54 protein-coding genes, 1 other RNA gene, 1 pseudogene and 1 riboswitch (1 of these 57 running past the window's edge) are annotated in these 56867 nt (G+C 66.6%); of the genes and pseudogenes, 29 read left to right on the top strand and 27 right to left on the bottom strand.

Features of this window, described 5'->3' with window-relative positions; all coding sequences use genetic code 11:
• Positions 1-101: the beginning of an ABC transporter ATP-binding protein gene (locus AB4Y72_RS11390; RefSeq protein WP_441426270.1), read on the bottom strand. 1750 nt of this gene lie to the left of the window's left edge; only the first 101 of its 1851 coding nucleotides appear in the window; its start codon is at positions 99-101; the stop codon falls past the left edge of the window.
• 201 nt (positions 102-302) lie between these two features.
• Between AB4Y72_RS11390 and AB4Y72_RS11385 the strand changes: the two genes are divergently transcribed.
• From AB4Y72_RS11385 to AB4Y72_RS11370, 4 genes are all read left to right on the top strand, one after another.
• Positions 303-941 (top strand): glycosyltransferase family 2 protein, encoded by a 639-nt coding sequence (locus AB4Y72_RS11385; protein WP_441426269.1) that lies wholly within the window; start codon positions 303-305, stop codon positions 939-941.
• Positions 942-945: 4 nt separating this feature from the next.
• Positions 946-1344 carry a DUF2304 domain-containing protein gene (locus tag AB4Y72_RS11380; protein WP_441426268.1) on the top strand — a complete coding sequence of 133 codons (399 nt, stop codon included), beginning with the start codon at positions 946-948 and terminating at the stop codon, positions 1342-1344.
• On the top strand, positions 1341-2432 hold the full coding sequence (locus tag AB4Y72_RS11375) for an acyltransferase (protein ID WP_441426267.1): 1092 nt from the start codon (positions 1341-1343) through the stop codon (positions 2430-2432). Before AB4Y72_RS11380 ends, AB4Y72_RS11375 begins: the two co-directional genes overlap by 4 nt.
• Positions 2433-2514: 82 nt before the next feature.
• Positions 2515-3657, top strand: coding sequence for a glycosyltransferase family 1 protein (locus tag AB4Y72_RS11370; RefSeq protein ID WP_441426266.1), 1143 nt, complete (start codon positions 2515-2517; stop codon positions 3655-3657).
• Between the two features lie 131 nt (positions 3658-3788).
• On the opposite strand, the gene AB4Y72_RS11365 is transcribed toward AB4Y72_RS11370, so the two are convergent.
• Positions 3789-7343 (bottom strand): GH25 family lysozyme, encoded by a 3555-nt coding sequence (locus AB4Y72_RS11365; protein ID WP_441426265.1) that lies wholly within the window; start codon positions 7341-7343, stop codon positions 3789-3791.
• Positions 7344-7592: 249 nt separating this feature from the next.
• Positions 7593-9869, bottom strand: coding sequence for a GH25 family lysozyme (locus AB4Y72_RS11360; protein ID WP_441426264.1), 2277 nt, complete (start codon positions 9867-9869; stop codon positions 7593-7595).
• Between the two features lie 300 nt (positions 9870-10169).
• Here AB4Y72_RS11360 and galE point away from each other — a divergent pair, with 300 nt between their 5' ends.
• Positions 10170-11213, top strand: a complete 1044-nt coding sequence (galE, locus tag AB4Y72_RS11355; RefSeq protein WP_441426263.1) for a UDP-glucose 4-epimerase GalE — start codon at positions 10170-10172, stop codon at positions 11211-11213.
• Positions 11214-11224: 11 nt separating this feature from the next.
• On the opposite strand, the gene AB4Y72_RS11350 is transcribed toward galE, so the two are convergent.
• Complete coding sequence (locus AB4Y72_RS11350; RefSeq protein ID WP_441426262.1) at positions 11225-12097, bottom strand: glycosyltransferase family 2 protein; 873 nt, start codon at positions 12095-12097, stop codon at positions 11225-11227.
• A 150-nt stretch (positions 12098-12247) separates the two neighbouring features.
• Complete coding sequence (locus tag AB4Y72_RS11345) at positions 12248-14233, bottom strand: DUF6541 family protein (RefSeq protein WP_441426261.1); 1986 nt, start codon at positions 14231-14233, stop codon at positions 12248-12250.
• Positions 14234-14444: 211 nt separating this feature from the next.
• On the opposite strand from AB4Y72_RS11345, the gene AB4Y72_RS11340 reads away from it, so the two are divergent.
• The 13 genes and pseudogenes from AB4Y72_RS11340 to ssrA all read left to right on the top strand — a co-directional run bounded on the left by AB4Y72_RS11340 (position 14445) and on the right by ssrA (position 25040).
• Positions 14445-15668: a CpaF family protein gene (locus tag AB4Y72_RS11340; protein WP_441426260.1), complete on the top strand. Its 1224-nt coding sequence runs from the start codon at positions 14445-14447 to the stop codon at positions 15666-15668.
• Positions 15668-16521: pseudogene (locus AB4Y72_RS11335) on the top strand (type II secretion system F family protein). Before AB4Y72_RS11340 ends, AB4Y72_RS11335 begins: the two are co-directional and overlap by 1 nt.
• The gene (locus AB4Y72_RS11330; RefSeq protein ID WP_441426259.1) at positions 16518-17459 is read left to right on the top strand and encodes a type II secretion system F family protein; all 942 of its coding nucleotides are present in this window, start codon (positions 16518-16520) and stop codon (positions 17457-17459) included. Before AB4Y72_RS11335 ends, AB4Y72_RS11330 begins: the two are co-directional and overlap by 4 nt.
• Before the next feature lie 185 nt (positions 17460-17644).
• Complete coding sequence (locus AB4Y72_RS11325) at positions 17645-17848, top strand: hypothetical protein (protein ID WP_441426407.1); 204 nt, start codon at positions 17645-17647, stop codon at positions 17846-17848.
• A 7-nt stretch (positions 17849-17855) separates the two neighbouring features.
• Positions 17856-18281 carry a TadE family protein gene (locus AB4Y72_RS11320; protein WP_441426258.1) on the top strand — a complete coding sequence of 142 codons (426 nt, stop codon included), beginning with the start codon at positions 17856-17858 and terminating at the stop codon, positions 18279-18281.
• Positions 18262-18741, top strand: a complete 480-nt coding sequence (locus AB4Y72_RS11315) for a hypothetical protein (protein ID WP_441426257.1) — start codon at positions 18262-18264, stop codon at positions 18739-18741. Before AB4Y72_RS11320 ends, AB4Y72_RS11315 begins: the two co-directional genes overlap by 20 nt.
• Before the next feature lie 113 nt (positions 18742-18854).
• Complete coding sequence (locus AB4Y72_RS11310) at positions 18855-19268, top strand: pilus assembly protein TadG-related protein (protein ID WP_441426256.1); 414 nt, start codon at positions 18855-18857, stop codon at positions 19266-19268.
• Positions 19269-19433: 165 nt separating this feature from the next.
• Positions 19434-20549: a peptide chain release factor 2 gene (gene prfB, locus AB4Y72_RS11305; protein ID WP_441426255.1), complete on the top strand. Its 1116-nt coding sequence runs from the start codon at positions 19434-19436 to the stop codon at positions 20547-20549.
• 194 nt (positions 20550-20743) lie between these two features.
• Positions 20744-21589: a cell division ATP-binding protein FtsE gene (ftsE, locus tag AB4Y72_RS11300; RefSeq protein WP_441426254.1), complete on the top strand. Its 846-nt coding sequence runs from the start codon at positions 20744-20746 to the stop codon at positions 21587-21589.
• Positions 21586-22500, top strand: a complete 915-nt coding sequence (ftsX, locus tag AB4Y72_RS11295) for a permease-like cell division protein FtsX (RefSeq protein ID WP_441426253.1) — start codon at positions 21586-21588, stop codon at positions 22498-22500. Before ftsE ends, ftsX begins: the two co-directional genes overlap by 4 nt.
• Positions 22501-22526: 26 nt before the next feature.
• The gene (locus AB4Y72_RS11290; protein ID WP_441426252.1) at positions 22527-23951 is read left to right on the top strand and encodes a peptidoglycan DD-metalloendopeptidase family protein; all 1425 of its coding nucleotides are present in this window, start codon (positions 22527-22529) and stop codon (positions 23949-23951) included.
• Between the two features lie 112 nt (positions 23952-24063).
• Entirely contained in the window at positions 24064-24534 is a 471-nt protein-coding gene (gene smpB / locus AB4Y72_RS11285; protein WP_441426251.1) for an SsrA-binding protein SmpB, read from the top strand.
• A gap of 137 nt (positions 24535-24671) precedes the next feature.
• Positions 24672-25040: a transfer-messenger RNA gene (ssrA, locus tag AB4Y72_RS11280) on the top strand.
• Between the two features lie 89 nt (positions 25041-25129).
• Here the strand turns inward: ssrA and AB4Y72_RS11275 are convergent.
• The 4 genes from AB4Y72_RS11275 to AB4Y72_RS11260 form a co-directional block, all read right to left on the bottom strand.
• On the bottom strand, positions 25130-25474 hold the full coding sequence (locus tag AB4Y72_RS11275) for an SHOCT domain-containing protein (RefSeq protein WP_441426250.1): 345 nt from the start codon (positions 25472-25474) through the stop codon (positions 25130-25132).
• Positions 25475-25527: 53 nt separating this feature from the next.
• Positions 25528-25998: a DUF6325 family protein gene (locus AB4Y72_RS11270; protein ID WP_441426249.1), complete on the bottom strand. Its 471-nt coding sequence runs from the start codon at positions 25996-25998 to the stop codon at positions 25528-25530.
• Between the two features lie 217 nt (positions 25999-26215).
• On the bottom strand, positions 26216-26350 hold the full coding sequence (locus AB4Y72_RS11265) for a hypothetical protein (RefSeq protein WP_261792271.1): 135 nt from the start codon (positions 26348-26350) through the stop codon (positions 26216-26218).
• A gap of 48 nt (positions 26351-26398) precedes the next feature.
• Positions 26399-26770, bottom strand: coding sequence for a hypothetical protein (locus AB4Y72_RS11260; protein ID WP_441426248.1), 372 nt, complete (start codon positions 26768-26770; stop codon positions 26399-26401).
• 252 nt (positions 26771-27022) lie between these two features.
• On the opposite strand from AB4Y72_RS11260, the gene AB4Y72_RS11255 reads away from it, so the two are divergent.
• Positions 27023-28390 carry an MFS transporter gene (locus AB4Y72_RS11255; protein ID WP_441426406.1) on the top strand — a complete coding sequence of 456 codons (1368 nt, stop codon included), beginning with the start codon at positions 27023-27025 and terminating at the stop codon, positions 28388-28390.
• Between the two features lie 5 nt (positions 28391-28395).
• Here AB4Y72_RS11255 and AB4Y72_RS11250 read toward each other — a convergent pair whose 3' ends face one another.
• The 10 genes from AB4Y72_RS11250 to AB4Y72_RS11205 form a co-directional block, all read right to left on the bottom strand.
• Positions 28396-28764 carry a fluoride efflux transporter FluC gene (locus tag AB4Y72_RS11250; protein WP_441426405.1) on the bottom strand — a complete coding sequence of 123 codons (369 nt, stop codon included), beginning with the start codon at positions 28762-28764 and terminating at the stop codon, positions 28396-28398.
• On the bottom strand, positions 28764-29201 hold the full coding sequence (locus AB4Y72_RS11245) for a fluoride efflux transporter FluC (RefSeq protein ID WP_441426404.1): 438 nt from the start codon (positions 29199-29201) through the stop codon (positions 28764-28766). Before AB4Y72_RS11245 ends, AB4Y72_RS11250 begins: the two co-directional genes overlap by 1 nt.
• Before the next feature lie 28 nt (positions 29202-29229).
• Positions 29230-29943, bottom strand: a complete 714-nt coding sequence (locus AB4Y72_RS11240) for a metal-dependent transcriptional regulator (protein ID WP_441426247.1) — start codon at positions 29941-29943, stop codon at positions 29230-29232.
• A 16-nt stretch (positions 29944-29959) separates the two neighbouring features.
• On the bottom strand, positions 29960-31246 hold the full coding sequence (locus AB4Y72_RS11235) for an Nramp family divalent metal transporter (protein ID WP_441426246.1): 1287 nt from the start codon (positions 31244-31246) through the stop codon (positions 29960-29962).
• 145 nt (positions 31247-31391) lie between these two features.
• On the bottom strand, positions 31392-32186 hold the full coding sequence (locus AB4Y72_RS11230; RefSeq protein WP_441426245.1) for a class I SAM-dependent methyltransferase: 795 nt from the start codon (positions 32184-32186) through the stop codon (positions 31392-31394).
• A 140-nt stretch (positions 32187-32326) separates the two neighbouring features.
• A complete protein-coding gene (locus AB4Y72_RS11225; protein ID WP_441426244.1) occupies positions 32327-33805 on the bottom strand; it encodes an aminotransferase class V-fold PLP-dependent enzyme in 1479 nt (492 codons plus the stop codon).
• Between the two features lie 34 nt (positions 33806-33839).
• Positions 33840-33953: riboswitch (SAM riboswitch) on the bottom strand.
• A gap of 100 nt (positions 33954-34053) precedes the next feature.
• Complete coding sequence (gene hisN / locus AB4Y72_RS11220; RefSeq protein WP_441426243.1) at positions 34054-34866, bottom strand: histidinol-phosphatase; 813 nt, start codon at positions 34864-34866, stop codon at positions 34054-34056.
• A 77-nt stretch (positions 34867-34943) separates the two neighbouring features.
• The gene (gene rsgA / locus AB4Y72_RS11215) at positions 34944-36059 is read right to left on the bottom strand and encodes a ribosome small subunit-dependent GTPase A (protein WP_441426242.1); all 1116 of its coding nucleotides are present in this window, start codon (positions 36057-36059) and stop codon (positions 34944-34946) included.
• Positions 36043-37431, bottom strand: a complete 1389-nt coding sequence (gene aroA, locus AB4Y72_RS11210; RefSeq protein WP_441426241.1) for a 3-phosphoshikimate 1-carboxyvinyltransferase — start codon at positions 37429-37431, stop codon at positions 36043-36045. Before aroA ends, rsgA begins: the two co-directional genes overlap by 17 nt.
• A 7-nt stretch (positions 37432-37438) precedes the next feature.
• The gene (locus AB4Y72_RS11205) at positions 37439-37987 is read right to left on the bottom strand and encodes a DoxX family protein (protein ID WP_441426240.1); all 549 of its coding nucleotides are present in this window, start codon (positions 37985-37987) and stop codon (positions 37439-37441) included.
• A 248-nt stretch (positions 37988-38235) separates the two neighbouring features.
• Here AB4Y72_RS11205 and AB4Y72_RS11200 point away from each other — a divergent pair, with 248 nt between their 5' ends.
• The gene (locus tag AB4Y72_RS11200) at positions 38236-38988 is read left to right on the top strand and encodes a sigma-70 family RNA polymerase sigma factor (protein WP_441426239.1); all 753 of its coding nucleotides are present in this window, start codon (positions 38236-38238) and stop codon (positions 38986-38988) included.
• Positions 38985-39245, top strand: coding sequence for a mycothiol system anti-sigma-R factor (rsrA, locus tag AB4Y72_RS11195; RefSeq protein ID WP_120950735.1), 261 nt, complete (start codon positions 38985-38987; stop codon positions 39243-39245). The genes AB4Y72_RS11200 and rsrA overlap by 4 nt, the downstream gene beginning before the upstream one ends.
• 93 nt (positions 39246-39338) lie before the next feature.
• Here rsrA and AB4Y72_RS11190 read toward each other — a convergent pair whose 3' ends face one another.
• The 5 genes from AB4Y72_RS11190 to AB4Y72_RS11170 form a co-directional block, all read right to left on the bottom strand.
• Positions 39339-39413, bottom strand: coding sequence for a 50S ribosomal protein bL37 (locus tag AB4Y72_RS11190; protein WP_104061284.1), 75 nt, complete (start codon positions 39411-39413; stop codon positions 39339-39341).
• Positions 39414-39508: 95 nt separating this feature from the next.
• A complete protein-coding gene (locus AB4Y72_RS11185; RefSeq protein ID WP_441426238.1) occupies positions 39509-40129 on the bottom strand; it encodes a PadR family transcriptional regulator in 621 nt (206 codons plus the stop codon).
• Positions 40129-40956: a DUF4097 family beta strand repeat-containing protein gene (locus AB4Y72_RS11180; protein WP_441426237.1), complete on the bottom strand. Its 828-nt coding sequence runs from the start codon at positions 40954-40956 to the stop codon at positions 40129-40131. The genes AB4Y72_RS11185 and AB4Y72_RS11180 overlap by 1 nt, the downstream gene beginning before the upstream one ends.
• A gap of 160 nt (positions 40957-41116) precedes the next feature.
• Positions 41117-41716 (bottom strand): GDSL-type esterase/lipase family protein, encoded by a 600-nt coding sequence (locus tag AB4Y72_RS11175; RefSeq protein ID WP_441426236.1) that lies wholly within the window; start codon positions 41714-41716, stop codon positions 41117-41119.
• A 111-nt stretch (positions 41717-41827) separates the two neighbouring features.
• Complete coding sequence (locus AB4Y72_RS11170; RefSeq protein WP_441426235.1) at positions 41828-45628, bottom strand: multifunctional oxoglutarate decarboxylase/oxoglutarate dehydrogenase thiamine pyrophosphate-binding subunit/dihydrolipoyllysine-residue succinyltransferase subunit; 3801 nt, start codon at positions 45626-45628, stop codon at positions 41828-41830.
• 339 nt (positions 45629-45967) lie between these two features.
• Between AB4Y72_RS11170 and AB4Y72_RS11165 the strand changes: the two genes are divergently transcribed.
• From AB4Y72_RS11165 to AB4Y72_RS11140, 6 genes are all read left to right on the top strand, one after another.
• Positions 45968-47446 (top strand): GuaB1 family IMP dehydrogenase-related protein, encoded by a 1479-nt coding sequence (locus AB4Y72_RS11165; RefSeq protein ID WP_441426234.1) that lies wholly within the window; start codon positions 45968-45970, stop codon positions 47444-47446.
• A gap of 333 nt (positions 47447-47779) precedes the next feature.
• A complete protein-coding gene (locus AB4Y72_RS11160) occupies positions 47780-49117 on the top strand; it encodes a hemolysin family protein (protein WP_441426233.1) in 1338 nt (445 codons plus the stop codon).
• A complete protein-coding gene (locus AB4Y72_RS11155; protein WP_441426232.1) occupies positions 49114-50178 on the top strand; it encodes a hemolysin family protein in 1065 nt (354 codons plus the stop codon). The genes AB4Y72_RS11160 and AB4Y72_RS11155 overlap by 4 nt, the downstream gene beginning before the upstream one ends.
• A 120-nt stretch (positions 50179-50298) precedes the next feature.
• Positions 50299-51267, top strand: coding sequence for a metal ABC transporter solute-binding protein, Zn/Mn family (locus AB4Y72_RS11150; RefSeq protein WP_441426231.1), 969 nt, complete (start codon positions 50299-50301; stop codon positions 51265-51267).
• A 50-nt stretch (positions 51268-51317) separates the two neighbouring features.
• On the top strand, positions 51318-52133 hold the full coding sequence (locus AB4Y72_RS11145) for a metal ABC transporter ATP-binding protein (RefSeq protein ID WP_441426230.1): 816 nt from the start codon (positions 51318-51320) through the stop codon (positions 52131-52133).
• Complete coding sequence (locus AB4Y72_RS11140; RefSeq protein ID WP_441426229.1) at positions 52134-53009, top strand: metal ABC transporter permease; 876 nt, start codon at positions 52134-52136, stop codon at positions 53007-53009. It begins immediately after the preceding gene.
• A gap of 114 nt (positions 53010-53123) precedes the next feature.
• Here AB4Y72_RS11140 and AB4Y72_RS11135 read toward each other — a convergent pair whose 3' ends face one another.
• On the bottom strand, positions 53124-53585 hold the full coding sequence (locus AB4Y72_RS11135; protein WP_441426403.1) for a Fur family transcriptional regulator: 462 nt from the start codon (positions 53583-53585) through the stop codon (positions 53124-53126).
• A 134-nt stretch (positions 53586-53719) separates the two neighbouring features.
• Between AB4Y72_RS11135 and AB4Y72_RS11130 the strand changes: the two genes are divergently transcribed.
• The gene (locus AB4Y72_RS11130; protein ID WP_441426228.1) at positions 53720-54376 is read left to right on the top strand and encodes an MBL fold metallo-hydrolase; all 657 of its coding nucleotides are present in this window, start codon (positions 53720-53722) and stop codon (positions 54374-54376) included.
• 14 nt (positions 54377-54390) lie between these two features.
• Here AB4Y72_RS11130 and AB4Y72_RS11125 read toward each other — a convergent pair whose 3' ends face one another.
• Positions 54391-55515, bottom strand: a complete 1125-nt coding sequence (locus AB4Y72_RS11125) for a PLP-dependent cysteine synthase family protein (RefSeq protein ID WP_441426227.1) — start codon at positions 55513-55515, stop codon at positions 54391-54393.
• Between the two features lie 49 nt (positions 55516-55564).
• Here AB4Y72_RS11125 and AB4Y72_RS11120 point away from each other — a divergent pair, with 49 nt between their 5' ends.
• Positions 55565-56437 (top strand): sulfurtransferase, encoded by an 873-nt coding sequence (locus AB4Y72_RS11120; RefSeq protein ID WP_441426226.1) that lies wholly within the window; start codon positions 55565-55567, stop codon positions 56435-56437.
• A gap of 51 nt (positions 56438-56488) precedes the next feature.
• Here the strand turns inward: AB4Y72_RS11120 and AB4Y72_RS11115 are convergent.
• The coding region (locus AB4Y72_RS11115; RefSeq protein ID WP_441426225.1) for an HNH endonuclease at positions 56489-56867 on the bottom strand (379 nt) is incomplete at its 5' end.

Here is a 56867-nt window from a genome sequence, read left to right as displayed (position 1 = left end):
GCAAGAACCGCCGAGAGCACGCCAAAAAGAACAAGGAACCGCCTGGCGTTGGCGGGCAGGAGAGGCAGCAGCTCGCGCATCGTGCGGCGCAGTTGTTTCAAGGAGTACTCCAAAACGGCGGGGGAAGAATCCTTCCCATACTACGCGGGGCGCTGCCGAGGCTCCTGTTTGCCGCCGCCGCCCGCGAGAGCTGTCGGCTCGAACTGGGAGCACTCTGGGCCGGCGGAACGCTCAGCCGCCCCCGTCGGCAGTGGCGACTGTGGAATACTTGACGGGTGAGTCGCACCTGGATAGTCATACCTATGTACAACGAGGCCTCCGTCGTCGGCGGGGTGATCGACGGACTCCGCCAAGAGTTTCCCAATGTCGTATGCGTCGATGACGGAAGTAGCGATGGTTCGCAGGATGTGGCCAGGCGCGCCGGCGCGGTCGTGGTCCAGCACCCGGTGAACCTGGGCCAGGGCGCAGCACTTCAGACCGGTTTCGAGTATGCGCTCCAGGATCCCGAACTTGACTGCATCGTCACGTTCGACGCCGATGGTCAGCACCGCGTTGAGGACGCCAAAGCTATGGCTGAGCGCGTGCGGACAGGCGAGGCGGACCTGGTTCTGGGCTCACGGTTCCTGGACGGCCGGACGAAACTTTCCCCGGCGAAGCGACTGGTGCTGCGGACGGCCGCGATCCAGTCCAGACTGGCCACCGGGATGGCGCTCACCGACGCGCACAACGGGCTACGCGCCATCGGGCCGGACGTTGCCCGCAAGATCCACCTGACCCAGAACAGGATGGCGCACGCCTCGGAGCTGATCCACCAAGTGTCCGAGATCAGCCCGCGCTGGGTGGAGCACCCCGTTGAGATCATCTACACCGATTACTCCAAGGCAAAAGGCCAGTCCCTGCTGAATTCCGTCAACATCATCGCTGACCTTCTGTTTAGGTGAGAAATTGCAGATCATAGTTCAAATAGTTCTCGTACTGGCCGTCATCGTCGTCTCCCTCGCACTCATGCGGGGCGGTTCAAATGCCCGGCACCTGGCCATCCGCCGGATCATGCTGGTGATTTTCGCGCTTGTGGCCGCGTTTTCGATCTTTTTCCCGGAGCTGCTAACCATGCTCGCCCGTTCCCTGGGCATCGGCCGGGGCACAGATCTCGTCCTCTACGGGCTGATCGTCAGCTTCCTGGTCTTCATGGCCACGACCTACCAGCGGTTCAGGCACATGGAGACAACGCTCACCCAACTTTCCCGGCGAATCGCCATTGACGAAACCCCGCGCCCCTGGCTCAAGGACGCGCCAGCTACCCCTTCGACCTTGTTCTCGGAACGGATGCAGGAGACCGAGTGACGGTCCTCAGGGCACGTCCGGAAGATAACGCGGCCGTATATTCGTCCCGCGACTATTCACTGGACATCCTGAGAATTCTCAGTATTTGCGGCGTCGTTGCGATCCACCTCTTCGGGTACCTTGTGGGGCACTCCGACCACGGGTCCCGCAACTGGTGGCTGGGGGCGGGCCTGGATATCCCTTTCATCTGGGTCGTCCCGGTTTTCGTGATGATCTCCGGCGCACTGCTGCTGGCGCCCCAAACCCGGGTCCTGGCGCCAGGAGCGTTTTACCGCAAGCGGGCGGTCCGGCTGCTGCCGGCACTGATCGTGTGGAACGTGGTCTATCTGGTTGGAGTCCGCTGGCTGATGCGCGGTGAAGACCTGACACCGGCACGGGTGGTCCAACTGGTGTTTGACGGCGCTGTCTTTACCCAGCTGTATTTCCTTTGGCTGATTCTGGGCCTTTACCTGGTTGCCCCGCTCATCACCGCGTTCCTGAAAGACGGGGGTCCGCGGCGGCCGCTGACCCTTTCAGCCGTCCTGCTGGCCGCCACTGCTCTGGCTTTCGTGGCCCCTGGAATCGCAGCGTCGCTGGGCGTCGCCAGGCCGATCAGCCTGAACATCTTCACGCACTGGCTGCCCTACGTCGGCTATTTCGTGGCCGGCCGCGCGCTGCGGGACGTCCGGCTTAAGGGCGGGTCCCTTTTCGCCGCGATCGTGGTCGCCACAGGGTTGGCTGCGCTCTGCCTGTGGCAGTACGGAAACCAAGGACCGGCAGGGTTGCTGAACGTGGTGTCGCCGGTCGGCTACCTCGCGCCGACCGTCATGCTGCTCTCCGTTGCGGTATTCCTGTCCGCCAAGTCCATTTTCAGCCGCATCACGCCAACACCCGCGGCCGGGCGGATGCTGATCACGCTCTCCGCTGCTTCGTTCGGGGTGTTCCTCGTTCACCTGCTGGTCTTCGAGGCCATCAGGCTAAACGTGCCGGCGGTCTTCAACGGCAGGTCGATCCTGGCGGCTTCCGCCAGCTACGCGGCCACCCTGGCTTTAAGCTTTGCCGTCGCTGTCCTGGCCTCCCGTATCCGGTTCCTGCGGAACGTCTTTTAGCCGCAATCGCCCGGAGCCCCGTTTCTGCACGTCGGCGGCCGCCACGGAGGGAGTGGCTGCCCCGATCTGGAATGATGGAGGCATGACTGCCTTGCCCCGACTTCTCATCATTTCTTTCTCGCCGATCCGGTCTGACCCGCGCGTGCTCAAGCAGGTGGGTCTCTTCAGCGGCAAATATCACCTCATCACGTGCGGCTACGGGGCAGCCCCGGAAGGCGTGGATGAACATTTTGCCCTGTCGCCCGACGCGGTTGGCTGGCCCTCGGACAGGATCGGGCTGCTGGGCCGCCGCTACGGGCGCGCCTACGACCGTATGTCGGCGGTCCAGCAGGCGCGGAAGCTGCTGGCGGGCCTCTCCGTTGACGTCGTTCTTGCCAATGACCTGAACACGCTGCCGCTGGCCCTGGAACTGGAACCGAAGTACGGGGTCCATTCCGATCTGCACGAGTTTGCACCGAAAGAAAAGGACGACGACCTCAAGTGGCGGCTGTTTGTCGCGCCGTACATGCGGTGGCTTTGCCGCACGTACCTGCCCCGGGCCCGTTCCCTCACCACGGTTGCTCCAGGCATCGCGGCGCAGTACACCCGGGACTTCGGCGTTGCGGCGGACGTGGTCACCAACGCGGCCCCCTTCGCGGAGGGGGCACCCCGGCCGGTCGGCGAGACAATTCGGCTGATCCACAGTGCTGCGGGGCAGCGCTACCGGAAGCTGGAAAACCTCATTGAGGCGATGCGCAGCGTCCCGTCCGGGGTTGAGCTGGACATGATCGTGATGCCCAACGAACCGGATTACGTCGCCGAACTGAAGCAGGCCGCGGCTGACGTGCCTGCGGTGAAGTTCCGCGATCCCGTGCCCTATGCCGAACTCGTCCGGACCCTGAGCGAGTATGACGTCTCGCTTGTGTTTCTTCCGCCGACGAATTTCAACATGGAGAACGCCTTGCCCAACAAGTTCTTCGAGGCCGTCCAGGCCCGGTTGGGAGTGGTGGTGGGACCCTCGCCGTCGATGGTGGAAATCGTCAACCAGTACGGCTTCGGCACCGTCACCCCGGACTTCTCTCCGACCGCCCTGGCCACCACGATCCGGTCGTTGAACGCTGAGCAGATCATGGAATGGAAGCGGGCTGCGGACCGCGCCGCCAAGCCGCTGGCCGCTGAATCCCAGCTCGGGATCTGGGAAGCAGCGATCCGTGCCTTGCTGCCGGAAGATTCCGCGGTGTCCTGAGACGCTGCCCTAACAGGGCAAAAGAGTGGAGCGGTCCACGTCGGGAGCCGACGTGGACCGCTCCTTTTTTGCCCTGGCGATTCAGAACAAGCCAGCAGCCGACGGCTGGGTCATCTTTCTAGTGGGTTTCTCTAGTAGGCGGATGTCGCACGGGAAACCACGGTCGACGTCGGCATGGTTCCGGCTGAGGTGCGGGTGCCCCACTTGCTGCCCGCGAGGATGGGGTAGTAGCTGAGCTGGCCGTTCGCAAGGAGTGTCATGACCCCCTTGGAGCCGGCTCCCGCAAAACCAGTCGCGCTGGAAAACTGCCGGAAGTACTGCCACGATGAACCAATGGTCGTCCGCGACTCGGAGATAAAGCCGCTCTGGCCATTGGAGCGGTAGAGCCGCATGGCGCCCAGGGAATTGACGGCGAGCATATCCTGGTTGCCGTCGCCGTCGAAGTCGGTCATGGCAATCTTCAGGCCACCCCAACCCGCCCCGATTTTGACCGGGGCTCCGAGGGCCCGGCCGGAGACGTTGGCCCAGTAATACAACGCGCCGTCCGATCCGTAGCCGACGAGTCCCGGATAGCTGCTCGCTTTCACCCACCGGCCGGTGACGAAAGTCGTCTGGGCGAAGCCCGTGCTGGCCAGGGTGACCGGCCATGTGAAGCCGCCGGTTTTGGCGCCGAAGTACACGCTCAGGGCACCCGACGACCACTGTGCCAGTACATCGGGCACACCGTCCTTGTTCCAGTCGAGAACGTTGAGGGTCTTAGCCGCGGACCAGCCAACTCCGATCTGGTACGGCGTGTTCAAGCCGCCGGTTCCGTTGGCCGGGTGTGCCCACAGTCTGCCCGCGGCGTCTACCCGGACGACGTCGGACGGTGTGGAGAGGGGTTGCTGTCGGACCATGGTGGTGCTGCCTGCGATGAGGATGGTGTTCCACCCCGTCGCCAAGGCCTTCTTGGTTCCCAGGACGCCCTTGGTCAGCGGGTAGTAGCTGAGGGCGCCGGTGGTGTCACGGGCGAGCAGGCCCGTGGACCCGGCCCCTGTGAAGCCGAGGGCGGGACTGATGCTGTTCATGACAGACCATCCGACGCCGAGCTGAGGGCGGACTTCGTTGATGAACGTGCCCGAGCCATTGGAGCGGAAGAGCGCCATCTGACCGACGTTGTCCACGGCGATCAGCTCTTGGCTGCCGTCCCCGTCGGCGTCCAGCATGGTGATGTCCGTGCGGGCAAAAGTCGTGCTGAGGGTTGTGGGGGTCCCCAGGGTGCTGCCCGTGGCGTTGCTGTAAAACACCACGGTTCCATCCGGCCGGCGGACAATCAGCCCGGGATACTTCGAACTCTTGAGCCACGGTCCAAAGGTCAGGTCCGCTCCGGCCAATCCCGAGAGCAGAACCGCGGGGCCGGAGAAGCCGCCGGTGGAGAGCCCGGTGCGGATGGTCAGGGCACCTGCGCTCGTCTGGACCGCCAGATCCTGGATGCCGTCCGCGTTCCAGTCGACAACGTGCACGGATGTTATTCCCGTGTAGCCTGCCCCGATCTGGACAGGGGAGCCAAGGACTCCGGCGCCGCTCGGGCGTCGGTAGAGTTTGCCGTCGGCGTAAGCGCTTACGACGTCGGACGCGGCTTTAATGGAAGGGTTATTCACCGGTGTCGGTGTCGGTGTCGGCGTTGGTGTCGGTGTCGGTGTCGGCGTTGGTGCCGGTGTCGGCGTTGGTGCCGGTGTCGGCGTTGGTGCCGGTGTCGGCGTTGGTGCCGGTGTCGGCGTTGGTGCCGGTGTCGGCGTTGGTGCCGGCGTTGGTGTCGGGCTTGGAGGCGGGGTGGTGGCAATGCTGTTGATGTTTTCGCCCCCGGCGATCAGGAAACTGCCCCAGCCGGAACCAATAATGGCGGTGGCACCCCAGGTGGAGTTCCCCGGAACGGGGTAGTACCGAAGGCTGCCGTCCCGGCTGCGGGCCATGAGGCCGGTAGCCGCGTAGCCCTTGAACGAGAACGTAACCGTCACGCTGGTCATCTGGTTCCATGAGTTCCCGACAGCCCGGGGCGATTCAGCGATAAAGGCGCCGGCGCCGTTGGACCGATACTGGCGCAGGATTCCAGCCGCGTCCTGGGCGAGGATGTCCTGGTTGCCGTCGCCGTCGAAGTCGACCATCGTCAGATTCAGGTTTTGCCAGCCGCCACTGATCTTGCTGCCCACGCTGACGCCTCCGCCGGAGCTGTTGCGCCAGATGAAGAGGTTGCCGGCGTCGTCCCGGGTCAGGACCTGGGGGAAGTAACTGCTGCTCAGCCAATAGCCTATGGTGAGCTGATAACCGCCCCAACCGGAGGCCGCCAGCACGGGTCCTGTCGAGAAGCCGCCGGCAGCGATGCCGAGGTAGACGTTGACCCGGCCGGATGTCCATTGAGCTACCACGTCGAGGACCCCGTCGGCGTTCCAGTCGATCACGTTGATCGACCTGAGTCCGGTCCACCCTTGGCCGATCTGCTTCCGGGTGCCAAAGGCGCCTGTGCCGGTGGCCGGGTAGTCCCACAGGGCACCCCCCGCATCGGCGGCCACGAGGTCGCCGGTTGACATGATCGAAGGCCTCGGGACGGCGCCGTCGGCCGTGGAGGCGAATTTCTGCAAATTGGCGAAGGTGCCGTTCCATGCGTTGGAGTCGCCGGCAAAGGGTCCCGTGCTGCTGTACTGCCACACGCTGTAAGTTCCCCAACCGTTCGGCACATTGCCGACGTACGTGGAGTAGGACGCCAGGTGAAGCGGCTGGTTTCCGAAGGCGCCCGAGTCGCCCGTGCACTGGGACCACCATCCCGCGGTGGTGTAGATCATGGGCAGGCGGCCCGTCCGGGACAGCATGCGGTTGGAGAAGTCCCTGATCCAACCGACCATCGCGGCGGCGCTCATGTCATAGCAGGTGTTGCCGAGCGTGCTGTACGGGTTGTATTCGATGTCCAGCAGCGGCGGCATGGTTACTCCGTCAGGGCTCCAGCCGCCGCCGCTGTTGACGAAGTAGTCCGCCTGCGCCGCGCCGGTTGAGACGCTGGGAAGCGCGAAGTGGTAAGCGCCGCGAATGAGGCCCGCGTTCTGGGAACCGGAGTACTGGGCGGCAAAGGTGGGGCTGCGGTAGCTGAGGCCTTCGGAGGCTTTCACATACGCAAAACGGGCGCCCATGGAGTACTGCGCCGGCCAGTTCACCGTCGGCTGGTAGCCGCTCACGTCCAGCCCTTGAACGCCGGGGGCCTGCCAGGTGCTTTGGACCTGCAGGGACTCGGCGACAGCGGAAGAACCGCCGGAGCGGGGGGAGCCGGACAGTCGGGTTTTCAGGCCTTGGCCCATGTACGCGCCGTTTGCTCCGATGGCGGCGTTGAGCGCCTTCATGTCGATGGCTCCCGGAGGAGTGTCCGATGATGCCGGCGGCGCTGTCGCCGCCGCGGTAGTCGCTGCCGGGCTAGGTGCCGGGGTGGGGTCAGTCGTCGCCACACTGCCGGCTGCGGGGAGTTGGCTTGTGCCCCCGGGAGCCGTGGCGGTGGTGGGTGAAGCTGAGGCGGCCGCCGGGGCGGTTGGCGCTGACGGCGTCGGTTCGAGCGCCCAGGCCTGGGCCGGAAGGCCGAGCGCGGCTACCGCCGTGACGACCAAGATTGCGACGGTCCTGAGCCGCGAAGTGCGTCGTGTTAGCAGGGGCGTGTTCGGCTTCATGTGTCTCCCCGGAGCGCTAACGTGCTCCGCGAAACACGCCGCCTAGTTCACCATGACCGGTCATCCGCGAGTCGGAAGCCGATAAGTCAATTCGGTTGGTCTTGACGCCGAAACGATAGCACCGGATCGTCTCTGATACCAGAGTGAACGGCGGTGTCTCTGATATCAGAGTGACGGGTGGGATGTAGCCGTCGGTGGCCGGCTCCAGCGGCTTAGCCAGGTGCGGCAGGTCTGGCTAATGGAACAAATTCACTTGAAGGTAACCCTTGTGCTGCCGGCATCTGTGCGGCTGATAGTCCCGCCCTGGAAATTTTGCACGCAGCCGCCGCCGGTCAGGCCGCAGATTTCGTTGCTGACGGGGTAGCCAAGTTTGCCGTTTTCGTAGCCGAGGGCGCCCCAGGCGGCCCGGATGGAGCCCCAGGTGGCGTGGGCGCCGGTGGTGGGGGAGTAGTGGATGGTGCCGCCCTGGAAGCTCTGGTAGCAGCCGCCGCCGGTCAGGCCGCAGATTTCGTTGCTGACGGGGTAGCCGAGTTTGCCGTTTTCGTAGCTGAGGGCGCCCCAGGTCGCGCGGATGGAGCCCCAGGTGGCGTGGGCGCCGGTGGTGGGGGAGTAGTGGATGGTGCCGCCCTGGAAGCTCTGGTAGCAGCCGCCGCCGGCCAGCCCGCAGATTTCGTTGCTGACGGGGTAGCCGAGTTTGCCGTTTTCGTAGCCCAGATTGCCCCAGGTCGCGCGGATGGAGCCCCAGGTGGCGTGGGCGCCGGTGGTGGGTGAGTAGTGGATGGTGCCGCCCTGGAAGCTCTGGTAGCAGCCGCCGCCGGTCAGGCCGCAGATTTCGTTGCTGACGGGGTAGCCGAGTTTGCCGTTTTCGTAGCCGAGGGCGCCCCAGGTCGCGCGGATGGAGCCCCAGGTGGCGCGGGCGCCGGTGGTGGGGGAGTAGTGGATGGTGCCGCCCTGGAAGCTCTGGTAGCAGCCGCTGCCGGCCAGCCCGCAGATTTCGTTGGTCGTGGGGTAGCCGAGTTTGCCGTTTTCGAAGCCCAGGTTGGCCCAGGTCGCGCGGATGGAGCCCCACGTGGCGTGGGCGCCGGTGCCGGGGGAGTAGTGGATGCTGCCGCCCTGGAAGCTCTGGTAGCAGCCGCCGCTGGTCAGCCCGCAGATTTCGTTGGTCGTGGGGTAGCCGAGTTTGCCGTTTTCGAAGCCCAGGTTGGCCCAGGTCGTGCGGATGGCGCCCCACGTGGCGTGGGCGCCGGTGCCGGGGGAGTAGTGGATGCTGCCGCCCTGGAAGCTCTGGTAGCAGCCGCCGCCGGTCAGCCCGCAGATTTCATTGCTCGTGGGGTACCCCAGCTTCCCGCCACCGCCGCCCAGTGCAGCCCATGCGGCCCCGATCGCTCCCTTGACACCGAACCCAGACGCGAATCGTCTCAGGCCAGCGTAGTCCCCGTTCCAAACATTCGAGTCACCGGCAAAGGTCCCCATGCTGCTGTACTGCCACATGCTGTAGTTGCCCCAGCTTGAGGGTAGGGACCCGGCGTAGTCCGATGGGGTTGAAGGGTAGGAGGCCACCCATAGCGGGTAGTTCCCGAACCCCGGCGCATCTGCCGTGCATTGCTTCCACCATGATGTGTTGGTGTAAATCATGGGCAATCGTCCCGTCAGCGACTGCACGGTGTTCCCAAAGTCCCGCACCCAGGATGCCAACTGGGCACCTGACATGCCATAGCAACTGTTTCCGAAGTTGAAGCCATTGATGGTGCGGCCGGCATAGGGGTTGAATTCAATATCGAGGACCGGAGGCAGGGTGTAACCATCCGCGCTCCATCCGCCGCCGTTCTGCACGAAGTAGCGCGCTTGGTCTGCCCCTGTGGACCAATTGGGAATCGCGAAGTGGTAGGCGCCACGGACCATCCCCACACTGCGGGAACCTTGATATTGGGAGGCGAAGGTCTCACTTGAGTAGTAGTTGCCCTCTGTCGCCTTGACGTAGGCGAATCGCGCCCCCAAGTTCCACTGCTGCTGCCAGTTGACCGAGGTCTGGTGGCCGCTGACATCAAGACCTTGGACGCCGAACGTCGGCTGCCATGTGCTTTGTGTTGCCAGGGCCTCGGTGGTCAGGGTCTTGCTGGTAGTGCCGGGACCTGCGGCAGCCGTCCCCACAACGCGGGCCGATCGTTGCCCCATCTCGGCACCGCCTGCGCCGATCGCCGCGGCCATGGCAGCACCATCGGGTGCACCAGTGGATGGATACGAAGTGGGCGTCGCGGCAGTGGCAGTTGGTGAGGGCGCGGGAGTCGGCAGCATCGTTGACTGGCCGGTCGGCGTCGTTGTGCCAGCGGCTGTAGCCACGGGTGTTGGCGATGGCGTCGGCATCGAAGCGGTGGCCGTCGACGTCGGCGCAACACTTGGGCTCGGTGGCTCGGCGGCCGCGGACGGCGTTGCCAGTCCGGGACCTGCCAACAGCGCAACCAGCAACAGTGCGTTCCCAGCGCGCCTTCCGAAATTGCTGAGGTGGGAAAGTTGGGTCCGCTTCATCTTCTGCTCCGCAAGGATGGTGCGCTTCGCGAGCGCGGCATATATGTGTCTCAGGTAAATTCGGATCCGCGAGAGGGCCACCGACCGATGAGAATGTCTGACTTATCGGGCCCACCCTAGCACCGACAATCGGATGGGGCCATTGTTCCTGATGTTGCTCAAGTGGTTGGAGGGATCGAATCTCCCGCTCTGCAGCCTGAGATGAGTAGGCTGCCCGGGAGCCGTCCGGCGGTGGGGTGCTGACCCGGCGGGCCCCGGTCGAGTTCGCAGTGGCCGGCCGATCCTTCTAAGCTGTGATGCATGAAGGTATTGGTTACCGGCGGCGCCGGCTACATCGGATCCCACACGACGCTTTCCCTCCTCGAGGCGGGGCACGACGTTGTAGTCCTGGACAACCTTATGAATTCCAATGCGGAGTCCTTGCGCCGGGTGGAGCAGCTCACGGGCAGGACCCTGGACTTCCGGGAGGTCGACCTTCTCGACGCTCCCGCCGTCGACGCCGTTTTCTCCGAGGGCGGTTTCGAGGCAGTGATCCACTTCGCCGGGCTCAAGGCCGTGGGGGAATCCGTCGAGAAACCCCTGATGTACTACCAGAACAATGTTGTGGGTACCCTTAACCTCCTGCACAGCATGGACGCCGCCGGGGTACGCCGCCTCGTTTTCAGCTCCTCCGCCACCGTTTACGGCGCCTCGGAGGAAGTTCCCCTCATCGAGAAGGCTCCGCTGGATGCCACTAACCCCTACGGCCGCACCAAGGAACAGATCGAGGACATCCTCTCTGACCTGGGCGCCGCCGATCCCCGCTGGAGCATCGCCCTGCTGCGCTACTTCAACCCGGTGGGCGCACACGAGTCCGGCCTGATCGGGGAGGACCCCAGCGGCATTCCCAACAATCTGCTGCCGTTTGTGGCCCAGGTTGCCGTGGGGCGCCGCGAAAAAGTGATGGTGTTCGGCAATGACTACCCGACGCCGGATGGCACTGGCGTGCGAGACTACATCCACGTGATGGACCTCGCTGCCGGCCACTTGGCAGCCTTGGGTTACATCAGCGGTAAGGCAGGGGTGTACCGCTGGAACCTGGGCACCGGCCGGGGTTCTTCCGTGCTCGAAGTCATCGACGCGTTCGGCGCGGCGGCCGGACACCCGGTGCCTTACGAATTCGCGCCCCGCCGCCCGGGCGACGCCGCCGTTAGTTACGCCGACCCTTCGGCTGCCTTGGCGGATTTGGGCTGGTCCGCGCACCGCAACCTCGCACAAATGTGTGAGGACCACTGGCGCTGGCAAAGCCGAAACCCGCGGGGCTACTCCGCGGTCGCCGAGACCGCCGGAGTTAAGGCCGACTAGCTAGGAGCTGGTCAGACGCGGTAGCTGGATTTCAGCCGCGCCTCCACGCCGAGTCGGTCGCGCTCGCCCAAGCGGCTGGCAGCCTCCATCATGCAACGGGTGAATTCAGCAATGTCGGGGTCCTCCGGGTACGGCTTTCCCGCCGCCGGACGGTTATAGAGGATGGTGGAGGCCGATCCGTGGAACCCGAGACGGTCCGCGGCCAGCTTGCCGAACGATTCCGCGAGGATCTGGTCCCCGTTCTCGTCCGACCATGCCCGGGTCTGGCTCAATTGGGTCTGGTGGCGGCGGTAGGCAATCGTTGGCAGCCTCGGGATGCGACGCATGCGCAGCCCGGCCGTCGCGGCACGAAGCCACAGGTCATAGTCCTCTGCGGGGGTCGCCTGGTACCCGCCGAGCGACTCCAACGAGGCGCGCCTGGCGTACATCGTCGGGTTCATCAGCACGTTCGTCAGCAACAGATGCAGCGGCATGGCCTCAGCGGAGATGCCCGGCTCGAAGCGCGGTTTGAAAGGGACATTCCTGGCGTTGATCATGAGAGCCTGCGAGAAGACCATGTCGACGCCGTCGAGTGCCCGCCGCTGGACGGAAAACCTCCACGGCAGGCAGATATCGTCGCCGTCGATGCGGGCGACATGCTCGCCGCTGGCCTGCGAGAGCAGGGCCGTCGAGGCGGCAGCGACGCCGGCCGACTGCTCGTTTCGGAAAACCTTGAGCCGCTTGTCACTCACACCCGCGAGGAATGCCTCGGTGCCGTCCGTGCTGCCGTCGTCCATGACGAGTAGCTCGGAGTCCCGCGGCATTGCACGCAGGGTGCTGCCAACGGTTGACTTCAGGTAGGGCATCCCGTCCTTGACGGGGATCAGCACGCTCAGCTGTGGCACTTTCGACCTTTCGGTTAGCTAATGTTCGAGTCTAGTCGCCGGCACCGGTGCGCACGATTCGACGCAAGCCACAGCGGTTCAGCGTGAGAGCGGCTAGCAAGGCTTGTACAACGGGAGTCAAAGCTCTCCGCCGGCACAGTCCGGATGTCTTTACCGGCAGGCTACGACCTCGTACAGCTTGGCGTCACCCTGGGAGTCGACGAGCCGGAGACCGGGGTTCTTGGCCAGGTCAGCCGAGCTTGGGAAGGTGTGGTGGGCGCCCTCGAATACTTCTCGGGGGCCGAAGTCAAGAACGAAATTTGCTCTTTGATCTCGGACGATCCCGCAGGCACTCGATTTCTTCGATATCGTAGCGAGCTGCTTCAGCAGGGACAGCTCGGAGGCAGTCGGTGAGGTGCCTATAGCCGGAAGCATTGCGCGCCGTCCGGTATATGCATATACGAGCGAGGCCCCGGTCCATGGATTTCCGATGACCACGGCATCTGCCGGAACATGTTGGTCCAGACGCTTTAGCAGTGCCTCCTCATCGTTTGACAAGAGGGGAGATGCAGCGGTCGATGCGTATCGGGTGGCCGCATCGGCCTGTGCCGTATCTATTGTGCGGCCTTGCGCCAAGGCTGCTGCTACGCAAATCAAAAGGACGGTTGCGGCGATGGACATGGCCCGCACAGGAAATCGCCGTGGCAGAGGTCCTCGACGTAGGACCTGGACTGCCCGTTCAACCAGCCAGGCTCCTCCGACCGCAGCTATCGCGATCGTCGTTACGGGAAGCAGGGCCGCCAAGCGATAGCTGTCGTTGTACCAAATCCCTGTCCAGAAGTTGCGAACGGGACCCACGGGATAACCGCTAACGATCGCGTAGAGCGCGACTGAGACAGCAAAAGATCCAATCATCCAAAGGCGCCGCTGGCGGGACAATATGACGACGCCGACGATGGTAAGGGCAAATATCAGCCAAGGTATGTCGCGGCCCTGCGGTGTGCTCATGAGGGCTTCGCCGACGGCGCGTGGCACGGTCGTCTTGGGTAGCCATGACGAGGCGGCTTCGGTGGGCCGAATCACTGTCCAGAGTGATATCGCAATCAGCGCGTAGGCGGCGACGCCGGCCAGCGAGACTAGCGAATCGCGGAGTCTGTGTTCCTGACCTTTGAGGGAGCGAAGGCGCTGGATGAGCCAGGCGCCCACCGGTGCGGCAGTGAGGGCAACCAAGGCCATGGTCGTGCTTGGATGGGCGACTGTCAGCGCCGCCGACGAGAGGGCAGCGAGCGAGAAGTACAACCAGCGTGATGTTGGGGCGCCGCGTCCTAGCCCCAAAAACATAACTACGGCGCCCATGCAGAAGGGCAGCAGCGCGATTGAAAGGAGGTTTGGATACAAAACGCCGAAATCGATCATCAGGTAGGGGAACGAACTGAATCCCGCGGACAAGGCCCCTGTCACCAACATCGGGATAAGCCGTTTACCCGTAAGTGTCGAAACAAGGAACATGGCGGACAGTGGCCACACCAACGCCGCGATGACAATGTTGGCCGCATTTACGCCCACGGGAATGGTACTGCCGCTGGCTTCGATCACTAGTGACACCACGTCATGCCAAGCGCCCGGATAGAAGCTCAATTTGTTCGATGCCGGATCCAAGGAGCCCATGGTCAGGGAAGATGCCCTGCCGGTCTCCAGGATTGTCCTTATGGCATTTAGGTGAAAAACGTTGTCGTATGTCTGGGAAATGTGATCCGGGCTGCCGAGTATTCGACGGAACCTGTAGAAGATGATGATGGCGGGGATGCTCAGGGCCAGGAGGTAGCCGGCGGCTCGCAGACCCCGTGCCTTTGTAAGCCGGGGACGAAAGTTGATTCGGGGCCATTCGCCGGCGTTCCGCCGGATTGACAGTATTCTCACTGCTGCGGCCAGAGCGATGACGAGGGCCGCCACACACATAAAGGTGAGAACAGACCACTGGATATGTAGGGCCTGGAGGGCGATCGCTCCGGTGGCTACTATAAAGACGGTGAGAGGGGCGGCGGACGCCCACAAAGTCAGCCCCCGCGCCCCCATTACTGCAGCCAGGACGGCGCCAGGAACATATAGCAGCACCACACCAACTGCAAGTGTGGGGATGATGTCCGTCCAGCTCATCAGGTGCGTCTCCTAGATTTGACCAAAGTATTCAGCATACAGTCCCGTCCCGGGCACGCGATTACGCGAGGACGCCGGGCAACAGGGTGGCCGCTGCCGCGATCTTATCCACAAGTCCCTTCGCCGCCCTTGTCGGAACGCCCGGGCTCCTCTAGCTTTAACCCAGTTGCACTGCCCCAGGGGGAGGGGTAGCGGTCATGTTGGGGGCACCGTGGAAGCTGTGCGCATCGTTGAGGGCGAAGTCCGTGAGTTGATCCGCCGGCGCGGTCTTGATCCATTGCGGCAGAGCGGGGAAGTCCGCCGCCTCGTGGAGGAGGCGATCAGCGACTACGACGAGCGGGCGCTGCTCGCACCGCTTCCGCCCATCGGCCCGCTGGAGGTGGCCAGGAGATTCGTCTTCGACGCTGTGGCGGGGTTTGGCGCGCTTCAGCCGCTACTGGACGATCCGGGCATCGAGGAAATTTGGCTGAATGCGCCGAATGAGATCTACGTGGCGCGCAACGGTGAATCTGAACTGACCTCCGTGTCGCTGACGGATCAGCAGGTCCGGGACCTCGTGGAGCGGATGCTCAAGAGCTCCGGCCGGCGGCTGGACATGTCCTCCCCGTTCGTGGATGCGGCGCTCCCGGACGGGTCTCGTCTCCACGTCGTGATTCCCGACGTCACCCGGCGCCACTGGGCCATCAATATTCGCAAATTCGTGGTCAAGGCCAGCCGGCTGGAACATCTGGTGGAGCTCGGAACGCTGACGCCCCAGGCGGCCAGGTTTCTCGGGGCGGCCGTCGCCAGCGGCCTCAATATCCTGGTCTCGGGCGCCACCCAGGCCGGCAAGACCACCATGCTCAACTGCCTTGCCGCGAGCATCGGCACCCGCGAGCGCGTCATCACGGTGGAGGAGATCTTCGAACTGCAGTTCCCGCTCCGCGACGTCGTGGGGCTTCAGTGCCGGCAGCCGAACCTGGAGGGGCAGGGAGAGATTCCGCTGCGGCGGCTCGTCAAGGAGGCGTTGCGGATGAGGCCGGACCGGCTGGTGGTCGGGGAGGTCAGGGAGGCCGAGAGCCTGGACATGCTCATCGCTTTAAATTCCGGGCTTCCCGGGATGTGCACCGTTCATGCGAATTCTGCACACGATGCAGTGACGAAGATCTGCACGCTGCCGTTGCTTGCCGGCGACAACATTTCGAGCGCCTTCGTCGTGCCCACGGTGGCGTCCTGCATCGACCTGGTGGTCCATTGCAGCCGGCACGCCACGGGGCGCCGGCAGGTCACGGAGATCCTGTCCTTGGGCCGGCGGGTGGAAAACGGCATCATCGAATCGTCCATGGTGTTCACGATGTCGGACGGGCAGCTTCTGCCCAAAGCCAACTCCATGCCCGCCGCGGAAAAGTTTGCCCGCTCCGGGTTCGACGTCGCGGCGCTGCTGGAGCTGCGCTGATGGCGCCGCTCCTGGGGATGCTGGGCGGCGCCGGTCTTCTCCTGATCTGGTGGTCGGCATGGGAACAGCCCGAGACCACCCCGCGCAAACCCCGGACGAGCCGGCTTGAAGACCTGTTGCGGGCGGCCGGCATTGAAAAGGTCAGCGCGGCCGGCCTGCTTGCCTCGTGCCTTGGGGTCGGGGTGTTCACCGCTCTCGCATTCTTCGCGGCGACAGGATCGGGGCCCATGTCGTGTTGCTTCGGCCTGTTCGGGGGCTGGCTGCCGATGGCGATGGTCCGGTGGCGCGCGAGAAAGCGCGCCGCTGTCCTCCGCCAGCTTTGGCCTGACGTCGTCGACCATCTCCGGTCGGCCATCAGGGCGGGCTTGTCACTGCCTGAGGCCCTCATCCAGCTGGGCGAGAAGGGTCCCGTGGAGCTTCGCCACATATTCGTGGACTTCGGCTCCGACTACCGTTCGGGGGGCCAGTTTGATCCCTCGCTGACCCGGCTCAAGGAACGTCTGGCCGATCCCGTGGCGGACAGGATCATCGAGGCGCTCCGGCTCACCCGGGAGGTGGGCGGCTCGGATCTTGGCCGGCTGCTGGGAACCCTCGCAGAGTTCCTGCGGGAGAGCGCCCGGACCCGAAGTGAACTGGAGGCTCGGCAGTCCTGGACTGTCAACGCCGCACGCCTGGCCGTGGCAGCACCGTGGATTGTCCTGGTGTTATTGGCGGGCCGTCCGGAGGCCGTGGTGGCCTACAACACCCCGGCGGGGGCCGGGTCCTCCTGGGCGGCCTGGCGGTCTCGCTGGCCTCCTACGCCATCATGTTGCGTATCGGTGCACTGCCGGAAGAGCAGCGGGTGCTCCGATGACGGGGCTCATGGCGGGGGCCGCGGTGTGCGGGGCGGTGCTGGGTACCGGACTCTGGCTGTTCCTCGTGCGGCTTCCCTTCATGCGCCCGACGACGTTCGTCGAACGTATTGCTCCGCAGTTGAGAACCCACAATCTGGAGTCCCGCCTGTTGCGCCCGGCCCCGAGGAACGTCACCCCGTTTGGGCCGCTGGAGCGGATTCTCCGCCCGGCGATCCGCGACGCCGTCAGATCCTTGGGCCGAATCAACCTTGGCGCTACGGCACTGAACCGCAGGCTGGCCCGTGCCGGCAGCGCCAAGACGGCGGTGGACTTCCGGGCCGAGCAGCTCCTGTGGGCCGCTGGCGGCTTTGTCCTCGCCGTCGCCGTCGTGGCGCTCGCCGGCTCGATGGGCCGCTTCAGCCCGTTCGTCGCCGCCATGGCGGTGCTGGGGAGCGCCATCGGTGGGTTCCTGCTCCGGGACTACCTGCTGGGCGCGCGCATCAAGAGACGGGAGACCCGGATGATGGCGGAGTTTCCCAGCATCGCGGAGCTCATGGCCCTGGCCGTCAGTGCTGGCGAAAGCGCCACCGGGGCGCTGGACCGGGTCTGCCGCAGCGCGCGGGGCGAACTCTCACAGGAATTCAACCGCGTCCTTGGCGAGACCAGGGCCGGAAAGCCGCTCGTTGAAGCCCTGCGGGAGTTATCGTCCAGGACCGATCAGGCGCCCCTTGTCCGCTTTGTTGACGGGGTGATCGTGGCCGTTGAGCGCGGTACGCCCCTCGCCGACGTTCTTCGGGCGCAGGCACAGGATGTCAGGGACACGGCCAAGAGGGAGCTGATGGAGTCCGCCGGAAAGAAGGAAATCGGGATGATGGTCCCGCTTGTGTTCGGCGTCCTGCCGCTCACGGTCATCTTTGCCGCCTTCCCGGGCCTGGTCGCAATCAGTTTGGGACTCTAGGGGCCGCCCGGCACACCCGAAGAAGTAATGGCAACGCGATAGGGAAGGTGCGGGGAACCGCTGGACCGGTAGCGGGGAAGGCCGCCGATCCAGAAGGAAAATCCAGAAGGACACGAAAAACCAGGAAAGAGGGCATTGTGAAGATCTTTGGAACCCGGGTGGCGCTCATGGCTTGTGCGCTGGGCATGGTGACCTGGCGGTCGACGGAGCCGCAGCAAGGGCAGTGGAACCGCCCCGCGCGGAGGCCAGGTCATCCCGAGCGGGGCGACGTCCCGGGCTGGGTGATGATAACGCTCATGTCGGCGGTCCTGGTGGCCGCCCTCCTGGCCCTCGCCGGTCCTGCACTGGAAGGGCTCTTCAACCAGGCCATGGACAAGGTCGGACAGTAGCCGAGGCATGCACCGTGAACGCGGCGGGAATATCCGGCGCACTGGGCGCCCTGGGAACGGCACGGACCCTGAGCACGGCGCCGCCGTGGTCGACTTCGTGCTGGTCGGCGCGCTGCTGACGCTCTTCTTCCTTGCAATCGTCCAGCTCACCCTGGTCCTGCACATCCGGAACACGCTGATCGACGCCGCCGCCTCCGGCGCCAGGTACGGCACGCTGGCCGACCGAAGCTCCGGGGATGCCAGGGACCGGACGGTCCAGCTGATCACAGCGGCGCTCAACCCCGAGTTCGCCCGGGACGTAACCACCAGCGAATCGACCTACCAGGGCATCCGCACGCTGGAAGTGACAGTCCGCGCCCCGTTGCCGGTCATCGGCTTCATCGGCCCCCGGGCGCTCCTGGAGGTGCACGGTCATGCGGCCATCCAGCCGTGAACGGGCGCCCCGCCGGGAGGACGTCGCCGTTCCGCACGGCGGCCCCTCCGCGGAAGAGGGAAATGCCGTGATCGAGTTCGTCTTTCTCGCCGTCCTGCTGATGGTGCCGCTCGTCTACTTCATCATCACCGTGGCCCAGCTTCAGGGCGGCTCGTTCGCGGTGGTCGGCGCCGCTGACCAGGCTGCCAAGGTCTACGTTGCCCAGCCGGACGCGGCCAGGGGGCGGGCCGCTGCAGAGCAAGCCGTGCTGCTGGCGCTCGCGGACTACGGCCAGCCGGCGGAAAACGCCCGCATCGACACCCGCTGCGAACCCGCGGACTGTTTGGCCCCCGGTTCGGCGGTGACGGTCACGGTCCACCTCACCGTGCCCCTGCCGTTTGTGCCCTTCAGCGATGCGCTCCATCTGAACGCGAGCCAGCTCAGCGCATCGGCAACGCAACTGGTGGGCAGGTTCCGGTGAGTCGCCCCGCCGCCGGACCCGAGCGGCCCCGACCCCGGCGCCCGGGACCCCGCCGCTCCGCACGGTCCCCGCGCCCCGGCCGCCGCGCCCGGGACCACAGTCAAGAGGGCCAGGTGCTGGTGCTGAGCATCGGCTTCATTCTGGTTGCCCTGCTGCTCGCCACCGTCGTGATCGCCGCATCCAGCGTCTACCTCGAACACAAGAAACTGCTGTCCCTCGCGGACGGCGCCTCGGTGGCCGCGGCGGACAGCTTCACCCTCGGACAGATCGGCAACGCCGGCGGCACGCCGTCTGCCGTGCTCAGCGGGGCCAGGGTGCGGAGCGCCGCCGTCGACTATCTGGACCGCAACGGCGCCTTCGGCCGCTTCAGCGGCCTCACCGTGGCGCCGGCCACGGGCAGCCCGGACGGGGCCACCGCCGTCGTGGTGCTCAGCGCGGCGGTGCACCCGCCGGTAGTGAATTTCCTCGTCCCGGACGGCATCCGGATCGAAGCGACGTCGACGGCGCGGTCCCGTCTCAGCCGCTGAGCTGACCCCTCGCCTCTGTTGCCCTATCAGGCCATGCTGCCAACCGGGCCCCATGGCAACCCGGTATGACAGGGCAACGGGGGAAACCATAGGGCAACCACGGGAAACCACGGGGCAACCGGGCGGGTCAGGGGGCTAGGACACATAGCGTAGGCTTAAAAAACCATGGCAAACATTGATTTTCCCGCTGAAATCCGCGCGCTGCGGGCCACCTACGCGTCCATCGAGAACGTCTCGAACGTCGAGGCGCTCAAGGAAGACATCGCCGAGCTCAGCGAGCGGGCCGGTGAACCCAATCTGTGGGACGACCCCGCCGCGGCGCAGGTCATCACCTCCAAGCTCTCGCACAAGCAGTCCGAGCTGGAACGGCTCAACAAGCTGGCCGCCCGGATCGACGACCTCGAGGTCCTCGTGGAGCTCGGCCAGGACGAGGACGACGCCGACTCCATGGCCGACGCCGCCGCGGAGCTGGAATCCGTCCGCAAGGCGCTGGGCGACCTCGAGGTTGTCACGTTGCTCTCCGGCGAGTTCGACGAGCGCGAGGCCGTGGTCACCATCCGGGCCGGCGCCGGGGGAGTGGACGCGGCGGACTTCGCCGAAATGCTGCTGCGCATGTACCTGCGCTGGGCCGAACGCCACGGCTACCCGACCACCATCATGGACACCTCGTACGCCGAAGAGGCCGGGCTGAAGTCGGCGACGTTCGAGGTTAAGGCGCCGTACGCCTTCGGCACGCTCAGCGTCGAAGCCGGCACCCACCGCCTTGTCCGGATCAGCCCGTTCGACAACCAAGGCCGCCGCCAGACCTCCTTCGCGGCTGTGGAAGTGATCCCGCTGATCGAGCAGACGGACTCCATCGACATCCCGGACAACGAGATCCGCGTGGACGTCTTCCGGTCCTCGGGCCCCGGCGGCCAGTCGGTCAACACCACCGACTCCGCGGTGCGCCTGACCCACATCCCCACCGGCACCGTCGTGTCCATGCAGAACGAGAAATCGCAGCTGCAGAACCGCGCGGCCGCCTTGCGGGTGCTGCAGTCCCGCCTGCTGCTGCTGAAGAAGGAACAGGAAGACGCCGAGAAGAAGGCGTTCGCCGGCGACGTCAAGGCCTCGTGGGGTGACCAGATGCGTTCCTACGTCCTGAACCCGTACCAGATGGTCAAGGACCTCCGCACCGAGCACGAGGTCGGCAACACGTCGGCAGTTTTCGACGGCGAGATCGACGACTTCATCGACGCCGGAATCCGCTGGCGGACGGACAACCGCAACGCCGAGAAATAGGCCTGCCGCTTCGACTGAGTGCCCGGGCTGGCAGGTCACCGGGAATCGTGCGACACACCCCGCCGTTCCGGACGATCCGCCGTTACCCGTGCGTATAGTCGAGGGGCCGGAGCTCTACTTCCCCCAAACGAAAGCCCTTGCGCCGGCAGCAGAACCGGGCCCCCGCGGCCCTGTCCTGCAGGGTACTAAGGGCCATGATCCGTTTCGAAAATGTCACCAAGGTCTATGACCAGAAGGCGCGGCCGGCGCTGGATTCGATCAACCTTGAGATCGACCGTGGCGAATTCGCCTTCCTCGTCGGGGCCTCCGGCTCCGGCAAATCGACCTTCCTGCGCCTGGTCCTGAAAGAGGACCGCGCCTCCTCCGGCGCCGTCTATGTCGCCGGCCAGAACGTCGCCAACATCTCCAGCTGGCGCGTGCCGCGGCTGCGGCGCGGAATCGGCGTCGTCTTCCAGGACTTCCGCCTCCTGCCGCAGAAGAGCGTCTTCGCCAACGTCGCCTTCGCCATGCAGGTGATCGGCAAGAGCCGCAGCGTCATCCGCGACACCGTCCCCGAGGTCCTCAAGACGGTGGGCCTGGAAGGCAAGGAAAACCGCCTCCCGCACGAACTCTCCGGCGGCGAGCAGCAGCGTGTGGCGATTGCCCGCGCGGTGGTGAACCGGCCCGGCATCCTGCTGGCCGACGAGCCCACCGGAAACCTGGACCCCACCACCTCCATGGGCATCATGGGCGTGCTGGACAAGATCAACCAGAACGGCACCACCGTGGTGATGGCCACGCACGACGACGACATCGTCAACGAGATGCGCAAACGGGTCGTGGAACTCAAGAACGGCGTCGTGATCCGCGACGAGGCCAGGGCGCTCTACACCTCCATGATTCCGGTGGTGGGCCAGTCCCGCCGCCTGAAGGACGCCAGCGGCCGGGACGAGCAGGCCGCCATCGACTCTTCCGGTGTCTCGCCCCAAACTGAGCCACGCGCTGAGACACGAGCCGAGGCGCGCGCCGGACTCCGCGCCGCAGGGGAGGGGCAGGCGTGAGGCTGGCATTCATTCTCGGCGAGATCGGCAGCGGTCTGCGCCGCAACCTGTCCATGGTGATTTCCGTCATCCTGGTGACCTTCGTGTCCCTGACCTTCGTCGGTGCCGCAGGCATGCTGCAACTGCAGATCAACCAGATGAAGGGCTACTGGTACGACAAGGTCCAGGTGGCGATCTTCCTCTGCAGTGACGGCTCGACGGCGCCTGGCTGCGCCACCGGGCCGGCCACGCCGGAGCAGGAGAACAACCTGCGCAAGCTGCTTCAGTCGCCCGCGGTGGCGCAGTACGTCAACGACTTCCAGTACGAGTCCAAGGCCGACGCCTACAAGCACTTCAAGGAACAGTTCTCCAATTCCCCGATCGTTGATTCGGTGACCCCGGACCAGCTTCCGGCGTCCTTCCGGATCAACATGAAGGACCCGGAGAAGTACGAGATCATCAGCGAGACCTTCTCCTCCCAGGCCGGCGTGGAGACCGTCATCGATCAGCGCCAGCTGCTGGAACGGTTGTTCTCGGCCATGAACGCGGCATCCTTGGTGGCCGTAAGCATTGCCGGCGTCATGATCATCTGCGCCATCTTGCTGATCGCGACGACGATCCGGCTGTCCGCGTTCAGCCGGCGCCGTGAAACAGGCATCATGCGCCTGGTGGGCGCGTCCAAGATGGTCATCCAGCTGCCGTTCATCCTCGAAGGCGTCATCGCCGCGGTGATCGGCGCGGCCCTGGCCTCGGGCACCCTGTGGGCCGTGGCCCGCTTCTTCCTCGAAGGGGTCCTGTCTAAGCAGTATCCGGACACCGCCTTCATCTCGCCCGGGCAGACCCTCATCCTGGTACCCGCCCTGATTGGCTTGGGCGTCGTCCTGGCCGGAATTTCCTCCCTGCTGACCCTCCGCCGGTACTTGCGGGTCTAGCCGTGTTTAGTGAAAAGGGAATCCTTATGACACCGATGGCCCGCCGCCCCCGCCAGCAATCCCTCCGGCATCGCCTGGTGGGACGCCGCGGCCGGATGATCAGCGCCACGCTGGCGCTGGTCCTGGCCGCCAGCATGGGAGCCTCGACATCGGTGGCCTTCGCCGACGACCTTGAGGACCAGCAGGCGGCACTGAAGGATCAGGCTGCGCGGGTCCAGGACTCCCTTGAGTTCGTGGACGCCAAGATCTCCAAGGCCGCCGGAGACCTGGTCATGTACCAGGGGCAACTGCCGGGCGCCCAGCGGGCCCTGGTGGACGCCCAAGGCCGGGTGGCCGGCGCGGTTCAGGAAGTGGAGGCCCTCGCGGCCCGCGTAGACCTGGCGCAGCAGAACAAGGCAAAAATCACCCAGCAGATTGAGGCGGACAAGCAGAAGATTTCGAGCACCAAGAAGCTGATCGGACAGATTGCCACTCAGGCGTACATGTCCGGCGGCGTCCCGTCCAACCTTTCGCTTTTCTTCGGTTCCAATCAGGGCAGCAGCCTGACGGACACCATCGACCTCGCGGATCAGGCCCTGCGCAGCCAGAACTCCGCGATGGATAAGCTCACCCAGCAGAGCGCCACCAACGTCAATTCCCAGGCCCGGCTAGCGGCCGTCGAGGCCGAGATCACGGATCTCAAGGCCAAGGCCGACGCCGCGCTGGCGCGGGAAAAGGCCGCCCGCGACGAGGCCGAAGCCAAGAAGGCCAAGGTGGACAAGCTCATCGCCGACACCACCCGGCTCGACGCCCAGCTCCGGGCTGCCAAGCCGGCCATCCAGAGCAAGCTCGCCAAGGTCAAGGCCCAGCAGGACGCCGTCGCCGCGGAAATCGCCGAACGCGACCGGAAACTGCGTGAAGCCTGGCTGGCGGAACAGCGGCGCATCGCCGAGGCTGCGGCCGCGGCTGCAGCCGCCGCGGCTAAGGCCCAGGGGCAGGCCCCGCCGCCGCAGGCGCCGTACGTGCCGCCCGCGCAGGGCTCACCCTCGGCGTTCGGACTGCGGCACCCGTTCGCCGCCGACATCCCCATCACCTCCGGATTCGGCTGGCGCGCGACGCCGCCGGGCACCATCGACTTCTACGGCACCGGCGGCTACATGCACACCGGCATCGACTTCGGCGCGACCTGCGGCACACCCGTGTATGCCGCGGCGGCGGGCACCGTTTTCTCCGCCGGCTGGGGCGACGACGGTGGCGGCAACCGGGTGAAGATTTCCCACGGTGTGGTCCAGGGCAACTCGCTGACCACGATCTACTATCACAACACGTCCGTGACGGTCTCCGTCGGCCAGCACGTTGACCAGGGGCAGCTGATCGCCTACTCGGGGACCACCGGAAACTCCACCGGCTGCCACGCGCACTTCGAGACCTGGCTCAACGGCAGGGCCGTGGATCCCATGACCCTGCTGTAGCCCGGCCGGGCATCCCGCGGGCCATCCGCTGAGGCGGGCGCCCTGCCGTAAACTGGAAAGACTCCGCACCACCAGGCCGGAGTGAACCGTCAACAAACCGAGGAGTCCTACCGTGCCCAAAGAAAGTGGCCGTAAGGTAGTGGCCACCAACCGCAAGGCCCGGCACGACTACCACGTCCTTGACACCTATGAGGCCGGCATCGCCCTGATGGGCACGGAAGTGAAGTCCCTGCGCGAGGGCCATGCCTCGATGGTGGACGGCTTCTGCACCTTCTACAACGACGAGCTGTGGATGGAGGGCATCCACATCCCCGAATACCACCAAGGGAGCTGGACCAACCACGCCGCACGCCGCCGCCGGAAGCTGCTCTTGCACCGGGACGAGCTCACGAAGATCTCGCACAAGATCCGGGAATCGGGATTCACGATCGTGCCGCTGCAGCTCTACTTCGTGGACGGCCGCGCCAAGGTGGAGATCGGCGTCGCCCGCGGTAAGAAGGAATACGACAAGCGCCAGACGCTGCGCGAGCAGCAGGACAAGCGCGAGGCCCAGCGGGTCATGCGCGACCGCAACCGCCGCTAGCCGCGGCCGGACGCTCCGGGAACTGTACCGGGAATGATTCCCGGGGGCCGTGCGTTATGATTAACTGTCCGGGAAGGAACTGAGCGGGACCGCGAAGCGGTTAAGCAACAGGTACGACCGGTTTGATAAAAAAATACGGGGATGATCGGTTTCGACGATGTTAGTCGCGACAGGTGAAGCGGGCCGAGGATGCAGAATTATCTCGTAAACGCTGTCTGCAAACCAATAAGTGCCGAATCAAAACGCACTGACTTCGCTCTCGCTGCCTAAGCAGTAAGACAGTCCGTCAGCCCGAGGTTGCTATTGCCCCGGATCCTGGCGTCATTTAGATAGCCACTGCTGTTTACCTCCGTCATCGGGGTAAACGGGACTCTTAGATGACTGGGCCCGGATCAGCCAGCTGTTTGCAGCATGACTGGGGCCGAGAAAATCCGACGCAAACTGCGCCCGGAGAAGCCCTGACAACACGACATCGGACGGGGGTTCAATTCCCCCCATCTCCACAAGCATCACCCCGAAAAAGGCGGGGGGAGTGTCTTCTGACACTTCCCCCGCCTTTTTGTTGTCTGGAGAGGTTTTATTGCCCGGAGAGATGCTATGTTCCGAGAACCTTCGCCTTTTGGGCCGCAAACTCCTCTTCCGTGAGGATACCCTGTTCCTTCAGCGCGCCGAGCTGCTTGAGCTGCTCGAGGGCTTCGTTTGAGATGCCGCCCGCGGGGGGCGGCGGAGGCGGGGGCGCCTGCTGGTAGACCGGCTGCTGGTCTTCCGGTGGCGGTTGCTGCTGGGCCATCTGCGCGTCGTAGGCCTCCTGCTGCTTGGCAGCGGTTGCTGCGTCCTTCTCGGCGAATTTGTTGGCCTGCCGGCGCTGGACGCGGCCGCTGACTGCACTGGCCGTCCCGGCGACCACCGCCGTCCTGGCCATACCCCTAAGTAGTCCCATGATTCGTTTCCTCTCACATCTGTTCTATTGCGTCAGGTCTTGAGCGTCAGGTCCTAGACGTCCGGTACCTGCTGCGCGGCGTCGAGCGCTTCAAGGGCGTCGAGTGCTTCCATCACGTCCGGCGCGGGGATTCGCGTGCTGGCGATAAGCTCGCCCCCGCTGTCGCGAACGGCCGCCACGAACGGAGCTGCCCAGGTGTTTTCGTAGACAATCAGCGCGGCGACGGTCCCCGGGAGAACTGCAGCCGTCGCCTCGGCAATGTCGTTATCGTCCAGAAGTCCGGACCGCGCGCCGTCGAAGTAGGCGAACCCGGCCGCCGGACCGCCTGGGTCTGTCAGCTCGAGCACCTCGACCGTGCCGTCCTCGTTCTTCATGACGACGAGGAGATCGAAGAGGCGGATGGTGCCCTGTTCGACGAGCTTGACGAGTTCCTCGCTCGCCCGCCCCGTCAGTCCCGACAGGGGAAACTCAAGGAGTACGAAGTCGACCGGCCCGTGGGCCTCGGTCTCCGGTGTGATTGTCACTGGCGTTCCTCCGGTCTGGTTCGAGCGCGCTGTCCGGCGCACTGGTCTTAGTCTGGTCGTCCCCTACCGGGGCGTCACCACCCGCGTCGAATGATTCCAATAAAGCGCCAACGATGAATCGCCACATCATCCGTTGAGGGTGAGGCCAACCCCGCGAAAACGCCTTGGCGGACCACATCAAAAGGCCGGAAGCAACGGCTTCCGGCCCTGTGATTGTTCAGCGCTTCTTGATGTGTGCCACCGGATCGGTGTGGGCGTCGACGATGTGTTTCGCCTTTTTTTCCGCCCGTTTTTCCTTGATGGTTTTGACTGGCTTCTTTGCCATATTCTGATGCGGTGTCTTGTCAGGCATGGTGCTCTCCCTCACGGCAGGGGCCCGGAATAGCCCCGTCTATCTACGCTACGCCTCGGGAACCGCGGCGTCCACGATGCCCGCGAAGCGGCTGCCGACGCCGTCGTACACGCTGCGCACGAGCCCGGATCCGAGCACCGGGATGTCACGGGCCTCATGGTCGGCGCAGCAGACGTAGGTGAAGTCCGGCCACCACTTCTTGGGCCGTGCCGCTTCGGAGAAACCGCAAACGGCGCACGTGAGCTGGACCCACACCGGCCGCTTGCCGGTCCGGTTCGCCTTGGACTGGACCAGCCAGGCCGGGGGATTGTCCAGCAGCTCGCCGAGCTCGGATTCGGACAGGCGGGAGGGGATGCCGTGACGGTGCGCCATTTCCAGGGGAATGTCGAGGATCTGGGCTGCTTCACGTCGGGTAACCATCCTTCAACGATACGGGAACGACGGCGGCGCGGAGCCACTGAAGTGGCCCGGTGTTAGGCTCGACACACCACCGGCCCCGGTGCAGACCGGACGGTGAGGAAGGCGGCGGCCGTGTCCCAACCCGGTAATTCCCAACCCGGTAATTCCCAACCCGGTGACCCCGGCCCGGGCAGCCTCGCGCCCGGAGCCTCCGGCGCCGTTGCCCCGGCAGTGCAAAAGCGCGTCCTCTATGTCGCGATCGTCGCGTCCTTCATGGCTTTCCTGGACAGTTCCGTCGTCAACCTTGCCCTCCCCGCCATCAGCAGGGAGCTCGGCGGCGGCCTCGTGGTCCAGCAGTGGGTGGTTGATGCGTACCTGCTGACGCTGGGGGCGCTGATCCTGGTGGCCGGCTCGCTGTCCGACCAGTTCGGCCGGGTCAGGGTGCTGCAGTGGGGACTCGCCGGGTTTGCCGCCACGTCTGTCCTGTGCGGCTTTGCCTGGACCGCCGAGCTGCTCATCATCGCCCGCGGACTGCAGGGCATTGCCGGCGCGCTGCTGGTGCCAAGCTCGCTGGCCCTGATCGTCGCGGTGTTCAAGGGGCCGGCCCAGGGGCTGGCCATCGGCCGGTGGTCGGCCTGGACCAGCGGGGCGATTGTCGCCGCGCCGCTGTTGGGCGGATTCTCGGTCGACGTGCTGAGCTGGCGCGTCATTTTCTTCATCAACGTGGTGCCGGCCATCGCGGTGTGGCCGGTGCTGCGGCGGCTCCGCGGGCTTGACCGCGGCCGTACCCCCGGGAGCCGGATCGATGGCCCGGGCGCGGTCCTGGCCGTAATCGGGCTGGGCGGGGCGGTCTATGGACTCATCGAAAGCGGCAGCCAAGGCTGGTCGGCGCCGCAGGCCTGGCTCCCGATGGCTGCCGGGCTGCTCAGCCTGGCAGCTTTTCTCGTGCACGAGGCGAGGACCCCGTCCCCGATGATGCCGTTGCGCCTCTTCGCCGTGCGGAACTTTGGCGGGGGCAATCTCGCGACGACCGCCATCTACGGGGCGCTCTCGCTGGGTTTCTTTGTCCTGGGTCTGTATCTCCAGCAGGTTGCCGGCCTGGGCGCCACCGCCGCCGGGATGGCGCTGCTGCCCCCCACGCTGATGCTCCTGCTGCTGTCCTCCCGGGCCGGTGCCCTCGCGGGACGCTTCGGCCCGCGCTGGTTCATGGCGGGCGGCCCGGTGCTGTGCGCTGCCGGCTTCGTGTTGATGATGAACGTGGGCGCGCCGCTGGACTATGCCGGCCAGATCCTGGTCGGGTTGCTCGTGTTCGGCCTCGGACTCTCGCTCACAGTCGCGCCGCTGACCGCAGCGATCCTGGGCGCCGTCAAGCCCGAAGAGGCCGGGATCGGCTCCGCCGTGAACAACGCGGTGGCGCGCATCGCGGGCCTCGTGGCGATTGCCTTCGCCGGCGTCATTACGGGACCGGCGGTCACGACGGCGGGCCTGCACCGGACCATGGCTATCACCGCGGCCCTGTTCCTCGCCGGCGCACTGATCTCCGCCGTCGGGATCCGGAACCCGCCGCCGGCCGAAATGGCGCCGGGCAAGGCGGCGGAAAGGGCGCCGGATTCACAGGCGCCGCCGCCGGCGGACGGCTGAGGCGCTCAGCCGGCCAGGAAGATCCCGAGGCCCGCGGCGGTGAGGCCCGCGACGAGGTTTGCGCCGATGTTCAGCGCCGCCGCCCGGTACCGTGTTTCGCTCACCAGCCGCACCGTCGCGGTGGTCCATGAGCTGAAGGTAGTCAGCCCGCCTGCCAGCCCGGTCGCAACGGCGGCATGCCAGTCGGCACCCAGCTCCAGCTGGCCGGTCAGGCCAAGGGACACGCCGATGATGAACGACCCTGCGACGTTGACCGCAAGAGTCGCCCACGGCCAGTGCGGCCGGGAGCCCTGATGGTGCGCAAACCAGGAGTCGACGCCGAACCTCAGGAGCGCACCTGACACACCGAAAACTCCGACCAGGAGCGCGGTCATCATTGGGCACCCCCGCCGGCGTCCGCAATCGCCTTGCCGGTTTTCCAGCCGGCGGCCGCGGCACCGAGGCCCAGAACGAGCGAGAGTCCGAGGTAGGCCAGCCAGGTGGCATGGAATCCGGCCCGGATCTGCCGGTCAATGGCCATCACCAGCGCCGAAAAGGTGGTGAAGGATCCCAGCAGGCCCGGCCCGATCCCGGCCCGCAGCCAGAAGGCCGTTTTTGGCCGCGCGATCCAGATGGTGGTCAGGGTGGCCAGGACGAAGCTTCCTGCCACATTGATCGCCAGGGTGGTCCACGGCACTGCGTCGGCGCTTTCGGGGAAAAGCAGGCCGGCACCGAACCGTAGTTCGGTTCCGATCAGCCCGCCGACGGCGACGGCGGACCACGCCTTCCAGCCCGGGACGCCGGGGCGCGGGGCGGCGCGGCGTTCGTCCAGTGCACTTTTCGCTCCGTGCCCCTGTGACTTAGAGGCCAGCAACGCGGCAACCTGCGTGCGCGGCATCGCTGTGGACCCAGAGGGCGGACGCGACTTCGTCGGCGAAATCGAAGTCGCGGGAGCCCGCGGCGGAACCGATCCGCACCACGAGCGGGCCGCCGAACGGCCGCCGGCCCACCACCTCCACTTCGGCGTCGAGATAGATGTCCTCAGCGGCGAGGTAGCGCAGGAGCTCCGGGTTCTCGTCGCTGATCCGGGTGATCCGGCCGGTATGGCCGTCATCGAGCTCGCTGAGCCGGTGGGCGGAGGGCATCAGTACGGTGCCGTCCGCGGCCGGGATGGGATCGCCGTGCGGGTCGCGTGCGGGGTTCCCCAGCTTCGCGGCCATCCGGTCAATGAACGTGTCGGAGACAGCGTGCTCAAGGAGCTCGGCTTCGTCATGGACCTCGTCCCAGCGGTACCCGAGCTCCTGGACGAGGAAAGTCTCGATCAGCCGGTGCCGGCGGACCATGGACAGGGCAAGCTGGAGACCGTCGCCGGTGAGGGTGACGGCGCTGTACGGCTTGTGGTCCACGAGGCCCTGGTCCTTGAGTTTGCGGACCATTTCCGAGACCGAGGAGTTGGCGACCCCCAGACGCTGCGCCAGCTGGGTGGAGGTGATGGGTTTCTGCTGCCACTCGGTGAAGGAATAGATGACCTTGACGTAGTCCTCGATCGAGGAGGAGGGCGCACTGGTCTTCACAGACCCAAGCCTACCGTCAGCCGCGTCCGGAGAACGTGAACCACAGCAGGACCAGGTTGAGGGCCACGACGAGCACCACGCTGATGATGGCGGCGATGCGGAGCGCCAGGCCGTCGGCAAACCGGCCCATCAGGGCCTTGTTGCTGGTCAGGACGACCAGCGGGACAAGGACGAAGGGAATCCCGAAGCTGAGGACCACCTGGCTCAGGATGAGGGCCCAGGTGGGGTCGAAGCCGACGCTCAGCAGCACCACGGCCGGGACCAGCGTGACCACGCGGCGTGCCATGACGGGGATCCGGATCTTGAGCAGGCCCTGCATGATGGTTCCGCCGGCGTAGCAGCCCACCGAGGTGGAGGCCAGTCCGGAGGCCAGGAGCCCCACCGCGAAGACCACACCGACGACGGGGCCCAGGTTCGCGGTGATGGCCGCATGTGCGCCCTCGATGGTGTCCGTGCCCACTTCGCCGCCGAGCGTGGAGGCGGCAAGGAGCAGCATGCCGATGTTGACGATCCCGGCGATGGCCAGGGCGGCCACGACGTCCAGGCGGGTGGCGCGGACCAGGCGGGCGACGGCGGACGGGGGGACATGTTCGTGTTCGTCCGGCCGGTGCCGGTCCCGGGACAGGGCCGAGTGGACGTAGATGGCGTGCGGCATGACGGTGGCGCCGAGCATGCTGGCGGCCAGCAGGACGGAGTCCGGGCCCTGGAAGCGGGGCACGAGCCCGGCGAGGGCTGCCCGCGGATCGGGCGGGCTGATGAACAGCCCGGCCAGGAAGCCGATGGTGAGGATGCCGAGCAGGAACATGATGATGAATTCGAAGGGCCGCTGTTTCTCCCGGGCCTGCACCGCGAGCAGGAGCATCGACACGGCGCCGACGATCACGGCACCGAGGGGGAGGGGGAGGCCGAACAGCAGGTACAGCGCGAGCGCCCCGCCCACCACCTCCGCGAGGTCGGTGGCGGCGGCCACGATTTCGGCCTGCAGCCAGAAGGTGCGGCGCCAGAACGGCCTGAGCCGCTCGCCCAGGATCTCCGGCAGGCTCTTGCCGGTGACGACTCCGAGTTTGGCGGACTGGTACTGGACCAGGACCGCCATGATGTTGGCGACGACGAGGACCCACACCAGCAGGTAACCGTACCTGGCTCCGGCGGTCAGGTTGGCGGCCACGTTTCCGGGGTCCACGTAGGCAATCGACGCCACGAACGCCGGCCCCAGGAGGGTGATCAGTGCCCTGCGGGCACCTGGATGCTTGTAGGTGCGTGCGCCCCGCGGCGGTTGTTCGTGTCCCGTTACGTCCAACACTGCCAGCTCCCGTGATTGGCGCGTCCGCGTTGACGCGATGATCGGCACCGGCAGGAAAGCCGCCGGCGTCAAAGTTACCTTCAAAGTTATTATTGCCTACAAATGATTATTAGGCACACCGAAACCATGGGCTTCCGCGTTTGGCTCAGACCGTCTTGAAGGACCGCCACGTCTGCGTCAGGTAGGGCAGCTGGAGAAGGTCGCCGGGGGCGTGGCCTAAGTGCTCGTGCAGGTACCAGTCGAGGTTGGCCGAGACCTTGGCCCGGGTGGCCGGCGACGCCGCGAGGTAGTAGCTGCGGGACTTGGCCAGCTCCTGGATATCCTCCGTGGTGACGGCATCCTCCCACCGGGTCAGGTGGCTCTCCAGCCCGGTGAACTCGGGACCTAGGGGCGGGCGAAAGTGGGGTTTGTGGACGTCTCCGGCATGCATGATGCGGGAGAGCCGGTGCACCCAGGGCACGGCGGTGTCCAGTTGGTTCCAGATCAGGCCCAGCACGCCGTGCGGCCTCAGGATCCGGGCGATTTCGGCGCTGGCCAGCTGGGGGTCGCACCAGTGCCACGCCTGGGCAACCGTGACCAGGTCGAACCGCTCGGGCTCAAGGCCCGTCCGCTCGGCGGTTCCCTCGACGGCGGTGACATCCGGCAGGGTCCGGCGCAGCTGCTCGAGCATGTCCGCCGACGGGTCAACGGCCACCACGTGCAGGCCCCGTGCGGCCAGGAGTGCGGTGAACTTTCCGGTGCCCGCACCAACGTCCGCGGCGTCCCGGGCTCCCGCCGGGATCAGCCAGTCAGCCGATTCCTGCGGGTAGCCCGGGCGGACGCGTTCGTAGTGCGCTCCGCCGTCCTGGAAGCTTTGTCCGAGTTCCTGGCGGCGCACACCCTGCAGTTTGGGGCCACTGTGCCTTTTGAGGCCACTGGGCATTTTGGGTTCACTGCGCATTTGGGGGCCACTGGGCATTTTGGGCACGCTGTGCAACGTGCGATCTCCTTCGGCAGGTCCTTGATGTCAGTACCTTTCGAATTTACCGCACTGGTTCACCGCACTGGACCGGGTCCCGATTCTGCCGCCCGTAAGACGCCTTAGTCCACACTGCAGGGTGCGGCACCGGCCGTGCCCGGGGTGTTCGGCGCCCAGTGCGGGTAGCTGCGGTTGTCGTTGGCCGGCACCCAGCGGCCGGCGTCCACCACGTAGTCCCAGCCGAGCCCGTCTTGCCGCAGGTGCCGCAGGCCGGCCAGGAGCCGCTCGGCATCCTCCAGCCGCGACCCGAGGCCGAAGCTGGCCCGCAGGGAGCCGGCGGGCAGGCCGAGCCGTTTGAGCAGAGGGTGGGCGCAGAAGCGGCCGTCGCGCAGGCCGATGCCGTGTTCGGCCGACAAGTAGGCGGCCACCAGTCCGGCGTCGTAGCCTTCGACGGAAAAGTTCACGACGCCGATGGTGCCGGCGCCCGGCTCATCGCCTGCAGGGGACGAACGGTAGGACGAAGCGGGCGTCGAATCGGCGAAGATCCGGTGGACCGTTACCCCCTCGATCCGCTGGAGCCCTTCGACGAGGAAGGACCGGATGGCTTCTTCATGCCCGTACCACTGCTCCGTGTCCAGGGCAGCGAGCACCTGTGTGGCGCGGGCCAGCGCTGCCGCGCCCAGGACATTGGGCGAGCCGCCCTCATGCCGGGCCGGTCCCGTGGTCCAGCTGACGGAGTCGAGCCGGGCGTCGCGGACTGCTCCACCGCCGGCCAGGTGCGGGGTGCCGGCGTCGAGCCAGTCGGTCCGCCCCACCAGCACGCCGGCGCCGAACGGGGCGTACAGCTTGTGCCCGGAGAAGGCGAGGTAGTCGACGTCGTCCGCGGCGATATTTATCCGCCGGTGCGGGGCCAGCTGGGCGGCGTCGACGACGATCCTGGCGCCGTATTCGTGCGCCAGTGCGGCGAGGGCCCGGATGGGCAGGATCTCCCCGGTGACGTTGGAGGCGCCGGTGACGGCCAGCAGGCTCACGCCGCCGCGGGCGAGCTCGTCCCGGAGGCGGTCCACGGTGGCGGCCAGGGTGGGGGCGGCGACGACGCTGCGGTGCGGGACGTTTTGCCAGGGCAGCAGGTTGGCGTGGTGTTCGATGTCGAGGTAGAGGACCTCGCCCGCCGGCCGGCCCTCGCGCAGCGGCAGGCAGCCGGCAAGCAGGTTCAGGGAATCGGTGGTGTTGCGGGTGAAGATCACGGAATCGTCCGGCCGGCCGCCCACGAAGCCCCGCACGATGTCCCGGGCGTTCTCGTAGACCGAGGTGCTGATCTGGGACGCGTAGCCGGCGCCGCGGTGGACGCTCGCGTAGTACGGCAGGATTTCGTTCAGGTAGGCCGAGACCACGGACAGGGCCGGGGCGGAGGCGCCGTAATCGAGGTTGGCGTAGCGGGCCGAGCCGCCCTGGATTAGCGGGGCCTGGATTTCGGCCCCGGTGACGGCGGCCAGCGGCCGCGCGGCGGCAGTGATGCGGTGATCGGTCCGCCCGGCAGCATGGCTGGCATCGGTACCGGGGTGGATTTCGGGGGCAGCAGGAAAAACGGCAGTTGTCATGGGACCTCACTCGGACAGGACCCCCCCTCGTGGGAATCCGCGCTTGCCGTGTCCGTTCCGGACCGGCCAGGTCGTCACCCGGGGCACCCCGCCGCGTCTGGAGGGTTGCCGGCCAGCAAACCGGGGTTTAGCGCTGGCACTCGTGACCTGCATCGAGCGTAGGACATCCGCGCCGGCGGGGAGAAGGCAGTCCCCGAATGTGAAGCGGATTGTTACGCGCGCGGAACGCGCGCACCTGCAGCGCGCACCTAGAGGAGGTCGTCGAGTCCGGGGTTGAGCCGCTTGAGCACTTCCGAGTGGAGGATCGAGTTGGTGGCCAGCGCGTTACCGCCGAAGGGTCCGTCCTCGCCCTCGAGCGAGGTGAACCGGCCGCCGGCTTCAGTGACGATCGGCACCAGGGCGGCCATGTCGTAGAGGTTGAGTTCGGGCTCGCAAGCGATGTCCACCGCACCCTCTGCCACGAGGCAGTATGACCAGAAGTCGCCGTAGGCGCGGGTGCGCCACACCTCCTCGGTGAGGCCCAGGAACTCGTCCAGGTTCCCGCGCTGCTTCCAACCGCCGAGGCTGGAATAGGACAGCGAGGCGTCCTCAAGCTTGGAGACGTTGGAGACCTTCAGCCGGGTGGCCGCGGCCAGCGAGCGGCCCGTGTAGGCGCCGGAGCCCTTGGCCGCCCACCAGCGCTTGCCCAGAGCAGGGGCGCTGACGACGCCGACCACCGGCTCGCCCTCGTCAACGAGGGCAATCAGGGTGGCCCAGACCGGGACGCCGCGGACAAAGTTTTTGGTGCCGTCGATCGGGTCAATGATCCAGCGGCGGGAGCCGTGACCCGAGCTGCCGAATTCCTCGCCCAGGACGGCGTCGCGTGGACGGGACCGGGAGAGCTGGCCGCGGATGGCCTCTTCGGCGGACTTGTCGGCATCGGTGACCGGGGTGAGGTCGGGCTTCGTTTCGATCCGAAGGTCGAGCGCCTTGAAACGGCTCATGGTCTGGGAATCGACGGAATCTGCCAGGACATGGGCAAGGCGCAGGTCATCGTTGTAGCTCGAAGCGGATTGGCTCATGGTTCCAAACTACCGGGAAAGCGGGCCTCCAGCCGGGAGGCCGCGGCGCTGCGCCGCGGGCCGGGAAGCGGCGCCGCTCAGGACACGGTGCCCAGTTCCTTGGTTTCCTGGGCTTCCTGACGGGGGTCCGTGCCCAGCAGCCGGCGCAGGGAGGCCAGCCGTGCAGGCCCCGACGCGCCAGCGTGCCCGGCCGCAACCCAGGCGTCGACGCCGCAGTTGACGGCGGTGGCGTCGTGCTTGCAGCCGCGTTCGCAATCGTCGGTGCCCGGTTCCAGATCCGGGAAGGAGCGCAGGATCCGGTCCGGGTCCACATGGGCCAGTCCGAAGGACCGGATGCCGGGGGTGTCGATGATCCAGCTGCCGGCCGGGGCATCGTTGACCTTGAGCGCCAGCGCGGAGGAAGACGTGTGGCGCCCGCGGCCGGTCACCGCGTTGACGCCGCCGGTGGCACGTTCGGCCCCGGTCAGGGCATTGACCATGGTGGACTTGCCCACGCCGGAATGGCCGAGCATGACGGTGACCTTCCCGTCGAGGTAGCTGCGGAGCTGGGACACCGCGTCCTTGTCCAGCCGGGCGGAAAGCCCGTCATCGGAGCGGGCGTCGATGCCGGACGCTGCGGAGTCGGCCGTCTTGGAGATGATGACGGGGAAGTCCAGGTGCGTGTAGTTGGAGAGCAGCTCGGCGGGATCCTTCACGTCGGCCTTGGTCACCAGGAGCAGCGGCGAAATGCCGGCGTCGTACGCGGCCACCAGTGCGCGGTCGATGAAACCGGTCCGGGGCTCGGGATTGGCCGCGGCGACCACCACAACGAGCTGGTCGGCGTTGGCCACGACGGCGCGTTCGATCGGGTCTGTGTCATCGGCACTGCGGCGTAGCAGCGTCTTGCGGTCCTGGATCTTGACGAGCCGGGCAAGGGTGTCGGGTTCGCCGCTGACGTCCCCGACCAGGGAGACGAAGTCCCCGGCCACCACGGGATTGCGGCGGAGCTCCCGTGCCCGCGCCGCGATGATCTTGCGTTCGTCGGCGGTGCCTTCGCCGACGACGGCGGTGTAGCGTCCGCGGTCGACCGTGATGATGCGTCCGGTGACGGCGTCGTCGTGGCTGGGCCGGTCCTTGGTGCGGGGCCGTGAGCCCTTTTTGTTGGGACGGATCCGGACATCGGACTCGTCCCAGGAATCAGTGCTGCGTGCCACCGGCGGTGTCCTCGTTGGTGGGGGTGCCCTGGGCCAGCATGGCTTCCCAGAGCTGCGGGAAGCCGGGCATGGTCTTGGCGGTGGTCCCGATGTCTTCGACTTCGACGCCGGGCACGGCGAGGCCCAGGATCGCGCCGGCGGTGGCCATCCGGTGGTCCGCGTAGCTGTGCACGACGCCACCGTGCAGCCGCGCCGGGCGGATGATGAGTCCGTCCGCTGTCTCTTCGGCGTCGCCGCCGAGGCGGGTGATTTCCGCGACGAGCGCGGCGAGCCGGTCCGTTTCGTGGCCTCGGAGGTGGGCGATGCCGCTCAGCCGCGAGGGGCCGGTGGCCAGGGCGCAGAGCGCCGCGACGGTGGGGGCGAGCTCGCTGGTCTCGTCGAAGTCGCCGCCCCTGATCTCGGGGCCGCCGCTGACGGTCAGGGTGCCGCCGTCGAGCGTCACGGTCGCGCCCATGGCCGCCAGGATGCCGCGCCACAGGTCGCCGACCTGCGTGGTCCCGGCCGGCCAGTTGGGGATCCGCACGGTGCCGCCGGTAGCGAGGGCCGCCGCGAGGAAGGGGCCGGCGTTCGAGAGGTCCTGCTCGATCCGCTGGTCGAAGGCACGGATCGGGCCGGGGGAGACAACCCAGTGGTTCGGCACCGAGTCATCGACCACCACGCCGACGCCGCGCAGCACGGCCACCGTCATGTTGATGTGGTCCAGGCTTGGCACGGGCTTTCCGACGTGCTCGAGATGGAGCCCCTCGGTGAAGCGGGCGCCGGCCAGCAGCAGGGCGGAGACGAACTGTGATGACGCGCTGGCGTCGATGATGAGGTGGCCGCCGCGGACGTCTCCGGTGCCGTGTACGGTGAACGGCAGGGACGACGCCGGCCCGCCGTCGGGCGCGCTGACCGCCACGCCCAGGCCCGCCAGGGCCTCAATGATGGTGCCCATCGGACGCTTGCGGGCGTGCGGGTCGCCGTCGAAGCGGGACGCGCCGCGAACCAGAGCGGCCACGGGAGGCACAAACCGCATGACCGTGCCGGCGAGGCCGCAGTCGATTGCTGTGTCCGCGGCGGCGGCGTCCATGCTGATCGGGAGGATTTCGAGGTCGGGGCCAAAAGCGCCGTCGCCGGGAACCTCCGTGACGGTGGCGCCCAACTGCCGCAGGGCCTCAATCATCAGCGCGGAATCGCGGGAGTGCAGCGGTGCCCGCAGGCGGGACGGACCGTCGGCGAGGGCGGCGAGCACGAGGTACCGGTTGGTCAGGGATTTAGACCCCGGAACGGTGACGGTCGCGTCGACCGGCCTCGCGGCGAACGGCGCAGGCCAGTGCGGGCCGCCGCCGGCCGGTCGTGCAGGAGCAGTTGCTGAGGGGGTGACGCGAGTCATTGCCGCTCTAGGCTCCGGCTGCGCGGTCTGCGGCCCTGCGGACAACCTTGTCGGCCTTCTTCAGCTTCTTGTTGGTGGTCTTCCGGGCGTCGGCGGCGAGGTGCCCAGCGCTCTTGCGGGCGTCGGCGGCGAGGTGCCCGGCGCGCCAGGCCAGGCTGGGCTTGCCGGCGGTGTCGACGGCGGCCAGCAGCACGCCGCCGGTCAGGGACACGTTTTTCAGGAGCTGCTTGCGGCGGGCGTCGCGGGCTTCCTTGGAGGAAATGTCCGCGCTGCGCCATTCAACGTAACCGTTCAGGGCCGAAATGACGGCCAGGATGGTGGCTGCCAGGCGGGCGGACTTGCCGAGGGCGAAACAGACGCCGGCGCCGATCTGGGTGCCGCCGATCACGCGGGCCAGGACTTTTTCATTGGTCTGGAACGGCAGGGCGTCGGCCGTGCGCCGCAGCAGCGGGGACAACTGTGCCGCGGTGTCATCCGCATTCTTTAGCTTGTCTATGCCGGCGAGGACGAAACTGGAGGCGAGCATGGGCCGGGCGAGAAAGCGGACAAACGACATGAATTTCCTCCTGGATGGACGAGCCGCGGATTCATTGCGGGAGAACCGGTTCTAGTCTTGCACTTTTGCGGAATATTTGCCCGCCCGACGCCGTTGTGAAAGGCAGATTCGAGCGGGCTAGGGAAGGTGGAGATTTGACGCAGGTGCTGGACAGGACGGGACTGCAAGCCGGTTCCGGGCAACCGTGGACCCTCGCGCTTCCGGACGTTCCGGTTGCCCGGCGGAAGAGGACAGTAGACTTGAAGGCAATGAGCACCATGGACCCGGCCGTTGCGGCCATGCACGAGGTTGCCGGAAACGACGCCACTCCCACCCCAACACCTGAGCCCGGCACGGCCGCCGCTCTGGAAACCGAGGTGGACGGCAAGCCGCTGGACGTCTCCACCGAGTCAGCGGAACAGCGCCGGTTGCGTTTTGAACGCGACGCGATGCAGTACGTGGACCAGCTGTATTCCGCGGCCATGAGGATGGCCCGGAATCCGTCGGACGCCGAGGATCTGGTCCAGGAGGCATACACAAAGGCGTTTTCCGCGTTCCACCAGTACAAGCCCGGCACCAACCTGAAGGCCTGGCTGTACCGCATTCTCACCAACACGTACATCAACCTGTACCGGAAGCGTCAGCGCGAGCCGCTGCAGTCGAATTCGGACACGATCGAGGACTGGCAGCTTGCCCGCGCCGAGTCGCATACGTCGTCCGGGTTGCGGTCGGCGGAGGCCGAGGCCCTCGACCACCTGCCCGATTCGGACGTGAAGCGCGCGCTGCAGTCGATTCCGGAGGAGTTCCGGCTGGCGGTGTACTTCGCCGACGTCGAAGGCTTCGCTTACAAGGAAATTTCAGACATCATGAACACCCCCATCGGGACCGTCATGTCCCGGCTGCACCGTGGCCGGAAGATGCTCCGGGACATGCTTGCCGATTACGCCGCGGAGCGGGGATTCAGGGCCGCCACCGAGTCAGGCGCCGCGGCCGACAGCAACAAACAGGAGAACAGGAAATGAGCGACTGCCAGGGACTGGGCGATTGCGACGACGCCCGGATGCAACGTATCTATGAATATCTGGACGGTGCGCTCACGCACCAAGACATCGCAGAGATCAAGGACCACCTGGACAGTTGCCCGGAGTGCCTGGAGCAGTACGACCTCGAATGTGTCATCCGCGTGATGGTCAAGCGTTCGTGCACCGAAGCGGCTCCGGAGAACCTCAAGAACTCCATCCTGGACCGGATCCACTCCATCCGGACTGTGGAAGCCTGAGCCGCAGCGAAGGACCCGGAACAAAAGCGAAAGACCCCGGAACCGTGAGGTTTCCGGGGTCTTTCGCTTAAAGCTGTCAATCCTAGCCGTAGCTTAGGCGTTGGGGCGCTTACCGTGGTTCGCGCCGCCACGCTTACGGTCACGACGTTTACGTGCACGCTTGCTCATAGCTGGCCTCCTTAATTTTTGGTACTCAAAAGAGCTGCCCTCAAGTCTCCCACATTGGGGCACCCGCCGCGAACCGGCGGCAGCAGCGGGGGAGTTCAGCGCTCGAGTGAGTTGCGGATCGAGATCCGGGCCTGGTCCAGCACTGTCCTGACCGTTTCCAGTGTGACAGCGGTGACGGGGCGGCTGCCGGCGTGGCGCCTGAGTTCCACCCGCATGTCGTCGCGGAACGCCTGGACGAGCATTTCCGCCTCCTTCAGCCGCCGTTCGCCCTCGACGGAGTAGCGCTGGCCGCCGGCGGCGCCGGCTGACCCCGCGGCGCGGGCCGACGTGCGCGCGGCTTCCGCGGTGGCCGCAAGATCGGCCCGGAGGCCGCGCATGTTGACCCGGATGTCCTGGCGCAGGTTGTCGGCAAGCCGGCGGACCGAGGCTGAAATGTCGTTCTCGACGCCGGCGAGTTCGTCCCGCCTGCTGTTCAGCTCCGTGAGTCCCGCCGGGGTGATGCTGTAGTTGGTGCGGCGGCCCTCCGTGTGGGTGGCCACGAGCCCTTCCTCCTCGAGCTTGCCCAGGCGGGGATAGATGGTTCCTGCGCTGGGGGAGTAGGTGCCGCCGAACCGCTCACTGAGGGCCTTGATGAGCTCGTAGCCGTGCTTGGGGCCCGATTCGAGCAGGGCGAGCAGGTACAGCCGGAGCGCACCGTGGGCGAAGACGGGAGGCATCAGAATCCCGTTTCGGTGTCCGGGGCGGGCTGGCCGTGGAAGATTGACGTCTTGCCCGAGACCGAGTTGGTCCGGACGAGCATCAGCTTGGTGTCCGGGCCCGCGATGGTCTGCACCGCGCCGCCGGGCTGGGCATACTTCTGGTTGTCAATGACCACCGCGCCGCTGGCGGATTTGGCGATGATGTCCACCCCGACGTCATGCGGCACCCGGATGGTGACGTCGCCGGAGACCGAGTTGGCGCCGAAATCCTGCGTGAAGCCGTACAGGTCGAAGTTCAGGTCGCCGCTGACGGTGTTCGCGCGAATGTGGCTGAAGTCGCCCGACGCCGTCACCTCGCCGGAGACGCTCTTGGCGGTCAGGACTCCGCTATGGTTCCGGGCGATTACCTCGCCGCTGACGGTATTGACCGACAGGTCGCCCGAGGTTCCGTCGGCGAGCACCGACCCCGAGACTGTGTTGAGCCTGGCGTGCCCGCTGATCCCGGAGACCATGCCGTCGCCGCTCACGGTGCCGGCTTCCACCTCCACGCCGGCCGGCAGAGCGATGCTGATGACCACCGAGTTGCTGCTGTTGTTGTTGACCGTCCCCATCAGGTTCTTGAACCAGCCCTGCGCGCCGTGGAGCTGGTGCCGGACTTCCAGCCGGCCGTCGATGACCGAGACCGACAGCGGGTCGCCGTTGATTTCGGAGACTTCGACCCGGGCCACGTCCTCGTCATGGGTGACGATATCGAACCGGCCCCGGACAATGCCGAGCTTGAGCGAGCGGACGCCGTCGACGTCGATGGTCTGCGGACCGGTCACGGTCCACGTGTTCTCTGACATGGTTCCTCCGGAAGGGCGAAAGACTGCTGGGCAACTAACGATATATCGCGACTACAAAGTCACGATATATCGCGCCCGGATTCCAGTCAAGATATATCGCGATTACTGGCGGGAACGCAGTTTTGCGGCACCTCTGTCCGGGCGGGGCCCGGGCGGCGGGTTACTCCGGGGCGTCCAGCCCGAGCCACTGGAACCACCCGCGGTGCAGCACGAGCCAGGCCATCAGGCCGTATCCCGCCTGGCCGGGGGTGCCGCCGTTGGCCGCGAGGTCCTGGCGCCACTGCTCGTGGTTCAGGAGCGGCGAGAACGTGTCCACATAGAGGTGCTTCCGGCGCGTGGTGACATCGGCGAATGCCGTGTTGAGTTCGCCGAGCCTGCGGTTCTGGGTGGGGTCAAGCGTGGGCGGCGGGCCCACCACGAAGACCTCGATCTTGTTCTGCGATGCGGAGTCCAGGATGTTGGCGAGGTTCAGCCGGCTGCGGGCCGTGGACAGGCCGAACTCGATGTCGCGCCCGGACAGGCCGATGACCAGGCGGTTCTCGTGGTGGTTGCCGAACCGGCGGCCCGCCTCCTCGAGCCAGCGCGCGGCAAGTCCCTCGGTGCCCTCCTCCGGGCATGGCAGGGAGTAGCACTCCAGGGCGACGGCGTCCTGCGGCGTGCGGGCCAGGACCCGCCCGAGCCAGCCCAGGGCGCGCGGATCACCGAGCCCGGCCAACAGCTCGTCCCCAACGGCCGCGATCCGCAGCTTCCGATCTTCCACGACTACCTCTTCACTTCAACGCTGTCCATCAAGCTGACCACTAACAGTCCATTAAACAGAACTGCCCGGCCGGAGTGTTGTGATTCAATCTCCGGCCGGGCAGCGGTGCCGCTATTTACGGGCGAATGCCTGCTTGAGCAGGCTGTCCTGCTCTGCCGCGTGGCGCTTCATCGACCCTGCCGCGGTGGAAGCCGAGGCGGGGCGCGAAATGAGGCGGACGCGACGGTCCAGGGCATCAGGCAGGTTCAGGCCGATGAACGGCCACGGACCCTGGTTGGCCGGCTCGTCCTGTGCCCACACCACTTCGGCGTTCGGGTACTTTGCCAGCTCGGCAGCGATCTCGGCGGCCGGCAGCGGGTAGAGCTGCTCGACGCGCACGATCGCCGTGGTCTTGTTCTCGGTCTTTTGCCGGGTGGACAGCAGATCGTAGTACAGGCGCCCGGAGACCAGCAGCACGCGTTCGACGGCGTCCGCCTGCAGCTGCTCGTGTTCCGGGATGACCGGGCGGAACGAGCCGGTGGTGAAGTCCTCCACGGAGGACGCCGCGGCCTTCAGCCGGAGCAGCTGCTTCGGCGTGAAGATGATCAGCGGCTTGCGGGGCCTGCTGTAGGCCTGGCGGCGCAGCAGGTGGAAGTGCGAGGCCGACGTCGTGGGGTTGGCCACGATCATGTTCTCTTCGGCGCACATCTGGAGGAAGCGTTCGATCCGGGCCGAGGAGTGGTCCGGGCCCTGGCCCTCGTAGCCGTGCGGGAGCATCAGAACCAGCGAGGAGCGCTGGCCCCACTTCTGCTCGGCGGAGGAGATGAACTCATCGATGATGGTCTGCGCACCGTTGACGAAGTCACCGAACTGCGCTTCCCAGAGCACCAGGGCATCCGGACGCTCCACGGAGTAGCCGTACTCGAAGCCCATGGCGGCGTATTCGGAGAGCAGCGAGTCGTAGATCCACAGCTTGGCCTGGTCCTCGGACAGGTGGGCCAGCGGCAGCCATTCGTCGCCGTTGGCGCGGTCGTGGAAGACGGCGTGGCGCTGCACGAAGGTGCCGCGGCGCGAGTCCTGGCCGGCGAGCCGGACGGGAACGCCTTCCATGATGAGGGAGCCGAACGCGGCGAGTTCGCCGAAGCCCCAGTCGATGCCGCCTTCGCGGGACATGGCCTCACGCCTCTCCAGCAGCTGCTTGAGCTTGGCGTGGACCGTGAAGCCGTCGGGGATGTCCGTGTGGGCCTTGCCGATCCGGGCCAGGGTCTCCGCCGAGATCGCGGTGGAGGCCGGGGCGCTGACGCCGGAATCGGACTGCTGGGCCATGGGGCGTTCGAGATCGGACACCGCGGCCGAATCGGCCGTGATGATCGGGATCGGGGACGTCTGGGCGGCGTGCGTTTCAGCGAAGACGCGCTCGAGGCGCTCCTGGTAGTCGCGCAGCAGCTGCTCGGCTTCCTCCTCGGTGATGTCACCGCGGCCGATCAGGGATTCGGTGTACAGCTTGCGGACCGAACGCTTGGCTTCGATCAGGTTGTACATCAGCGGCTGGGTCATCGAGGGGTCATCGCCCTCGTTGTGGCCGCGGCGGCGGTAGCACACCATGTCGATGACAACGTCCTTGTGGAAGCGCTGGCGGAACTCGTAGGCGAGCTGGCCGATGCGGACCACGGCTTCGGGGTCATCGCCGTTCACGTGGAACACCGGCGCCTGGATCATCTTGGCGACGTCCGTGGAGTAGGTGGAGGAACGCGAAGAGGACGGGGCGGTGGTGAAGCCGACCTGGTTGTTGACCACGATGTGGATGGTGCCGCCGGTGCGGTAGCCGCGCAGCTGCGAGAGGTTGAGCGTCTCGGCTACCACGCCCTGGCCGGCGAAGGCGGCATCGCCGTGCACCATGATCGGGAGCACGGGGAAGGCCTCACCCTGGTCCAGGCGGTCCTGCTTGGCGCGGACGATGCCTTCGAGGACAGAGTCAACGGCTTCGAGGTGCGACGGGTTCGCGGCGAGGTAGACCTTGGTCTCCTTGCCGTTGTCCGACGTGAATGTGCCCTCGGTGCCGAGGTGGTACTTGACGTCTCCGGAGCCCTGGACCGAACGGGGGTCCTGGGTGCCCTCGAATTCGCGGAAGACCTGGGCGTAGGTCTTGCCGGCGATGTTGGTCAGCACGTTGAGCCGGCCGCGGTGGGCCATGCCGATCGCCACTTCGTCGAGTTCGTCGTCGGCGGCGTCGGAGATGATGGCATCCAGCAGCGGAATCAGGGACTCGCCGCCTTCCAGGGAGAAGCGCTTCTGGCCGACGAACTTCGTCTGCAGGAAGGTCTCGAAGGCCTCCGCGGCGTTGAGCTTGGAGACGATGCGCAGCTGCTCGTCACGGCTCGGCTTGGAGTACGGGTGCTCGATCTGGTCCTGGAACCACTTGCGCTCGCCCGGGTCCTGGATGTGCATGTATTCGATGCCGGCGGTCCGGCAGTAGGCGTCGCGGAGGACGCCGAGGATGTCGCGGAACTTCAGCATCGGCTTGCCGCCGAAGCCGCCGGTGGGCCATTCGCGGTCCAGGTCCCACAGGGTCAGGCCGTAAGTGAGGACGTCGAGGTCCGGGTGCTTGCGCTGGACGTACTCGAGCGGATCGGTGTCCGCCATGAGGTGGCCGCGGACACGGTAGGCGTGGATCAGCTGCTGGATCCGGGCGACCTTGTTGATCTCGTCCGCCGGGTCCACCTGAAGGTCGGGGCTCCAGCGCACGGGCTCGTAGGGGATGCGCAAGGATTCGAAGATCTCGTCGTAGAAGTTCTGCGCCCCGAGCAGGAGCTGGTGCACGAGCTTGAGGAACTCGCCGCTGCCGGCACCCTGGATGACGCGGTGGTCATAGGTGGAGGTCAGCGTCAGGACCTTGCTGATGGCGTTCTGCGCGATGATCTTCTCGCTGGCGCCCTGGAATTCTGCCGGGTAGTCCAGTGCGCCGACGCCGATGATGGCGGCCTGGCCCTTGGACAGGCGGGGCACCGAGTGCACGGTGCCGATGCCGCCGGGGTTGGTCAGGGACACGGTGGTGCCGGAGTGGTCGTCCGCGGTCAGCTTGCCGTTGCGGGCGCGCTTGATGAGGTCCTCGTAGGTGTGCCAGAACTCGGAGAAGTTGAGGGTCTCCGCCTTCTTGATGTTCGGCACCATGAGCAGGCGGGTGCCATCAGGCTTGGGCATGTCGATCGCGATGCCGAAGTTCACGTGCGCCGGCTGAATGGCCACCGGCTTGCCGTCGATCTCGTCGTAGTAGACGTTCATCGACGGGAACTGGGAGAGTGCGCGGATGACGGCGTAGCCGATCAGGTGCGTGAAGGAGACCTTGCCGCCGCGTGCGCGAGCCAGGTTGGAGTTGATCACCACGCGGTTGTCGATCAGGAGCTTGGCCGGAATGGCGCGGACGCTCGTGGCAGTCGGCACCTCCAGGCTCGTGACCATGTTCGACGCGATCGCCTTGGCCGGGCCGCGCAGGACGGAGACGACGTCCTCTTCGGGCGCCGTCGGGGCCTTGACGTTCTTGGGCAGCTGCGCAGGGATCGGCGCCGTGCCGGGGCCGGCGTCGGAAGTCTTGGAGCCGTCCCGGGCGACGGTGGCCGGGGCTTTCTTGGCTGCGGGGGCCGGGGCGGGAGCTGCGGCCGCAGCCGTGGCGGGCGCGGAGGCCGCCGGCGCGGGTGCTGCCGGAGCGGCGGGTGCTACAACGGGAAGTTCACGGGTGGCAGGTTGCACAGCAGTCGCTGTGCCGGACGTTCCGTTGGCGGAAGAGGCGTCACTGGCTGCAAAGGATTCGAACAGGGGCCACCACTTGGAGTCAACCGTGTTCTTGTCCTGCTGGTAACGCTCGTACAGTTCGTCAACGAGCCACTCGTTTCCGCCAAATTCCTCTGGTAGACGGTGGCTAGGCTGCTCTGGCACTTGAAATACGCCTCTTCCATGAGTTTGATTCCCTCTGGCTTCCACGGTGCCTCGGCACAACGATCAAGCCAGTCTCTGCGTCCAGTGAACCCAGACCCATGCCAGTCTAGTGACGATTCTTGCCAAACCGCCAATAAGCGTGACTCAAATCATGGTCTGCCGCGGCAGCCGCCGAATTCCCGCCGAATTGCGGGGCAGAAACGGCCCGGACGCGGTGCCGGACCCGCTGCCGGACACGGCCCGGACGCGGTGCCGGACGCGGTGCCGTGAAGGGGCCGGCGCGCCCTAGAATCGGAGGAGAACCCGTTTGGCGCCAAAGGCGCCAGCTAAGGAGCAGCCGTGCGTTTCCTCAATGAGCCCACCACCGATCTGACCTACTCCGACCTGTTCCTGGTGCCGTCGCGTTCCGATGTCACCTCTCGCCTGGACGTGGATCTCGCGGCCGACGACGGCACCGGCTCCGCGATTCCGCTCGTGGCGGCCAACATGACGGCCGTGACCGGCAAGCGGATGGCCGAAACCATGGCCCGCCGCGGCGGCCTGGGGGTCCTGCCGCAGGACGTCCCGCTCAATGTCATCCGCGACGTCACGGCCTGGATCAAGGGCCGCCATTCAGTGCTGGAGACTCCGGTGACCCTGGCGCCGACGGACACCGTGATTGACGCCCTCCACCTGATGGGCAAGCGGCCGCACGGGGCCGTGGTGGTGGTGGACTCCACCGGCGCGGTCGCCGGGGTGGTGCGTGCCGCCGACTGTGAGGGCCAGGACCGATTCGCCTCGCTCGGTTCCGTCATCCGCCACCAGCCGCTCGTGCTGGACGCGGCAACGCTCAATGGTGGGCTACCCGACGGCGGCTCGGCCGCGGATGCCGCGCAGGCGCTGCGCCGCGCCTTTGAGGCGATGGACGCTGCCGGGACCGACTACGCGCCCGTGCAGCAGGACGGAGTGCTGGCCGGTGTGCTGACCCGCAAGGGCGCCCTGCGCTCTACGATCTACCGCCCGTCCCTGGACGATGACGGCAAGCTCAAGGTGGCTGCCGCCGTCGGGATCAACGGCGATGTCGCCGGGCGGGCCGCCGAGCTGCTGGCTGCCGGCGTGAACGTGCTGGTCCTTGATACGGCGCACGGCCACCAGCAGAAGATGTTCGACGCCCTGGCCGCCGTGAAGGGCCTCAACCCTGGAGTGCCCGTGGTTGCCGGCAACGTGGTCACCGGCGATGCAACCCGTGAGCTCATCGAGGCCGGGGCGGACATCGTCAAAGTCGGCGTCGGCCCCGGCGCCATGTGCACCACGCGCATGATGACGGCCGTGGGCCGCCCGCAGTTCAGCGCCGTCCTGGAATGCTCCGCCGCGGCGCGGGAGGCCGGCGGCCGGGTATGGGCCGACGGCGGCGTCCGCTACCCGCGCGACGTCGCCCTCGCCCTGGCCGCCGGTGCCAGCCAGGTCATGATCGGCTCCTGGTTTGCCGGCACGCACGAAAGCCCCGGGGACCTGCAGCTCGACGCCTCGGGCAGGCAGTATAAGGAGAGCTTCGGCATGGCGTCCGCCCGGGCGGTGCAGAACCGCAACCAACGCGAGGGCGCGTTCGAGAAGGACCGCAAGGCCCTCTTCGAGGAGGGCATCTCCACGTCCCGCATGTACGTGGACGCGGCCCGGCCCGGCGTCGAGGACCTTTTGGACATGATCACCGCTGGCCTGCGCAGCTCCATGAGCTACGCCGGCGCCGCCGATCTCGCCGCGTTCCGGGAACGTGCCGTGGCCGGCATCCAGTCCGCGGCCGGATACGAGGAAGGCCGGCCCGTCCCGCAGAGCTGGTGACGCCGCACGTCGGGTGACGCCGCACGTCGGAGGGCCGGCGGCGGCTGCTCCTGTAGACTGAAACTCTTATGGACAGTAAATCTAGGTGCCGGCCTGGGGGCTGTCAGCGGAGAACGGAAACCGTTGCCGCGCAGTCCTCCCGCAGAGCCGGCAAACCCCGTTCACGCGCCCATCATTCTCCTGCCTCACGCCACACCGGAGCCTTCCAGGACCTAGGGTCGGCCAGCGCCGACCATCCTCCGCCGGGCAGAGGTTTCCAGCGATTACCCACCCTGCGGCAGCCCCTGCCGCGGCACCGGCTGTGCTCCGCCGCGCCGGAAGCAGGCTGTTGATATGGAATGGCTACTCCTCACGGCGGGCCTGCTGCTCATTCTCGGCACGGGGTTCTTTGTCGCCGTTGAATTTTCCCTGGTCGCCCTGGACCAGGCCACCGTGCAGCGCGCCGTCGATACCGGCGACACCGCCGCCGAGCCCCTGCTCAAGTGCCTGAAGTCCCTCTCGACCCAGCTCTCCAGCTGCCAGCTGGGCATCACCATGACCACGCTGCTGACCGGCTACGTCATGGAGCCGTCCGTCGGCAAACTGCTCGAAGGTCCCCTCATGGCGCTTGGCGTCCCGGCCGCGGCGGCGGCTTCCCTGTCGCTCGTCCTCGCGATGGCACTGGCGACGCTGCTGTCCATGGTGATCGGCGAGCTGGTGCCCAAGAACATGGCCATCGCGCTGTCCTTTCCGATTGGCAAGGCCGTCGCCCGGCCGCAACTGGTCTTCACCGCCATCTTCAAGCCCGCAATCGTGGTCCTGAATGGCTTCTCCAACAAGGTCCTGAACCTCTTCGGCCTGGAGGCCAAGGAGGAAATCTCCGGCGCCCGCACCCCGGCCGAGCTGGCCTCACTCGTGCGCCGTTCCGCGGCCATGGGCACGCTCGACGCCGGCACCGCCAACTTCATCGCGCGGACCCTGAATTTCTCGGGCCGGACCGCAGCGGACGTCATGACCCCCCGCATCCGGGTCGAAACCATCGACGCCGACCAGCCGGTCTCCGACATCGTGGAGGCCGCCAAGCGCACCGGCTACTCGCGCTTCCCGGTGATCGGCGAATCTTCCGACGACATCCGTGGCGTGGTGCATATCAAGAAGGCCATCGCCGTACCCGCGGACCGGCGCGCCAAGCTGGAGGCCGGCGCCATCATGACCGATGTGCTGCGCGTGCCGGAGACCATCCACCTTGACGCCCTCCTCGCCGAACTGCGCGAGGGTAACCTGCAACTCGCCGTCGTCCTGGACGAATACGGCGGAACGGCCGGAGTCACCACCTTGGAGGACCTCGTGGAGGAAATCGTGGGGGAAGTGGCCGACGAACACGACAAGGTCCGGCCCGGGCTGCTCCAGAGCGCCTCGGGCGACTGGTATTTCCCCGGCCTGCTGCGGCCCGATGAGCTCTCCGAACAGATCCCGGGCCTGACGGTGCCGGACGAAGCGTCCTACGAAACGGTGGGCGGCTACGTCATGAGCCAGCTGGGCCGCATCGCGGCCGTGGGCGATCAGGTCGACGTCGTCGGCGGGACACTCAGCGTGACCCGCATGGACGGCCGGCGGATCGACAGGATCTGCTTCAAGCCGTCCCGGGTTCCCGGCGACGGCCAGCCTGCCGGCCAGGACGGTGCCGCATGAGTGACTGGGCAGGAATCCTGTGGCTTGCCGTCCTGCTGGTCGGCAACGCCTTCTTCGTGGCGGCCGAATTCGCCGTCATGTCCGCCCGGCGGAGCCAGATCGAGCCGCTGGCCGAGGCCGGCTCCAAGCGCGCCCAGACGACGCTGCGGGCCATGGAAAACGTCTCCCTCATGCTCGCCTGCGCCCAACTCGGCATCACCGTCTGTTCACTGCTGATCCTGCAGGTCGCCGAACCCGCCATCCACCATCTCCTGGCCGTCCCGCTGGAAGCGGCGGGCATCCCGATGCAGGCCGCGGACATTGTGGCCTTCGTCATCGCCCTGCTGGTGGTGACGTTCCTGCATGTCACGTTCGGCGAAATGGTGCCGAAGAACATCTCCGTGTCGGTCGCGGACAAGGCAGCCCTGCTGCTGGCGCCGCCGCTGATGTTCATCGGACGGATGGTGAAACCGGTCATTGCGGCACTGAACTGGTCCGCCAACCACATCCTGAAGCTCTTGCGGATCGAGCCGAAGGACGAGGTCACGTCCTCCTTCACCCTCGAAGAGGTGCAGTCGATCGTGCAGGAATCCACCCGCCACGGGCTGGTGGACGACGACGCCGGGCTCATCACCGGCGCGCTGGAGTTCTCTGAGCACACGGCGTCCCATGTGATGGTCCCGCTGCACAAACTCGTCATGCTCAAGGCGGCCACCACCCCGGCGGAATTCGAAAAGGCGGTGAGCCGGACCGGGTTCTCGCGCTTCCCGATGCTCGATGACGACGGGATGCTGGCCGGTTACCTCCATATCAAGGACGTGCTGTCCATCCCCGACGCCGGGTACCACCAGCCGATTGCCGAAAGCCGCATCCGGTCCCTGGCGAACCTCGCCATGGACGACGAAATTGAGAAGGCCATGTCGGTCATGCAGCGCACGGGCTCGCACCTGGCGCGCGTGATCGGGCCGGACGGGCTGACCCAGGGCGTCCTGTTCCTCGAAGACGTGATCGAGCAGCTCGTCGGCGAAATCCGGGACGCGACGCAGGCCACCGGCTACCGGAGGCTCGGCCAAGACCAGTAGGGCACGACTCGCGCGCGGGCAGCACGGCGTGTATCCCTAAATAGGAATGATTCCTATTTAGGGATACACTCGCTGTGTTGCTATTGCTCCTGATTCTCAATAACAGATCCGAGGTTTTCCGTGCGCCGTCCCGCTGCCCGAGCCATGATGGCCGGTGTTGCCGGCTTGGGTCTCCTGCTCACGGCCTGCAGCCCGACGGCGGGAACCTTCCGGGGGGCCGCCGGAGACGGGATCGTCGACGTCGTCGCATCCACCAGCGTTTACGGTGACATCGTCCACAGCATCGGCGGTGACAAGGTCCGGGTCAGCTCGATCATCAACCGCACCAGCCAGGACCCGCACTCCTACGAGGCCAGCACGCAGGACAAGCTGGCCGTCGCCAAGGCGGAACTCGTGGTGGAGAACGGCGGGGGATACGACTCGTTCATCGACACGCTCGCGGCCGACACCGGGCTGGACCGCGGCAACGTCATCAACGCCGTGGACGTCTCGGGCCTCGCCCCGACAAGCCCTGGCTCGGCAAGCCCCGCCTCGGCGGCCCCCGACACCTCCGCCCACGTCCATGCCGGCCTGAACGAGCACGTCTGGTACAGCCTGCCGGCCATGTCCCGCCTCGCGGACGCCATCGCCAACAAGCTGGGCGCGCTGGAACCGGCCTCGGCGCAGACGTTCCGCACCAACGCGGCGGCCTTCAAGCATTCGCTGGGCGGTCTGGAGGGCAAGCTCGCCGCCATCAAGGCCTCGACCGGCCATGCGCCCGTGGCCGTCACCGAGCCGGTGCCGCTGTACCTGCTCGAGGACGCCGGACTCCAGAACAAGACCCCGGCCGCGTACACGGCGGCGATCGAGGAAGACGCCGACGTCCCGCCAGCCGTGCTCAAGGCCGCCGTCGACCTCGTCGCATCCCGCGGCGTCCGGCTGCTGGCCTACAATACCCAGACGGAGGGACCACAGACGGTGGCGCTGAAGAATGCTGCCCAGACCGCGGGGGTCCCGGTGGTGAACTTCAGGGAGACCCTCCCGGACGGCCAGTCCTACGTTCCGTGGATGGCCGGAAACATTGAGAGCATCAGCAAGGCCCTAGGATGATCTCAGCAGCGGGAGCGGCCGTCTCCGCAGGAAAATCGAGGAAACCTCAGTTGACACCGGTAGTGAGCCTGCGCGGCGCATCCCTGTCCTTCGGCAAACGGACGCTGTGGGAGGGCCTGGACCTGGACATCAACCCGGGTGAATTCTTTGCTGTGCTCGGCCCCAACGGCAGCGGCAAGACCACCTTCCTGAAGGTCCTGCTGGGGCTGCAGGAGCTGAGCACCGGCACGGCCGTGCTCGACGGCCGGCCCGTTGAACGGGGAAGCCGCCGGATCGGCTACGTGCCCCAGCAGAAGACGTTCGATCCGGATACGCCCCTGCGCGCCCGTGACCTCGTGGCCCTCGGCGTCGACGGCCACCGCTGGGGCATCCGCCTTGGCGGCGCGAAGGTGAACCGCAAGGTCGACGAACTCCTGGAACTCGTCGGCGCCACCGACTACGCCAAAGTGCCGGTGGGGCAGCTGTCCGGCGGTGAGCAGCAGCGCCTGCGCGTGGCCCAGGCGCTTGCCACGGATCCCAACGTCTTGCTGTGCGACGAGCCGTTGCTGTCCCTGGACCTCCAGCATCAGCAGGCCGTCAGCGCCCTGATTGACAGGCAATGCCGGGAGGCCGACAGTGCCGTGGTGTTCGTGACGCACGAGATCAACCCGATCATGGACTACGTGGACCGGGTCCTCTACCTGGCCGGCGGACGGTTCCAGGTGGGCACGCCCGCCGAGGTCATGACCACCGAGGTGCTCTCCGACTTGTACGGCAGCCGTGTGGAAGTCATCCGGGCCAACGGCCGGCTGATCGTCGTGGGCCTGCCGGATGCCACCACCCACCACCACGAGGACGCGCATTCTGTCGCCGGAGAGGTGGGCTAGGTGGATCTGGGCAATCTGCTGCACTCAATCTTCAATTTCGAAAACTACGGCGACCTGCTGATCCTGGTGCAGAACTCGATCTGGGCCGGCGCTGTCCTCGGGCTACTGGGCGGCCTGATGGGCACCTTCGTGATGAAACGCGACCTGGCTTTCGCGGTCCACGGAATCTCCGAGCTCTCTTTTGCCGGGGCGGCGTTCGCGCTGCTGATCGGCGCGAACATCATCCTCGGCTCGCTGGCCGGATCGGTGCTGGCTGCCGTGGTGCTGGGCGTCATGGGGGTCCGTGCGCGGGACAAGAACTCGATCATCGGCGTCATCATGCCGTTCGGACTGGGCCTGGGCATCCTCTTCCTGTCCCTGTACGAGGGCCGGGCGGCGAACAAGTTCGGCCTCCTCACCGGGCAGATCGTCTCCGTCGGAACGGTTCAGCTGCAGGTCCTGGCCGTCGCCGCCGTCGTGGTGATGGCAGCGCTGGTCGCCATCTGGCGGCCGCTGACCTTCGCCAGCGTGGACCCCGACGTCGCCAGTGCCCGCGGCGTGCCGGTGCGGGCACTGGCCCTTGGGTTCATGGTGCTGCTGGGGATCAGCGTGGCGTTGTCCATCCAGATTGTGGGCGCCCTGCTGGTTCTTGCCCTGCTGATCACGCCGGCGGCGGCAGCCATGCGGGTTACGTCCTCGCCACGGCTGGTGGTCACCTTGAGCATCGTCTTCGCGATGACGGCGACCGTGGGCGGCATCCTGCTGGCCCTCGGCGGCCGTTTGCCGATCAGCCCCTATGTGACCACGTTGTCGTTCCTCATCTACGTCGCCTGCCGGGTGATCGGCGGCGCCCGGGCGAAGCGGGGCATCAACGGCCGGATCCTGCGAAGCGCCTGAAATATCGCCGGCAGAACTTCCCCATGTTTGGGGGCGGCCGCCGGCGGGTCCCCGCGACCCGCCGGTCAATTCCGGCGTCGCGAACTTAAAGCTGGGGAATTTCCGCAGCCTCGGCTAGGGGCAGGCCTGCAACTGCGTGCATTCGGGGCACAGGCCGAAGATTTCGACGGTGTGTTCCACGGCGGTGAAGCCGTGTTCCTTCGCGATCCGGGCCGCCCAGGCTTCGACCGCAGGGGCTTCCACTTCCACGGCCTTGCCGCAGTTGCGGCACAGCAAGTGATGGTGGTGTCCCGTGACGGCACAGCGCCGGTAGACCGCTTCGCCGTCGGCGTTCCGCAGGACATCCACCAGTCCTTCGTCGGCGAGGGACTGCAGGATGCGATACGACGTGGCGAGCGACACGGTGGTGCCACGCTCACGGAGGATGCGGTGCAGTTCCTGGGTGCTGACGAAGTCCGCGAGATCGTCCAAGGCGGCACTGACGGCGAGGCGCTGTTTGGTGACGCGCTGCTCCCTGCCCGGGGCGGGTGCCGAGGCCGGAATCCGGCTGCTGCCGGCGGTGGCGCCCTGGGACATCATGGAACTCGCTTCGCTCAGGTTTCTCGGATGGGACTCGCTAAGGGGTGGTGGCAATGTCCAAGATTACCAGCGTCCAAGGTTGCCGGCAGTGGGCCGTGGACACCGTGACGGCTGGTGCCTAGGCTGGCCGGATGAAGCTCACCAAATTCACGCATGCCTGTGTCCGTCTCGAGAAGGACGGCAGGGTGCTGGTGTTTGATCCGGGTACGTTCTCGGAGACGGATCAGGCCCTGGCCGGAGCGCATGCGGTGCTAATCACCCACGAGCACGCCGACCACGTGGACGTCGACGCCGTAGCCGCGGCGCTGCAGTCCAACAAGGACCTTGAGCTTTTCGCCCCGGAGGTGGTGGCCGCCACGCTCCACAGCAAGGCGCCCGACGCCGGAAGCCGCATCCACGCGGCGGCCGCCGGTGAGGAGTTTGAAACCGCCGGCTTCGCGGTCCGTACCTTTGGCGGCCAACATGCCCTCATCCACCCGCTGATTCCCGTGGTGGCCAACGTCGGCTTCCTCGTGGACGGCAATGTCTACCACCCGGGGGACTCCTTCGCGATTCCCGACGGCGTCGACGTCCAGACGCTGCTAGTCCCCATCCACGCGCCCTGGAACAAGGTGGGGGAGGTGGTGGACTTTGTGATCGGCGTCCGCGCGCCGCAGGCGTTCCCGGTCCACGACGCGCTTCTCAACGAGATGGGCCGCGGCCTGGTGGAAGGGCACGTGACCCGGATCGGGGCCAAGTACGGCACTGCTTACCGGCACCTTTCCAGTGGCGATTCCGTGGAGGTGTAGCCTTTGCGGCCAAGTCAGGCCGGCCAGACGCCGCTTTCGAAGAATCCGCGCAGCACGGCCTCGTGGGGCTCGGGATCCAGGCCGTGGGCGTTTAGCCAGTCCGCGTTGTAGTAGTTTCCGGCGTAGCGGTCGCCGGCGTCGCACATGAGCGTGACAACACTGCCCCGCTGGCCCTCGGCGATCATTTGCGCGATCAGTTGCCATGCGCCCCAGAGGTTCGTGCCCGTGGACGGGCCGGCGTGCAGCCCGGCATGCTGCCGCAGATGGCGCATGGCGGCCACCGACGCGGCGTCGGGAACCTGGATCATGTGGTCGATCACGGCGGGCACAAAACTCGGCTCCATCCGCGGACGGCCGATGCCCTCGATGCGTGACGGCAGTCCGGCGGCCGCCGCGGTCCCGCGAGCGGCGGTCCCGCGAGCCGGGAACCCGGCGTCGGGCCGGCTGCCCAGCCAGCCCGGATAAAAGGCGGAATTTTCCGGATCAACGACGGCGAGCCTCGTCTCGTGGCGCTGGTAGCGCAGATAGCGGCCGATCGTTGCGCTGGTCCCGCCGGTGCCGGCGCCGACCACCACCCAGCGGGGGACCGGATGCTCCTCCAGCGCCAGCTGGCCGAAGATCGACTCGGCGATGTTGTTGTTCCCGCGCCAGTCTGTGGCCCGCTCGGCATAGGTGAATTGGTCCATGTAGTGCCCGCCGGTGCTGCTCGCCAGGTCCGCGGCCGCCTCGTAGACCTCGGAGGCATGGTCCACCAGATGGCAGGAGCCCCCGAACTGTTCAATCAGGGCAATCTTCTCCCGGCTGGTGGTCCGGGTCATCACTGCGATGAACGGCAGGCCCAGGAGCTGGGCGAAATAGGCTTCGGAGACGGCGGTGCTGCCACTGGAGGCCTCCACGATCGTGGTGCCTTCCCGGATCCACCCGTTGACGAGGCCAAAGAGGAACAGCGAACGTGCCAGCCGGTGCTTCAGGCTGCCCGTGCGGTGCGTCGATTCATCCTTGAGGTACAGCTGCACACCCCAGTGCGCGGGGAGCGGCACCGAATACAGGTGGGTGTCGGCAGATCGGTTGTTTTCGGCATTGATCCGGCGGACGGCCTCGTCAGCCCAGGCCCGGTTCTGCTGGTGCGCGGTGTTCACCGCTCCAGCCTACCCGGGGGCGGCGGGGCGCCGAAGATAGAGTGGGCGCATGGACACCCTCATCGCTGCTGCTGCCCTAAAAGACCAACTGGACGGCGCCCGCCAAACCGGGCAGCGCACCGTGCTCCTTGATGTTCGCTGGGCGCTGGGTGACCCGCACGGTCACGACCACTATCTGCGCGAACATATCCCCGGCGCGGTCTTCGTGGACCTCGCCGCCGAACTCGCCGGACCGTCGGAACCGAGCCGCGGACGGCATCCGTTGCCGGACCCGGAGCAGTTCCAGGCGTCCGCGCGCCGCTGGGGCATCAATGACGGCGACGCTGTGGTGGCGTACGACGATAGCGGTAATATGGCTGCCGCCCGGCTGTGGTGGATGCTGCGTAACGCCGGATTCCGGTCCGTCCGGCTGCTCGACGGCGGCTTGGGCGCCTGGCGCGCGGCCGGGTTCGAGCTCGCCGCCGGATCCGAGCAGCCCGCGCCAGGGAACGTCACCCTGTCCAAGGGCGCCATGCCCGCAATCGACGCCGGACAGGCTGCTTCCTGGGGCCGGCGCGGACTGCTTCTCGACGCACGGGCGGCCGAGCGGTACCGCGGCGAAATTGAACCCGTAGATCCCCGCGCAGGCCACATTCCGGGTGCCGTGAGTGCCCCCACCACGGGCAATCTTCAAGCCGACGGGACGTTCCTGGCCCCGGCAGAGCTGCGGGAGCGCTTCGAGCGGCTCGGCTACCGGGCCGGCGTCCCCACCGCCGTGTACTGCGGATCCGGGGTGACGGCCGCCCACGAAATCGCGGCCCTCGAGATCGCCGGCTACTCTGCGGCCTTGTACCCGGGCTCGTTTTCGGAATGGTGCCACAGTGCCTCGAACGACGTCGTCACCGGCGCCGCACCGTATAGCGAGGAAGCGGCGCCACAGTAGAGCCGGCGGGCGCTCCGGGCTGGATCCCTGAGGCAGCGGGATGCGCGGCACCTAGGATGCAGTCATTTCCTTGAGCTTGCTGCGTTTGAGCGTCTTGGCGTGGCGCCGAAGGCCGCGCCGCTCGGGGGTCTCCTTGTCTGGTTCTGCCGCTGCCGGGCGGACCGGTGGGCCGGGCAGCGCTGTCCCGGGTAGGGGTGGTGCGGTGGAGTGGTAGGTGTGGCCGGTGGGGGTGGTGAGTTCGAGGGTGTGCCGGGGTCCCGGGCGGGGCCTGGTGTTCCAGTCGGGGGTTTCTTTGGTGTGGTTGCAGGCTTCGCAGAGGCCGGCGCCGTTGGTGCTGGTGGTTTGGCCGCCGGCGTGGTGGGGGACGATGTGGTCCAGGTGGCGGATGGGGGCGTCGCAGTAGGGGGTGCGGCAGGTGTGGTCGCGGGTG

Origin of the sequence: Arthrobacter sp. YAF34 (assembly GCF_052113245.1) — a bacterium.
In the GTDB taxonomy this organism is placed as follows: Bacteria; Actinomycetota; Actinomycetes; order Actinomycetales; family Micrococcaceae; genus Arthrobacter.
The sequence above is the reverse complement of the archived record's forward strand: the minus strand, read 5'-3'. Positions and strand labels throughout refer to the sequence as shown.

What these genes read in the sequence shown, in the direction of transcription:
- AB4Y72_RS11385 (WP_441426269.1), top strand. Translation starts at nt 303, where the DNA reads ATGTACAACGAGGCCTCCGTCGTCGGCGGGGTGATCGACGGACTCCGC.
- AB4Y72_RS11370 (WP_441426266.1), top strand. Translation starts at nt 2,515, where the DNA reads ATGACTGCCTTGCCCCGACTTCTCATCATTTCTTTCTCGCCGATCCGG.
- AB4Y72_RS11365 (WP_441426265.1), bottom strand. Translation starts at nt 7,343, where the DNA reads ATGAAGCCGAACACGCCCCTGCTAACACGACGCACTTCGCGGCTCAGG.
- AB4Y72_RS11360 (WP_441426264.1), bottom strand. Translation starts at nt 9,869, where the DNA reads ATGAAGCGGACCCAACTTTCCCACCTCAGCAATTTCGGAAGGCGCGCT.
- galE (WP_441426263.1), top strand. Translation starts at nt 10,170, where the DNA reads ATGAAGGTATTGGTTACCGGCGGCGCCGGCTACATCGGATCCCACACG.
- AB4Y72_RS11345 (WP_441426261.1), bottom strand. Translation starts at nt 14,233, where the DNA reads ATGAGCTGGACGGACATCATCCCCACACTTGCAGTTGGTGTGGTGCTG.
- AB4Y72_RS11330 (WP_441426259.1), top strand. Translation starts at nt 16,518, where the DNA reads ATGACGGGGCTCATGGCGGGGGCCGCGGTGTGCGGGGCGGTGCTGGGT.
- AB4Y72_RS11325 (WP_441426407.1), top strand. Translation starts at nt 17,645, where the DNA reads ATGGTGACCTGGCGGTCGACGGAGCCGCAGCAAGGGCAGTGGAACCGC.
- AB4Y72_RS11320 (WP_441426258.1), top strand. Translation starts at nt 17,856, where the DNA reads ATGCACCGTGAACGCGGCGGGAATATCCGGCGCACTGGGCGCCCTGGG.
- AB4Y72_RS11315 (WP_441426257.1), top strand. Translation starts at nt 18,262, where the DNA reads ATGCGGCCATCCAGCCGTGAACGGGCGCCCCGCCGGGAGGACGTCGCC.
- prfB (WP_441426255.1), top strand. Translation starts at nt 19,434, where the DNA reads ATGGCAAACATTGATTTTCCCGCTGAAATCCGCGCGCTGCGGGCCACC.
- ftsE (WP_441426254.1), top strand. Translation starts at nt 20,744, where the DNA reads ATGATCCGTTTCGAAAATGTCACCAAGGTCTATGACCAGAAGGCGCGG.
- AB4Y72_RS11290 (WP_441426252.1), top strand. Translation starts at nt 22,527, where the DNA reads ATGACACCGATGGCCCGCCGCCCCCGCCAGCAATCCCTCCGGCATCGC.
- AB4Y72_RS11275 (WP_441426250.1), bottom strand. Translation starts at nt 25,474, where the DNA reads ATGGGACTACTTAGGGGTATGGCCAGGACGGCGGTGGTCGCCGGGACG.
- AB4Y72_RS11265 (WP_261792271.1), bottom strand. Translation starts at nt 26,350, where the DNA reads ATGCCTGACAAGACACCGCATCAGAATATGGCAAAGAAGCCAGTCAAA.
- AB4Y72_RS11260 (WP_441426248.1), bottom strand. Translation starts at nt 26,770, where the DNA reads ATGGTTACCCGACGTGAAGCAGCCCAGATCCTCGACATTCCCCTGGAA.
- AB4Y72_RS11255 (WP_441426406.1), top strand. Translation starts at nt 27,023, where the DNA reads ATGGCTTTCCTGGACAGTTCCGTCGTCAACCTTGCCCTCCCCGCCATC.
- AB4Y72_RS11250 (WP_441426405.1), bottom strand. Translation starts at nt 28,764, where the DNA reads ATGACCGCGCTCCTGGTCGGAGTTTTCGGTGTGTCAGGTGCGCTCCTG.
- AB4Y72_RS11230 (WP_441426245.1), bottom strand. Translation starts at nt 32,186, where the DNA reads ATGCGCAGTGAACCCAAAATGCCCAGTGGCCTCAAAAGGCACAGTGGC.
- AB4Y72_RS11225 (WP_441426244.1), bottom strand. Translation starts at nt 33,805, where the DNA reads ATGACAACTGCCGTTTTTCCTGCTGCCCCCGAAATCCACCCCGGTACC.
- hisN (WP_441426243.1), bottom strand. Translation starts at nt 34,866, where the DNA reads ATGAGCCAATCCGCTTCGAGCTACAACGATGACCTGCGCCTTGCCCAT.
- aroA (WP_441426241.1), bottom strand. Translation starts at nt 37,431, where the DNA reads ATGACTCGCGTCACCCCCTCAGCAACTGCTCCTGCACGACCGGCCGGC.
- AB4Y72_RS11205 (WP_441426240.1), bottom strand. Translation starts at nt 37,987, where the DNA reads ATGTCGTTTGTCCGCTTTCTCGCCCGGCCCATGCTCGCCTCCAGTTTC.
- AB4Y72_RS11200 (WP_441426239.1), top strand. Translation starts at nt 38,236, where the DNA reads ATGAGCACCATGGACCCGGCCGTTGCGGCCATGCACGAGGTTGCCGGA.
- rsrA (WP_120950735.1), top strand. Translation starts at nt 38,985, where the DNA reads ATGAGCGACTGCCAGGGACTGGGCGATTGCGACGACGCCCGGATGCAA.
- AB4Y72_RS11185 (WP_441426238.1), bottom strand. Translation starts at nt 40,129, where the DNA reads ATGCCTCCCGTCTTCGCCCACGGTGCGCTCCGGCTGTACCTGCTCGCC.
- AB4Y72_RS11180 (WP_441426237.1), bottom strand. Translation starts at nt 40,956, where the DNA reads ATGTCAGAGAACACGTGGACCGTGACCGGTCCGCAGACCATCGACGTC.
- AB4Y72_RS11160 (WP_441426233.1), top strand. Translation starts at nt 47,780, where the DNA reads ATGGAATGGCTACTCCTCACGGCGGGCCTGCTGCTCATTCTCGGCACG.
- AB4Y72_RS11155 (WP_441426232.1), top strand. Translation starts at nt 49,114, where the DNA reads ATGAGTGACTGGGCAGGAATCCTGTGGCTTGCCGTCCTGCTGGTCGGC.
- AB4Y72_RS11135 (WP_441426403.1), bottom strand. Translation starts at nt 53,585, where the DNA reads ATGTCCCAGGGCGCCACCGCCGGCAGCAGCCGGATTCCGGCCTCGGCA.
- AB4Y72_RS11130 (WP_441426228.1), top strand. Translation starts at nt 53,720, where the DNA reads ATGAAGCTCACCAAATTCACGCATGCCTGTGTCCGTCTCGAGAAGGAC.
- AB4Y72_RS11120 (WP_441426226.1), top strand. Translation starts at nt 55,565, where the DNA reads ATGGACACCCTCATCGCTGCTGCTGCCCTAAAAGACCAACTGGACGGC.